The 56,053-nt window shown below is 69.4% G+C and carries 51 protein-coding genes and 4 pseudogenes (1 of these 55 cut by a window edge); 20 read left to right on the plus strand and 35 right to left on the minus strand.

The features are described 5' to 3' along the window. The first annotated feature begins 110 nt into the window (after window positions 1-110). Window positions 111-686 carry a hypothetical protein gene (locus ACGFI9_RS34990; protein WP_393185004.1) on the plus strand — a complete coding sequence of 192 codons (576 nt, stop codon included), beginning with the start codon at window positions 111-113 and terminating at the stop codon, window positions 684-686. 17 nt (window positions 687-703) lie between these two features. Next, window positions 704-1,222 (plus strand): DUF2716 domain-containing protein, encoded by a 519-nt coding sequence (locus ACGFI9_RS34995; protein ID WP_393185006.1) that lies wholly within the window; start codon window positions 704-706, stop codon window positions 1,220-1,222. Between the two features lie 98 nt (window positions 1,223-1,320). On the opposite strand, the gene ACGFI9_RS35000 is transcribed toward ACGFI9_RS34995, so the two are convergent. After that, the gene (locus ACGFI9_RS35000) at window positions 1,321-2,085 is read right to left on the minus strand and encodes an HAD family hydrolase (protein ID WP_393185008.1); all 765 of its coding nucleotides are present in this window, start codon (window positions 2,083-2,085) and stop codon (window positions 1,321-1,323) included. Between the two features lie 224 nt (window positions 2,086-2,309). Here ACGFI9_RS35000 and ACGFI9_RS35005 point away from each other — a divergent pair, with 224 nt between their 5' ends. Further along, the gene (locus ACGFI9_RS35005; RefSeq protein ID WP_393185011.1) at window positions 2,310-2,825 is read left to right on the plus strand and encodes a hypothetical protein; all 516 of its coding nucleotides are present in this window, start codon (window positions 2,310-2,312) and stop codon (window positions 2,823-2,825) included. A 483-nt stretch (window positions 2,826-3,308) separates the two neighbouring features. Here the strand turns inward: ACGFI9_RS35005 and ACGFI9_RS35010 are convergent, their stop codons facing one another. After that, the gene (locus ACGFI9_RS35010; RefSeq protein ID WP_393185013.1) at window positions 3,309-4,142 is read right to left on the minus strand and encodes a DUF5937 family protein; all 834 of its coding nucleotides are present in this window, start codon (window positions 4,140-4,142) and stop codon (window positions 3,309-3,311) included. A 205-nt stretch (window positions 4,143-4,347) separates the two neighbouring features. On the opposite strand from ACGFI9_RS35010, the gene ACGFI9_RS35015 reads away from it, so the two are divergent. From ACGFI9_RS35015 to ACGFI9_RS35025, 3 genes are all read left to right on the plus strand, one after another. Then, complete coding sequence (locus ACGFI9_RS35015; RefSeq protein WP_393185016.1) at window positions 4,348-5,610, plus strand: MFS transporter; 1,263 nt, start codon at window positions 4,348-4,350, stop codon at window positions 5,608-5,610. A gap of 215 nt (window positions 5,611-5,825) precedes the next feature. Continuing rightward, entirely contained in the window at window positions 5,826-6,647 is an 822-nt protein-coding gene (locus ACGFI9_RS35020) for a zinc-binding dehydrogenase (RefSeq protein WP_393185018.1), read from the plus strand. 190 nt (window positions 6,648-6,837) lie between these two features. Then, complete coding sequence (locus tag ACGFI9_RS35025) at window positions 6,838-7,470, plus strand: TMEM175 family protein (RefSeq protein WP_393185020.1); 633 nt, start codon at window positions 6,838-6,840, stop codon at window positions 7,468-7,470. A gap of 98 nt (window positions 7,471-7,568) precedes the next feature. On the opposite strand, the gene aceB is transcribed toward ACGFI9_RS35025, so the two are convergent. Together aceB and aceA are read right to left on the minus strand one after the other, a co-directional pair. Continuing rightward, window positions 7,569-9,179: a malate synthase A gene (gene aceB, locus ACGFI9_RS35030; RefSeq protein ID WP_393185022.1), complete on the minus strand. Its 1,611-nt coding sequence runs from the start codon at window positions 9,177-9,179 to the stop codon at window positions 7,569-7,571. Next, complete coding sequence (gene aceA, locus ACGFI9_RS35035) at window positions 9,176-10,447, minus strand: isocitrate lyase (RefSeq protein WP_393185024.1); 1,272 nt, start codon at window positions 10,445-10,447, stop codon at window positions 9,176-9,178. Before aceA ends, aceB begins: the two co-directional genes overlap by 4 nt. A 226-nt stretch (window positions 10,448-10,673) precedes the next feature. Here aceA and ACGFI9_RS35040 point away from each other — a divergent pair, with 226 nt between their 5' ends. Then, complete coding sequence (locus tag ACGFI9_RS35040; RefSeq protein ID WP_393185026.1) at window positions 10,674-12,068, plus strand: short-chain fatty acyl-CoA regulator family protein; 1,395 nt, start codon at window positions 10,674-10,676, stop codon at window positions 12,066-12,068. Window positions 12,069-12,217: 149 nt separating this feature from the next. Here the strand turns inward: ACGFI9_RS35040 and ACGFI9_RS35045 are convergent. Continuing rightward, window positions 12,218-12,631, minus strand: a pseudogene (locus ACGFI9_RS35045) (hypothetical protein); the annotation flags it as partial. A gap of 434 nt (window positions 12,632-13,065) precedes the next feature. Here ACGFI9_RS35045 and ACGFI9_RS35050 point away from each other — a divergent pair. Continuing rightward, the gene (locus tag ACGFI9_RS35050) at window positions 13,066-13,974 is read left to right on the plus strand and encodes a methyltransferase domain-containing protein (protein ID WP_393185028.1); all 909 of its coding nucleotides are present in this window, start codon (window positions 13,066-13,068) and stop codon (window positions 13,972-13,974) included. Between the two features lie 300 nt (window positions 13,975-14,274). On the opposite strand, the gene ACGFI9_RS35055 is transcribed toward ACGFI9_RS35050, so the two are convergent. Next, complete coding sequence (locus ACGFI9_RS35055; RefSeq protein ID WP_393185030.1) at window positions 14,275-14,955, minus strand: response regulator; 681 nt, start codon at window positions 14,953-14,955, stop codon at window positions 14,275-14,277. Beyond that, window positions 14,952-16,043: a sensor histidine kinase gene (locus tag ACGFI9_RS35060; protein WP_393185127.1), complete on the minus strand. Its 1,092-nt coding sequence runs from the start codon at window positions 16,041-16,043 to the stop codon at window positions 14,952-14,954. Before ACGFI9_RS35060 ends, ACGFI9_RS35055 begins: the two co-directional genes overlap by 4 nt. 165 nt (window positions 16,044-16,208) lie before the next feature. Here ACGFI9_RS35060 and ACGFI9_RS35065 point away from each other — a divergent pair, with 165 nt between their 5' ends. Both ACGFI9_RS35065 and ACGFI9_RS35070 read left to right on the plus strand, forming a co-directional pair. Then, a complete protein-coding gene (locus tag ACGFI9_RS35065) occupies window positions 16,209-16,955 on the plus strand; it encodes a hypothetical protein (RefSeq protein WP_393185032.1) in 747 nt (248 codons plus the stop codon). A gap of 268 nt (window positions 16,956-17,223) precedes the next feature. After that, on the plus strand, window positions 17,224-17,406 hold the full coding sequence (locus ACGFI9_RS35070; RefSeq protein ID WP_393185132.1) for a hypothetical protein: 183 nt from the start codon (window positions 17,224-17,226) through the stop codon (window positions 17,404-17,406). 66 nt (window positions 17,407-17,472) lie between these two features. On the opposite strand, the gene ACGFI9_RS35075 is transcribed toward ACGFI9_RS35070, so the two are convergent. Continuing rightward, complete coding sequence (locus ACGFI9_RS35075) at window positions 17,473-18,246, minus strand: maleylpyruvate isomerase N-terminal domain-containing protein (RefSeq protein WP_393185034.1); 774 nt, start codon at window positions 18,244-18,246, stop codon at window positions 17,473-17,475. A gap of 42 nt (window positions 18,247-18,288) precedes the next feature. Between ACGFI9_RS35075 and ACGFI9_RS35080 the strand changes: the two genes are divergently transcribed. After that, the gene (locus tag ACGFI9_RS35080) at window positions 18,289-18,450 is read left to right on the plus strand and encodes a hypothetical protein (RefSeq protein ID WP_393185134.1); all 162 of its coding nucleotides are present in this window, start codon (window positions 18,289-18,291) and stop codon (window positions 18,448-18,450) included. A gap of 237 nt (window positions 18,451-18,687) precedes the next feature. Continuing rightward, complete coding sequence (locus ACGFI9_RS35085; protein ID WP_393185035.1) at window positions 18,688-18,882, plus strand: hypothetical protein; 195 nt, start codon at window positions 18,688-18,690, stop codon at window positions 18,880-18,882. Window positions 18,883-19,023: 141 nt separating this feature from the next. On the opposite strand, the gene ACGFI9_RS35090 is transcribed toward ACGFI9_RS35085, so the two are convergent. Continuing rightward, entirely contained in the window at window positions 19,024-19,572 is a 549-nt protein-coding gene (locus tag ACGFI9_RS35090) for a hypothetical protein (RefSeq protein ID WP_393185037.1), read from the minus strand. A gap of 251 nt (window positions 19,573-19,823) precedes the next feature. On the opposite strand from ACGFI9_RS35090, the gene ACGFI9_RS35095 reads away from it, so the two are divergent. The 4 genes and pseudogenes from ACGFI9_RS35095 to ACGFI9_RS35110 form a co-directional block, all read left to right on the plus strand. After that, window positions 19,824-19,985, plus strand: coding sequence for a hypothetical protein (locus tag ACGFI9_RS35095; protein ID WP_393185038.1), 162 nt, complete (start codon window positions 19,824-19,826; stop codon window positions 19,983-19,985). A 52-nt stretch (window positions 19,986-20,037) separates the two neighbouring features. After that, complete coding sequence (locus ACGFI9_RS35100; RefSeq protein ID WP_393185040.1) at window positions 20,038-20,949, plus strand: hypothetical protein; 912 nt, start codon at window positions 20,038-20,040, stop codon at window positions 20,947-20,949. Window positions 20,950-21,505: 556 nt separating this feature from the next. Beyond that, the gene (locus tag ACGFI9_RS35105; RefSeq protein ID WP_393185042.1) at window positions 21,506-21,757 is read left to right on the plus strand and encodes a hypothetical protein; all 252 of its coding nucleotides are present in this window, start codon (window positions 21,506-21,508) and stop codon (window positions 21,755-21,757) included. 68 nt (window positions 21,758-21,825) lie between these two features. Next, a pseudogene (locus ACGFI9_RS35110) lies at window positions 21,826-22,146 on the plus strand (transposase); the annotation flags it as partial. Window positions 22,147-22,158: 12 nt separating this feature from the next. On the opposite strand, the gene ACGFI9_RS35115 reads toward ACGFI9_RS35110, so the two are convergent. Beyond that, window positions 22,159-22,734 carry a DinB family protein gene (locus tag ACGFI9_RS35115; protein ID WP_393185043.1) on the minus strand — a complete coding sequence of 192 codons (576 nt, stop codon included), beginning with the start codon at window positions 22,732-22,734 and terminating at the stop codon, window positions 22,159-22,161. 77 nt (window positions 22,735-22,811) lie between these two features. Next, a complete protein-coding gene (locus ACGFI9_RS35120) occupies window positions 22,812-23,153 on the minus strand; it encodes a DUF6081 family protein (protein ID WP_393185129.1) in 342 nt (113 codons plus the stop codon). A 390-nt stretch (window positions 23,154-23,543) separates the two neighbouring features. On the opposite strand from ACGFI9_RS35120, the gene ACGFI9_RS35125 reads away from it, so the two are divergent. Next, window positions 23,544-25,034, plus strand: coding sequence for an MFS transporter (locus tag ACGFI9_RS35125; RefSeq protein ID WP_393185045.1), 1,491 nt, complete (start codon window positions 23,544-23,546; stop codon window positions 25,032-25,034). 38 nt (window positions 25,035-25,072) lie between these two features. Here ACGFI9_RS35125 and ACGFI9_RS35130 read toward each other — a convergent pair. The 4 genes and pseudogenes from ACGFI9_RS35130 to ACGFI9_RS35145 all read right to left on the minus strand — a co-directional run. Further along, a pseudogene (locus ACGFI9_RS35130) lies at window positions 25,073-25,186 on the minus strand (transposase); the annotation flags it as partial. Window positions 25,187-25,309: 123 nt separating this feature from the next. After that, window positions 25,310-26,179: a PhzF family phenazine biosynthesis protein gene (locus ACGFI9_RS35135; RefSeq protein WP_393185048.1), complete on the minus strand. Its 870-nt coding sequence runs from the start codon at window positions 26,177-26,179 to the stop codon at window positions 25,310-25,312. Next, a complete protein-coding gene (locus ACGFI9_RS35140) occupies window positions 26,179-26,742 on the minus strand; it encodes a carboxymuconolactone decarboxylase family protein (protein ID WP_393185130.1) in 564 nt (187 codons plus the stop codon). The genes ACGFI9_RS35135 and ACGFI9_RS35140 overlap by 1 nt, the downstream gene beginning before the upstream one ends. Window positions 26,743-26,820: 78 nt before the next feature. Next, window positions 26,821-27,108, minus strand: a complete 288-nt coding sequence (locus ACGFI9_RS35145) for a winged helix-turn-helix transcriptional regulator (protein WP_393185051.1) — start codon at window positions 27,106-27,108, stop codon at window positions 26,821-26,823. Between the two features lie 661 nt (window positions 27,109-27,769). Here ACGFI9_RS35145 and ACGFI9_RS35150 point away from each other — a divergent pair. Beyond that, a complete protein-coding gene (locus ACGFI9_RS35150; protein WP_393185052.1) occupies window positions 27,770-28,018 on the plus strand; it encodes an EthD family reductase in 249 nt (82 codons plus the stop codon). Between the two features lie 414 nt (window positions 28,019-28,432). On the opposite strand, the gene ACGFI9_RS35155 is transcribed toward ACGFI9_RS35150, so the two are convergent. Next, a complete protein-coding gene (locus tag ACGFI9_RS35155) occupies window positions 28,433-28,852 on the minus strand; it encodes a DUF6086 family protein (protein ID WP_393185054.1) in 420 nt (139 codons plus the stop codon). Between the two features lie 216 nt (window positions 28,853-29,068). On the opposite strand from ACGFI9_RS35155, the gene ACGFI9_RS35160 reads away from it, so the two are divergent. Next, entirely contained in the window at window positions 29,069-29,566 is a 498-nt protein-coding gene (locus ACGFI9_RS35160) for a GNAT family N-acetyltransferase (RefSeq protein ID WP_393185056.1), read from the plus strand. 24 nt (window positions 29,567-29,590) lie between these two features. Here ACGFI9_RS35160 and ACGFI9_RS35165 read toward each other — a convergent pair. The 10 genes and pseudogenes from ACGFI9_RS35165 to ACGFI9_RS35210 form a co-directional block, all read right to left on the minus strand. Continuing rightward, window positions 29,591-29,971, minus strand: a pseudogene (locus ACGFI9_RS35165) (transposase); the annotation flags it as partial. A gap of 232 nt (window positions 29,972-30,203) precedes the next feature. Then, window positions 30,204-32,957 (minus strand): formate dehydrogenase subunit alpha, encoded by a 2,754-nt coding sequence (gene fdhF / locus ACGFI9_RS35170; protein ID WP_393185057.1) that lies wholly within the window; start codon window positions 32,955-32,957, stop codon window positions 30,204-30,206. Further along, window positions 32,958-34,712, minus strand: coding sequence for an NAD(P)H-dependent oxidoreductase subunit E (locus ACGFI9_RS35175; RefSeq protein ID WP_393185059.1), 1,755 nt, complete (start codon window positions 34,710-34,712; stop codon window positions 32,958-32,960). Window positions 34,713-34,966: 254 nt separating this feature from the next. Beyond that, complete coding sequence (locus ACGFI9_RS35180) at window positions 34,967-35,440, minus strand: universal stress protein (protein ID WP_393185061.1); 474 nt, start codon at window positions 35,438-35,440, stop codon at window positions 34,967-34,969. Between the two features lie 193 nt (window positions 35,441-35,633). Next, window positions 35,634-37,724 carry a hypothetical protein gene (locus ACGFI9_RS35185; protein WP_393185063.1) on the minus strand — a complete coding sequence of 697 codons (2,091 nt, stop codon included), beginning with the start codon at window positions 37,722-37,724 and terminating at the stop codon, window positions 35,634-35,636. Between the two features lie 97 nt (window positions 37,725-37,821). Further along, window positions 37,822-39,330: a bifunctional 3-(3-hydroxy-phenyl)propionate/3-hydroxycinnamic acid hydroxylase gene (locus ACGFI9_RS35190; RefSeq protein WP_393185064.1), complete on the minus strand. Its 1,509-nt coding sequence runs from the start codon at window positions 39,328-39,330 to the stop codon at window positions 37,822-37,824. Then, complete coding sequence (locus ACGFI9_RS35195) at window positions 39,330-39,680, minus strand: DoxX family protein (RefSeq protein WP_393185066.1); 351 nt, start codon at window positions 39,678-39,680, stop codon at window positions 39,330-39,332. Before ACGFI9_RS35195 ends, ACGFI9_RS35190 begins: the two co-directional genes overlap by 1 nt. Continuing rightward, window positions 39,677-41,557, minus strand: coding sequence for an acyl-CoA synthetase (locus ACGFI9_RS35200; RefSeq protein ID WP_393185067.1), 1,881 nt, complete (start codon window positions 41,555-41,557; stop codon window positions 39,677-39,679). Before ACGFI9_RS35200 ends, ACGFI9_RS35195 begins: the two co-directional genes overlap by 4 nt. After that, window positions 41,554-42,492: a fumarylacetoacetate hydrolase family protein gene (locus tag ACGFI9_RS35205; protein ID WP_393185069.1), complete on the minus strand. Its 939-nt coding sequence runs from the start codon at window positions 42,490-42,492 to the stop codon at window positions 41,554-41,556. The genes ACGFI9_RS35200 and ACGFI9_RS35205 overlap by 4 nt, the downstream gene beginning before the upstream one ends. Next, on the minus strand, window positions 42,489-43,622 hold the full coding sequence (locus ACGFI9_RS35210; protein ID WP_393185071.1) for a VOC family protein: 1,134 nt from the start codon (window positions 43,620-43,622) through the stop codon (window positions 42,489-42,491). Before ACGFI9_RS35210 ends, ACGFI9_RS35205 begins: the two co-directional genes overlap by 4 nt. Before the next feature lie 141 nt (window positions 43,623-43,763). Between ACGFI9_RS35210 and ACGFI9_RS35215 the strand changes: the two genes are divergently transcribed. Next, window positions 43,764-44,411, plus strand: a complete 648-nt coding sequence (locus ACGFI9_RS35215; protein WP_393185073.1) for a TetR/AcrR family transcriptional regulator — start codon at window positions 43,764-43,766, stop codon at window positions 44,409-44,411. Window positions 44,412-44,443: 32 nt separating this feature from the next. Here the strand turns inward: ACGFI9_RS35215 and ACGFI9_RS35220 are convergent, their stop codons facing one another. From ACGFI9_RS35220 to ACGFI9_RS35260, 9 genes are all read right to left on the minus strand, one after another. Beyond that, window positions 44,444-45,607, minus strand: coding sequence for an aromatic acid exporter family protein (locus tag ACGFI9_RS35220; protein ID WP_393185075.1), 1,164 nt, complete (start codon window positions 45,605-45,607; stop codon window positions 44,444-44,446). 65 nt (window positions 45,608-45,672) lie between these two features. Beyond that, a complete protein-coding gene (locus ACGFI9_RS35225; protein WP_393185076.1) occupies window positions 45,673-46,857 on the minus strand; it encodes a low temperature requirement protein A in 1,185 nt (394 codons plus the stop codon). A gap of 216 nt (window positions 46,858-47,073) precedes the next feature. Next, window positions 47,074-48,237: an aromatic acid exporter family protein gene (locus ACGFI9_RS35230; RefSeq protein WP_393185078.1), complete on the minus strand. Its 1,164-nt coding sequence runs from the start codon at window positions 48,235-48,237 to the stop codon at window positions 47,074-47,076. A gap of 203 nt (window positions 48,238-48,440) precedes the next feature. Then, the gene (locus ACGFI9_RS35235; RefSeq protein WP_393185080.1) at window positions 48,441-49,634 is read right to left on the minus strand and encodes a low temperature requirement protein A; all 1,194 of its coding nucleotides are present in this window, start codon (window positions 49,632-49,634) and stop codon (window positions 48,441-48,443) included. 190 nt (window positions 49,635-49,824) lie between these two features. After that, window positions 49,825-50,253 carry a hypothetical protein gene (locus ACGFI9_RS35240; protein ID WP_393185081.1) on the minus strand — a complete coding sequence of 143 codons (429 nt, stop codon included), beginning with the start codon at window positions 50,251-50,253 and terminating at the stop codon, window positions 49,825-49,827. A gap of 233 nt (window positions 50,254-50,486) precedes the next feature. Beyond that, the gene (locus ACGFI9_RS35245) at window positions 50,487-51,608 is read right to left on the minus strand and encodes an AI-2E family transporter (protein WP_393185084.1); all 1,122 of its coding nucleotides are present in this window, start codon (window positions 51,606-51,608) and stop codon (window positions 50,487-50,489) included. Between the two features lie 68 nt (window positions 51,609-51,676). Next, window positions 51,677-52,630, minus strand: a complete 954-nt coding sequence (locus ACGFI9_RS35250) for a patatin-like phospholipase family protein (RefSeq protein WP_393185086.1) — start codon at window positions 52,628-52,630, stop codon at window positions 51,677-51,679. A 273-nt stretch (window positions 52,631-52,903) separates the two neighbouring features. Next, window positions 52,904-54,484 carry a long-chain fatty acid--CoA ligase gene (locus ACGFI9_RS35255; protein WP_393185089.1) on the minus strand — a complete coding sequence of 527 codons (1,581 nt, stop codon included), beginning with the start codon at window positions 54,482-54,484 and terminating at the stop codon, window positions 52,904-52,906. Between the two features lie 24 nt (window positions 54,485-54,508). After that, window positions 54,509-56,053 carry the 3' portion of a bifunctional 3-(3-hydroxy-phenyl)propionate/3-hydroxycinnamic acid hydroxylase gene (locus ACGFI9_RS35260; protein ID WP_393185092.1) on the minus strand. It continues 60 nt past the right edge of the window, so 1,545 of the gene's 1,605 nt are visible here — the last part of the coding sequence; the start codon falls outside the window, past its right edge — the gene reads right to left on this strand; it ends in the stop codon at window positions 54,509-54,511.

The raw sequence follows: 56,053 nt of genomic DNA on the forward strand, positions 1-56,053 counted from the left end.
CACAGCCGACCACTTCCTCGCGTTCGCCGACATCGGCTGCCTGCTCATCTGCTACCGCAGGCTGACCAAGGCCACCAACTGAGACGCGCCCTAAGAGACGAGTAGGCGCGGTGCGCGAACATCAACAACAGCTCCGTAATCGGTTCCTCGCTGCCCAGGTCATGCCCGCACCAGAGCCGTGGCTCGCACTGCCCACGCCGCACAAGTACATACCTGTGGGCGGGCTGCTGGGCGTCGGCTTCGCGGCCGATCCGACCAGCGGCGCCGACATCCTCATGGTCCTCTCCCACGACGGCCGCGGCCTGTTCGATCCGGCCACGGGCGCGAAGATCGCCCGCGATCGCGAACCCGATCCGGACCTCTGTATTCCGACCGGGCCGGACCTGTCCTGCCCGGGATTCGGTCCGCTCGCCGACGCGCGAGTCCGCATCGCGGGGCTCTTCGGCGGTGGCCTCCACACCACTACCGAAGACGGCTGGACCGTCGATGTCGTCGCGCCCGACTGGCCCAACGAACGCGTCATGCTCTCCATCGACGGCGGCATCTACCGCGGCACGGTCGGTACGCACTGGTGGCACATCTTCGACTCCAACTACTCGGAGCTTCGCGCTGCCGGCTTCTCGGCCTCCGGGCGCACGCTCGTGGTCGCCACCAGCAGCGATATCACGCTGTGGCACCGCAGCTGATTGAGTAGGGTGCGGCGATGGCGATGAGGGCGTACCGCGAGCTGACCGGCGACGAAAAGGCGGTCTGGGACTGCTTCGACGCGGTGTTCGACTTCCGCCCTAGCATGCACCGGTATCCGGCCATCACCGAACCGACCCCGTCGGTCACCTGGAGGCTGAACGGCCTTGAGGATGATCCCGAATACGCGCGCCTGGATCGCCTGGTCGAGGTCATGCACGCCGGGTTCACGGCGCTGGCAGGCGCGGGTTCGATCCTGTGCCTGGACTGGCAACACCCGAGCTACCGGGTCTGGCCCAGCCTCATCGGGCCGGAGAACATCGACCCGCCTGGCCAGCCTGGCTGGCCGTTATCGCCGTACCCCGACGGTGACTACTACATCTACCTCGCGGAGGACTTCCGGTTCGGCACCTTCGGTCATCCGTGGGAGCTGTCGCTGTGTGTGTTCGGCGGCGACCTACTGCACCTGGTCGAAGCCGATCTACATGACATCCTCGGCAAGGTGATGAGACGCGGCGGCCGGCCGGTGACGGTGTGAGCATGGGCCTGTTCGATGGCGGCACAGGGTCAAGGGCCGCGTGGTTGAGCATCGGTTCGTGCTGATCATTTCACAAGCCCCATGCCCAACCCTCCAGGTCAAGCCCGGTTTCGACGTCTTGGCTCTGAGACGATTCGAACCCCAGCAGGCTGTACTGGCTTGTGTCCGAACAGGGGCTCGACTGGTTGCCGCTCGTGGTCGGGGGTGCCAGGGGGCCCTAGCCGCCTTGAAGTCGATGTCCTAGGACGGTTTAGAGGGTGTGCATCAGCGCAGGCGGTGGCGGCTTCGACCGCAGTGTTCAGCGCCGTCTCGGGAAGCGTGCGCTGGGAGATAGACGGTGGCGTGTGGCACAGCGGCACGTCGGAGCGCCCGTCGCCAACGGCAACGCAACGCTTCGGGTCCACGCCCAGCTCGGCGGCCACGCTCACCGCGAAGTCGCGTTTGCTCAGTTCGTCGAACTGCTCGGCGACCGCCCCGCTGTAGCGGCCGTCAACGAGCTCCAGACGCGGTCCGCAAGCGCGATCGAAGCCATAGCGGTCGCACAGATAGGCGCCCACGACGTCCCACGCCAGCGTGGCCAGTACGGGTGCCAGCCCACGCCGACGGCACCACAGAACCGTCTCGGCAATGCCGTCCACCAGCGGCAGCGACTCCAGCAACCCACGCACCTGCATGGGCGTCCGTGTTGCCCAGCCACGAGCTTCGAGGACCGCCGCCTCCTGGCTGCTCAGGGTGCCGGCGCCGTAGCCGGCCTGCACCTCTTGAATGACCTTGGCATGGCCGAGGAACTCCGCCAGGTGCTGCCCGCTGCTGGTCGGCGTCAGCGTCCCGTCGACATCAAAGAACACCGCTCCACGGATCACGGTCGAACGCTACCGACCGCCAGGGGCAGCGCGAACTCTGGCGCAGCAACGCGCGTTCATGCCGCAAGTCGCGCGTTACGCGGCATCACGGCCAATGGGTTGCCCTGCCGGTGAGGACGACGCCGACGCTGTACCGGAGGTCCGGCCGACAGGCACCCTGGACAAGACCAGCGGCGTGGTTTTGTTGATTGACGGGCAGCAGGCAGCCCGGATGGAGGTCTTCGGTGTCGACAGTGCCGTGGCCCGCGATCATCTCAAGTGCGTCCGCGCTGCTTGGGGTAGCCGTGGGTGGCCTTCTAACCGCACGGATACAGAAGCGGCAATGGGCGCGGGACCAGCAGATCGAGGCGTGCGCGGCGATCGTGGTCGAGTCGACCCGCGTTCAGCTTTCGCTGCGCGGGCAGTGGAAGCACGACCAGCGTGTCGACTGGGTGCCGTGGAATGAAGCCCTCGCGAAGATCAGCCTGGTCGCCGACCGAGCGGTTGTCGAGGCCGCGGGCGACGTGGATGCGGTGTTCTGGCAGCACAGTGACCGCATCGACCGCGGCGAAATCACCAATGAGGCGACATGGTTTGCGGCGACGGAGCCGATGGAGGCTGCGCGGTTGGCGTTCGTCAACGCAGCAAAACGTCACGTGCTGGGCTCAGCGGACCGGCTGGATCGGCTGCCGATCCGCCGACCGAGTGGCTACATGCCGGGCGCCAGCAGCACTCCGCCCCGCCCCTCCGACCCGCCGTGACGTCGCACAGCGGCGGCCTGCGAACTGTATGAGTTGGACGCTCGGCGCCCACAGCGGCAATCCGGATCTGCCGCGGAGTGCTCGTCACGCAAGGTAACCAGCTCGCAGATGCCGCGATCCGGGTGCTACCGAACGTCCCCGCCGCTGGCCCGCCGGCTGTACGGAAGCCGATGTGAGTGCGGCAGTTGCTGTCAGGGCCATGTCTAGGATCGGTGCCGTCCCGGAGCGGGAATGGGTGTGCGATCCCGGCCTAACTTCTGCGCCGACCGGTACGTGTTGGCGGCGATCTCGGCGAGCAAGTGAATCAATGGGCTCTCGTGAGTGGTGCCCAGGCGAGGACGAGGGGGCTTGGGGGCATCGGTCAGGGGTACGCAGGTTCGGCTGGAGCCTTTGTTGAGGGCTGCCCGGGATGTGGGTCAAGAATGGAAAGGTGCCTTTTGAGCTGGGAAGCGCCTGGGCCACATCCCTCGTGTATCAGCCGGATCAGTCGCTGAGGAGTGCGTCGCCCCGCGCGGTGCGCACGTAAAAGACCAGACGCCCGGCTCGCTGCCGAGTGACCAGGCCAGCGGTCACGAGCCGCGAGAGGTGGGCCGAGACTCCGCTTGGGGTCAGCCCGGTGCGGCGGGCCAGCGACGTCGTCGTCGACGGGGTCGTCAGCTCGACTAGCAGGGTCGCGCGGGCCTGGCCGATCACCGGGGCGAGATCGGCCGCGGGTGGGTCGCTGTGCCACATTGATCCCACGCCCCGGGTGGGATATCGCAGCACCGGAGCCCAGGGCTCGGACGCCTTGACGAAGACGTTCGGCCACGCGAACAGCGACGGCACGAGCACCAGGCCGCGACCGCCGAGTTCGTAGTCCCGGTCCAGCGGCCGGTCCACCGACAGGACGTCGTCCGACCACGAGACCGCGGGATCGAGCTCGGGGAACATCCGGTGCGGGCCGTCGTCCGCCAGCCGCCGCGCCCGAAACATCACGTCGGCCTCCAGGATCCCGCGTATCCGCCCCCAGTACGGCGCCAGCGTGAGGCCCCAGTACGTCCGCATCTGGCCCACGATCGTCGGCAGGGTACGGCGCGGCGCGCGGCGCAGGTCCGACAGCGAGGCCGGCAGCCGGTCGCCGTACACCGTCTCCAGTTCCTCGCGCACGACCGCCGCCGGCGTCTCCCGCACCGCCACGAACTCCGCTTCAGGCTCGGCGACGGGTGAGTGCGGCGCCGGCGCGAGGAAGCCCGGCAGGTGCCGCTCCGGTGCGATCACCAGGTCGCGCAGCTGACGCAGGTCGGGTGAGGCCAGCACCCTGGCCCGGTGTCGGGTCACCCATGGCAGGTGTACGGCGTGCGCCCCGGGATCGCGGAGTACGCGCAAACTCGCCACGACCTCCCAGGCGGGGGAGATCGCGAACCTGACACTGGCGAGATCGGCCAGGGACAACGACAATTCGCAGCATCAGACCGGCTCCACAAGGATTCACCGTAGTCTGAATCGTTGGCGCGCGGGGGCGGCCGAGGCCGAAGGTTCCGGCATGTCGATCCAGCACGCCTCCCGCCGTGGGCACGACGCCGCACCGGCCCTGCCCCGCGACTTCACTCGCTACCTCGTCGCCGCGGTGGCGGCGAAATGGGGTTTCAACATCGCCAAGGTGGCCATTCCGCTCGTCGCGATCACGTCGCTCGGCGCTGGTCCGGGCGCGGCGGGTTCGCTGGCCGCTGCCGGCACCGCACCGTTCCTGCTGCTCGGGCTGCCGGCGGGTGCATGGCTGGACCGGGTTGCTCGTCGCCCAGTCATGATCGCCATGGATCTGGCCCGGTTCGTGCTGATCGGCTCGGTACCGATCGCCGCCGCAGCATCCGCTCTGACCATGACCCAGCTTTGGGCGGTGGTGTTCCTCAACGGCGTCGCGACCGTCCTCTTCGACGTCGCCATGCAGAGCCACCTGCCGGACCTTGTCGGGGATAGGGGCGGCAGGCGCCTGGTCGCGGCCAATGGGCGCCTCGGCATCGTGGACCAGATGGCGTTGATCGGCGGACCCGCGCTGGCCGGCTGGCTGATTGGCCTGTCGACAGCGGCAGTGGTTCTGGTCGCGACGGCACTGGGCTACCTCTGGTCGGCGCTGTGGATTCGCCGAATCGAGCGGCCGGAGCCGCGCCGGGTTGACGTTGTACGACGCTCGCTCGTGGCCGAGGTGCGGGAAGGCCTATCGTTCGTCCGGCGCAACCACACTCTGCGTGCGATCGCCGTCGCCGGCGCGCTCGTGAACTTCGCAACCGCAGGCACGGTCGCGATGCTGCCGCTTCTCCTGGTTCAGGAACTGCACTGGTCGGAGCGCCAACTGGGCCTCTTCCTCGGTGCCGGCGGAACCGGTGGCCTGCTCGGGGCGTTCTGTGGGCAGCGGTTGTCCAGGGTCCTCGGCGCTGGCCGCTCCGTGCTTGCGATCGGGCTGGCCATCGCCCCGGTCTCGCTCGTGCTGCCGCTCGTCGGTCAGCCCGTGCCTGGGCTGGTCGCCGCGCTCGCGTGGGCACTGGTGATCTTCAAGGTCGGCTTCGACAGCGTGATCCTGATGTCGTTCCGCCAGCACATCACGCCGTCACGGCTCCTGGGACGCGTGAACGGCAGCCTGCGCGTGATGTTCAGTGGCGCGCTCACACTCGGCGCGGCGATGGCGGCATTCGTCGGTGACCACGCCGGTCCGCGCGCCGCCACCTGGGTTGCCTGCGCCGCGCTTGCGCTGGTGTGGGTGCCGATCCTGCGCTCCCCGATGCGCCGGCAAACCCTCGACGGATCCTGAAGAACGGCAACCTGGCCCAGCCATAGAGCAAGATCGAGTGCACCTCCCGCCGCTGACCGAGCGGTTCGGTAGCCAGGGGTCATGAGCAGCCGCCAGCTTCAGGGGAGCATGCCAGAGCCCCTCATGTTGGGCTGGCGAATACAGCAGGTAACGACTAGGCGGTCCTCCTGCTTCGCCACCTCCGTGCGCGACCGTTCGCCGGAATCGGGGAGAAGATGTTCGGTCATCCGGTCGCCGGGATGTTCGGCTATTCCCGTCTGACGGGCGGCTTCGCGGGAGGTCAGGCGCAGTATGCGCGGGTGCCGTTCGCCGACGTCGGTCCGCTGAAGATCGAGTCCGATCTGAGCGACGAGCAGGTGCTGTTCCTCTCCGACATCCTGCCGACCGGCTACATGGGTGCGGACTTGTGTGACATCCAGTCCACCGACGTGGTGGCGGTGTGGGGCGCCGGCCCGGTCGGACAGTTCGCCATGGACAGCGCCCGGGTGCTCGGCGCCGCGAAGGTCATCGCCATCGACAAGGAGCTGTACCGGCTGCAGATGGCGGAACGGGCGGGCTACACGACGATCAATTTCGAGGAGGTGGACGTGCGGTCCCGGCTGCTGGAACTGACCGGTGGGCGGCGACCGGACAAGTGCATCGACGCGGTCGGAATGGAGGCCAGCCACGGCAGTGCACACGTCCACGCCTACGACCGGGTCAAGCAGGCGGTCCGCTTGGAGACCGAGCGCCCGCACGCGCTGCGGCAGGCGATCCTGTCGTGCCGAAGCGGTGGGATCGTGTCGGTGATCGGCGTGTACGGCGGTTTCCTCGACAAGTTCCCGGTCGGCGCGTGGATGAACCGTGCGCTGACCCTGCGCACCGGGCAATGCCACGTACAGCGCTACATGAAGCAGCTGCTGCAGCGCATCGAGCGCGGGGAAATCGATCCGACGCGGGTCATCACCCACACCCTGCCGCTCGACGAGGCGGAACGCGGCTTCGACATCTTCAAGAACAAACAGGACCACTGCGAGAAGGTCGTCCTCAAACCCTGACGACCACCCGCATCCGGCAACCGCGGCGTGCGCGGCGGCCGGATGCGGCGTCTATCGGAGGCGCCGGTCACACTGATTCGCATTACGGGCGGCGGATGCCTGGGTGTTTGCCGCGTACGCCCCTGGGTAGGCACGCTCGGTGAGTGGGCCAGAAACGGACCTAGGCACCCGGTCGGACACCAGCCGTGCCGTGGCGTTCAGCGACGCCATCTTCGCCATCATCATCACGCTGCTGGTCCTGGACCTCCGGGTGCCGGACGTCCCGCCCGGCCGCCTCCTGTCCGGACTGCTCAGCCAGTGGCCGGCATACGTCGCGTATCTCGCGTCCTACTCGTATGTGGCCGTCGTCTGGCTCAACCACAAGGCGGCATTCAACCGCATCCAGCAGACTGATCGCGGCCTGCACTGGATGAACCTGTTGGTGCTGTTCGCCACGGCGCTGCTGCCGTTTCCGACCATCGTCGTGTCGCACGCCCTGCAGGAGCACGACAACGCGGACCAGCGCGTGGCCATCGCCTTCTACGCGTTGATCGGCGCGTCGCTGTGCGCGACTTGGCTGGCGTTCTACCACTACCTGGCCCGGCACCCCGACCTGCTGAAGGAACAGGTCAAGGATGAGTTCTTCGGCGTCGAGCGGATCCGGGCCCTCGCCGGGGTCCTCCTGTACGCCCTCGCGGGGGTGCTCGGCTACCTGGTGACGCCGCTGGTCGGCCTCGCCATCTTCCTCCTCCTGCCCGCGTTCTACGCCGTCACCAGCGCCGGCCTGTACCAGTTTCGGGTGACCCGCCGGATCAGCCACCGCCCTCCGCCACCATCCGGCTGAGGGGCACCGGCCAGCAGGACATCGGCGAGCATGCATACCGACGGGAGCCGGGAAGGTCCTGTCGGATCTTCCCGGCTCCGGCGCGGCGCTGTTCGCCGTCAGCCGACCGGTACGGCTGGCTTCCGGTCCGGACCGAGGTGCAGGGCGTACGCGCCGGTGGTGAAGAACGCCGGCAGGTCCTCGCCGAAGGCGGTGTCCTCGACGATCCGCGCGGCCTGCTCGGCCCGGTCCCGATCGGCGCCCTCGCGGCCCGCGATCAGGGCGGCCAACTCCTCGGCGAGGATGGAACGGACCAGCTCGTCGGTGACGCAGCCGCCGCCGGCCAGGGGAGTGCCGTGCTGCAGCCACTGCCAGACCTGGCAGCGGGCGATCTCCGCAGTGGCCGCGTCCTCCATCAGGTTCCACAGCGCCACCGCACCGACACCGCCGAGCCACGCGTCGATGTAGCGCAGCGCGACCGCGATGTTGGACCGCAGCCCCGCGGCGGTGACCTGGCCCGGAGTCTTGTCAACGGCGAGCAGGTCGCCGGCGGTGACGGTGACGTCCTCACGAAGCCGGTCGAGCTGGTTCGGGCGATCGCCCAACACGGCGTCGAACTCCTCCCGGCACGTCTCGACCAGGCCCGGGTGGGCGACCCACGAGCCGTCGAACCCGTCACCGGCCTCCCGCCGCTTGTCCGCACGCACCCGGCCCAGGGCCACCTCGTTGACCTCAGGGTCCCGGCTGGGGATGAACGCGGCCATTCCGCCGATCGCGTGCGCGCCGCGCCGGTGGCACGTCTGCACCAGCAACTCGGTGTAGGCGCGCATGAAGGGCACCGTCATGGTCACGTCGGACCGATCCGGCAGGACGAAGTCCGACCACTGCCCGAAGTTCTTGATCACGCTGAAGATGTAGTCCCACCGCCCGGCGTTCAGTCCCGCCGAGTGCTCGCGCAACTCGTACAGGATCTCCTCCATCTCAAAGGCGGCGGTGATCGTCTCGATCAGCGTGGTGGCCCGGATGGTGCCCTGCGGCAGGCCCAGGTACCGCTGGGCGAAGACGAAGATCTCGTTCCACAGCCGCGCCTCGCGGTGACCCTCCAGCTTCGGCAGGTAGAAGTACGGCCCGGTGCCGGCGTCGAGCTGCCGTCGGGCGCAGTGGAAGAGGTAGAGCCCGAAGTCGACCAGACTGGCCGAGATGGGCCGGCCGTCCACCGCGATGCCCTTCTCCACGAGGTGCCAGCCGCGCGGGCGGACCACGATCGTGGCCAGCTCGTCGCCGAGGGCGTACCGCTTGCCGCGCGGGTCGGTGAAGTCGATCCGCCGATCCAGGGCGTCGATCAGGTTGAGCTGGCCGCTGATGACGTTGTGCCAGGTCGGGGCGGTGGCGTCCTCGAAGTCGGCGAGCCACACCTTCGCCCCGGAGTTGAGGGCGTTGACGGTCATCTTGCGGTCGGTCGGGCCGGTGATCTCGACCCGCCGGTCGACCAGGCCGGGCGCCGGCGGTGCCACCCGCCAGGTGGGATCGGCGCGGATTCCGGCGGTCTCCGGAAGGAAGTCGGGCAGCTGGCCGGTGGCGTACCGGTCGCGGCGGGCCCGGCGGGTGTCCAGCAGAGCCACCCGGCGGGCGGCGAACTCGCTGTCCAGCGCGACCAGGAAGTCCAGCGCCTCGGCGGTGAGGACCTCGTCGAACCGGTCGGCCATCGGGCCGATGACCTCGTACCTCATGCGAACTGCTCCTCCTCGGTGGAGCCGCGCAGGGCGGTGGTCTCGGCGGCCGGGTTCAGCACCGTGCTGATCAGGTCGAAGTAGCCGGTGCCCACCTCGCGCTGGTGCTTGACCGCGGTGTAGCCGGCCGCCTCGGCGGCGAACTCCCGCTCCTGCAGCGACACGTAGGCGGACATGCCGTCGGTGGCGTAGCCGCGCGCCAGATCGAACATCGAGTAGTTGAGCGCGTGGAAGCCGGCGAGGGTGATGAACTGGAACTTGTAGCCCATGTGGCCGAGCTCCCGCTGGAACTTGGCGATGGTCGCGTCGTCGAGGTGCTTGCGCCAGTTGAACGACGGCGAGCAGTTGTAGGCGAGCAGCTGGTCCGGGTACTGGTGCTTGATCGCCTCGGCGAACCGGCGGGCGACCTCCAGGTCCGGCGTGCTGGTCTCCATCCACAGCAGGTCGGCGTGCGGGGCGTAGGCCAGGCCACGGGCGATGCACGGCTCGACCCCGTTACGCACCCGGTAGAAGCCCTCGGCGGTCCGCTCGCCGGTGACGAACGGCCGGTCCCGCTCGTCCACGTCGGTGGTGAGCAGCGTGGCGGCCTGCGCGTCGGTGCGGGCGATGACCACCGACGGCACGCCGGCGACGTCGGCGGCGAGCCGCGCCGCCTCGAGGGTACGGATGTGCTGGCCGGTGGGGACGAGCACCTTCCCGCCGAGGTGGCCGCACTTCTTCTCGGCGGCGAGCTGGTCCTCCCAGTGCACCCCGGCCGCGCCGGCCGCGATCATCGCGGTCATCAGCTCGTAGGCGTTGAGGGGGCCACCGAAACCGGCCTCGGCGTCGGCGACGATCGGCGCCAGCCAGTCGACTCCCCGGGTGTCGCCCTCGGCCGTGGTGATCTGGGCCGCGCGCAGCAGGGCGTTGTTGATCCGGCGCACCACCGCGGGCACCGAGTTGGCGGGGTAGAGGCTCTGGTCGGGGTAGGTGTGCCCGGCGAGGTTGGCGTCCGCGGCGACCTGCCAGCCGGAGAGGTAGATCGCCTTGAGGCCGGCCCGGACCATCTGCACGGCCTGGTTGCCGGTGAGGGCGCCCAGGGCGTGGATGTAGTCCTCGCTGTGCAGCAGCTGCCACAGCCGCTCCGCCCCGTGTCGGGCCAGGGTGTGTTCCTCCTGGATCGCCCCACGCAGCCGCACCACGTCCTCCGCGCGGTAGCTGCGCCGCACGCCCTGCCAGCGCGGACTGGTTTCCCACTCGGTACGCAACTGCTCAACGGCGTTCTGCATGATGTCGTCCCCTCGCATGTCGATGACGCCGGCACGTCGGCGCATCCGTGGCGGTGCCTCCGGATGCCGTTGCGGCGTGCCGCCAACCGTCACACGCTGCCCGCGCTGGGGTCGAGAGACGGAAAATGCCAAGTTCTGAGAATTTTCCGCCTCATTTTGCGAAGTTGTGAACGGCTATATTTGCAGCCTGCAAATGGTGCTGGCCCCCCAGCCAGCAGTCGGGGAGGTGAGGACGATCGCCAAGACCTTCGCGGGCGCCCGACTGCGCCGGATGCGCGAGGACCGCGCCCTCAGCCAGTCACACCTGGCCCGCCTACTGAACATCTCGCCCAGCTACCTCAACCAGATCGAACACGACGCGCGACCGCTGACCGTTCCCGTGCTCATGCGCATCACCGAGGTGTTCGGCGTCGATCCCACCGTCTTCGCCCCGCGGGACACGCCACGGCTGGTCGCCGGGCTACGCGAGGCGCTCCCCGGCCGGGTGCCCGTCACCGGCCTCACCGAACTCGCCACCCGGCTGCCCGAGGTTGCGGAGGCGGTCATCGACCTGCACCGCCGCTACCGGCAGGCGGACGAGCAACTCGCCGAACTGCTCGGCGATCGCGAGACGATCGGCCGCAGCCCCCACGACCAGGTGACCGAGTTCTTCTACCGCCGCCAGAACTACCTGCCGGACCTGGACGAGGCCGCCGAGCGGCTGGCGGCGAGCATCGGACTGCGCCGTGGCGAGGTCCGAACCGCACTGCAGGACCGGCTCGCCCAACGGCACGGCGTCCAGGTCCGCCGCGACGACAGCGCCACCCTCGGCGACGAACTGCACCGCTACCGCCCGCAGACCCGCACCCTGCACCTGTCGACATCGCTGCGGGCCGGCCAGGAGGCCATGCGGATGGCGGCGCAGATCGCGCTGCTGGAGTTCGCCGACGTCATCGACGAGATCGTGGAACAGGAGCGATTCGACGACGTCCAGACCCAGATCCTCACCCGGGTCGGTCTGGCGAACTACTTCGCCGCCGCGCTGATCCTGCCGTACGAGCAGTTCCTCGCTGCGGCCGAGCAGCGCCGGTACGACATCGACCTGCTCACCCAGCACTTCGCCATGGGGTGGGAGACCGTGTGCCACCGGCTCAGCACCCTGCAACGCCCCCGCGCGCGTGGGGTGCCGTTCTCCTTCGTCCGCGTCGACCGGGCCGGCAACATGTCCAAACGGCAGTCCGCCACCGGCTTCCCGTTCTCCCACACCGGGGGCACCTGCCCACTCTGGAACGTCTACGAGGCGTTCAGCTCACCCGGCCGGGTCGTCGTCCAGGTCGCCGCGATGCCCGACGGGCAACGCTACCTGTGGATCGCGCGCACCATCACCCGCCACCACGGCGGCTACAACCAGCCCGGCAAGGTCTATGCGATCGGCCTGGGCTGCGAGAGCCGCCACGCCGACCGGCTGGTCTACTCCGCCGGGATGGACCTGCACGCGGCTGACGCCGCCACCCCCATCGGCCCCGGCTGCAAAACCTGCGAACGGATGACCTGTCCGCAGCGGGCGGCCGCGCCGATCAGCCGGCAACTCGACCTCGACGAGAACCGGAGCACCTTCATCCCGTACCCCTTGAAGCACTGAGCCGGGCCCGGCGCCGGGCGAGCCGGAGGTACGTCCCGCCCGGCGCCGGGTCGGTCAGCTTCCGCACAGCTCGGGTGTCGGCCACCAGATGTTCCAGCGAGGCTCCACCTCACGGTAGCCGCGGGTCTTGAGGCCCGGTCGGGGTTCACCCACAGCCGCTCGACGTGCACCACCGCCCTTGCCCGCCGCACTGCCTCGACGACCTCGTCGCGTGATGGCACCCAGGGCGAGTGGATGTCCCACAGACCGGACACGAGACCACGCCGATACGGCCTCATGGGCGCGCTGCACTGGCGTCCGGGCCACCGCATCAGCATCCACCCGTAGGCCGGCATCCTGGCCATCGCCTCGACGCTGGCCGGGCTGCCTGTGGTGGGCAGCCGGGGGGGGGGGGGGGGGGGGCTGCCGCTAACGGTCACCGCACGGCAGATGTGCGGCGCATTTTGGGGGTTGTGGTTGGCGGCTGGCAAGAATCCCGCGACGGTTGGTTGGGGCGATGGGGGCCATGCGCGGATTTCCTCAGCGTGAATATGGTCAAGGGCGGGACCCCTCGTCGACCACATGCTGGATCCGCTGCGGCCGCTCCTACCTTTTGATCGTCCCCGGCCGGGCTCCCCGCCCGGCTTGGTACGACTTGTCAATAGCGGTGCCGCCTGGCTCCGTCCTCGGCATGTGCTGGCCCGTAATGAACGCGGGCCTCAATGACTTGGCGGCGCTTCGAGGTGCCATCGAATTAGGAAGAGTTGGTGGCCACGAAGCGGTAATTGAGCCGAGCCGTCATTCTCCCTGAGGGAAGCGACGATCGGCGCCGGGGCCTGGAGTACGAGTTGGCGCAGCGCGGCCAGGCGGCCGGGGAGCGCCGGGACACCGAGGTCCCGGATGAGCGGGCGATCGTGTCGAGGGTGAGGGGTCGGCCTGGTTGGCTGGAGCCGGGCTGTGTCTGGTTTCATCCCGTGTCGCGCTGACACAGCACGCGGTCGGGCGTGAGGATGTGGGCATGAGTTCATCGCAGCCCGTCGTCGACCCCGGGCGCGAGCCGGACACGACTGCGGGCGGGCCGGTGAATACTGCTGGCGCGCGGTCCAGGCCTCCATCGCCGGACTCCCCCGGGTCTTCCTCGGATCACCGCTACCTGCTCGACAACGCCCGGGTGGAGGCGGGCGAGCGGTTCGCCTGGCTGGCCGAGCTGTTCGACGGTGTCACGCGTGGGCACTTCGACCGGCTCGGAGTGAGGGCGGGCTGGCGCTGCTGGGAGGTTGGTGCCGGAGGCCCCAGCATTCCCGAGGCACTCGCCACGGCCGTCGGACCAACCGGTTACGTGCTGGCCACGGACATCAATCCGGCCTGGTTGGATCCGCACAGCGGGTACGAGGTGCTCCGGCACGACATCGTCGGGGACCCGCCGCCGCAGCCAGGCACGTTTGACCTGGTACACGCGCGCCTCGTGCTCGTTCACGTGCCCGACCGTGCCCGGGCGTTGGCGACGATGGTGGCGGCGCTGCGGCCCGGCGGTTGGCTGTTGGTAGAGGATGCCGACACCGAGCTGCAGCCGCTGGCCTGCCTCGATGAGGTTGGCCCGGCGCAGCGGCGCGCCAACCGGCTGCGGCGCGCCGTCCGCGAGTTGATGACCCGCCGCGGCGCCGATCTGCGCTACGGCCGCACGCTGCCGCGGGCGTTGCGTGCGGCGGGCCTGGTCGATGTCACGGCGGCCGGCTGCTTCCCGGTCGGCGGGGTAGCCTGCGACCGGCTGGAAACCGCGACGGTGCGCATGGTCCGCGCCGAGTTGCTCGCCGCAGGGCTGGCCAACGACGTCGAGATCGACGCGCACCTGGCCGCCGTCGATGCCGGCGAGCTCGACCTCACCCTCGCGCCGCTGATCTCGGCATGGGGACGCCGCCCAGGCTAAGCAGCCTGCCTGAAGTTCTGCATGTAACTGGGTGGCAGCATGGAGCGACCGACCGGCCGGCCTCCACACCACCGTGAGCACAACTCCAGACGGGACCTAGTACGGCACTGCTGGGACGTTTTGGCAGAAGATTGCTCGGCGAACGGATGGGGCATTCACCGATAAACACGACGGCGCGTGCGAGCACACGAAGATCGACCGGCGCGGCTGACCACACGTCTGCATAGTTCAGCTATGCAGGGGGACCGCTGGCCTGCGTTCCTCGCGGCGGTCAGCGCGCCGTGGTGTTGGAGTGTCGGGTCAGTCGCCGAGGTTGGTGGGGGTCGCCGTGACGAGGCCGGTCTCGTAGGCGACTACGACGAGTTGGGCGCGGTCGCGGGCGTTGAGCTTGGTGAGCAGCCGGCCGATATGGGATTTCACGGTGGCTACGCTGAGTGTGAGGTGCGTCGCGATGTCGGCGTTGGACAGTCCGCGTGCGATCAGTACCAGGATCTCGCGTTCGCGTTCGGTGACCCCGGTCAGTGTGCGGTGGAACGTGCGGGACGGGCGGGGCTGCGCACCGAACGCGGCGATGAGTCGTCGGGTGACGCTGGGGGCGAGTAGCGCGTCGCCAGCGGCGACCACTCGGAGGGCGGCGAGCAGGTCGGCGGCGCTGGTGTCTTTGAGCAGGAAGCCGCTGGCGCCGGCGCGTAGCGCGCCGTAGACGTACTCGTCGAGGTCGAAGGTGGTGAGGATGAGTACGCGAGTGTCGCCGGTCTCCGCGCAGATCTGTTCGGTGGCCTCGATACCGGTCATGTCGGGCATGCGGATGTCCATCAGGACCACGTCGGGGCGTTGGGCCGATGCCAGTTGGACGGCTTCGCGGCCGGTGCCGGCCTCGCCGACCACGGCGAAGCCCGGGGCCGTGTCCAGCAGGACGCGGAAACTGTCACGCAGCAGCGCCTGGTCGTCGACGATGAGGATGCGGATCGGGTCGGTCACGGCTGCTCATCCTCACCGGATTGGCGGTACGGCATACGCGCGGCTACCGCGAATCCGCCGGCCGTGCGCGGTCCGGCCTGCAGGCTGCCGCCGTAGGCGGCGATCCGTTCGCGCATGCCGCGCAGCCCGTACCCGGTTCCGCCGGGTGCCGCCACGGTCGCGGTGCCGTCATCGACCACCTGGACGGTGACCGTCTCCTTGCCGGCCTCGACACTGACCGTGCACTGGGTGGCTTTGGCGTGCCGGATCACGTTGGTTAACGCCTCCTGCACGATGCGGTACACGACGAACCGGACCCCTGCCGGCGGTGTCGTCTCGCCGACGAGCGTCAACTCCACCTGGATGCCGGCCTGCTGAGCGCGGTCGGCCAGCACGCGCAGGTCCGCGTCGGAACCCGACGGCATGCCGGGATCCTGGTCCGCGCGGAGCAGGCCCACTGCGCGGCGCATCTCCACCAGCGCTTCCCGACTGGCAGTCTCGATGACCTCCAGGGCGGCCACGCTTTCCTCGGGCCGAACCGCGGCGACGTGGCGGGCAACGCTGGCCTTCATCGCGATCATGCTCAAGTTGTGTGCGACCGTGTCGTGCATGTCGCGAGCGATGCGTAGCCGCTCCTCCGACACCGCCCGCGCGGTCCGCTCGTCGGCGATCCGCTCCGTGAGGCGCCGCCGGTGCCGGACCAACCAGCCCACCAGCCACGGGACCGCGACCGCCGGCACCGCCACCAGTGGCGCAAACGGCCACAGCAACGCGAGCGCGGCGGCGCCCGCGAGCCCGGTGGCCAGCACCGGCACGGACCGGGACAGCGGCAATCCCGCCGCTACCGAGTATTGGGTCAGCGCCACGGCAGCGAACAGGACCGGTGCGGCGTACGGCGGTATCACCCCGTAGGCGAGCAGGGCGGCGGACGCGGCGAGCGCCGTCAAGCCGGCCGGCAGCGTCCACCGGTCGCGGATTGCGACCGGCGCGGCGACCGCGGCCACCATCACCCACCTCCACCAGGATGGCCGGCCGGCCTCCTGCGCCGCGAACCCGCACACCGCCAGCACGGCAACGGCCGCCACCGCGTCGACGACCTGCCACCGCATCCGGATCACGTCGCCAGGTTACCGAGCGCCACCGGTGTTGCCGTCCGACTCAGGGTGCTCATCCCCTGGTAGCAACTGGGCGCCACGACTCAGCCCGCCAACGCTGCCGCAGATTGGTGTCCTGGCCGGATGTGCCGCACGCGGTGTCGCTGGAGAGTCATTGACATGATCACAGCGACAGTCGACCGGCGGCGCACCGCCGAGCGGAGCGTTACCTTCCCGGGACCGTGGTTGGGCGGCGTATCCCTCATCGTCGGGCCGTGCCTGCTGCTGACCGGCACGCTTCTGCGGCTCGGCGTCCCGTTCTTCTTCCCGCACCAACTCGCCGAGTATCAGCGGCAGCCCACGCTGATCAGTGCCGCGTACGCGATGTTCCTCTCTGGCACCATCGCGCTATGGCCGGGCATTGCCGCGGTCGCTACACGAGTCGGCGTCACTCGGCCCGCCTGGGCGCTCTGGGGCGGCAGCCTGGTGATGTTCGGTCTGTTCGCCCGCGCCTTCCACTATGGCGTCAACACCTTCGCCTTCGCCCTGGTCGACAGCGCGGGCCTGAACACCGCTACACAAGCCGTCAGCGTCTATTACGGCTATCGCGAGTGGGTCGCCTCCAGCCTGACCATGGCTGTGATGCTCGGCTGGATCGTCCTGGCGATCGGATGTTTCCTGTCTCGGACCCTACGTCTGCTACCAGCCATCGCGTTGGCGCTGATGTCCGGCCTGATGGTCGGAGTTCTCAAGGGGAGCACCTGGGCCTCGGCCGTGCAGGTCGCCGGCTTAGCCGTGGCCTTCGTACCACTCGGTCTCACGTTCCTGCGCAGCGCCAACCGCCCATCCCCGCGGGCGGCCTGGTTGACGATGCCACTGCTCCTGCTGTTTATCGCCGGTTCGATCGTCTTCGGGCAGCTTGGCTGACAACGCTTGATCGGACGGCGACACCGATAGAAGCAACAGGTCTGTCTCATGAGACAGCGGCGAGTTAGTTCCTCGGTGGATGCTGACGTGATCAACGCAGCCGACCTGGCGGCCACCGTAGCGTGACATCGAGGGATGAAGAGCTGCTGGCCTCGGCCGGCGGCGAACGAGTTCCAGTGAGCGGCCAGTTGGTGCAGGCCGACGAGGACACGGTGCGGGACGTGATCCACCGGTTCAACCAGATCGGCCCGGCCTGCCTGGACCCTCGGTGGCGGGAGGCCGTCCCCGGCTGCTCAGCCCTGACGACGAGGACTTCGTCGTCCGGACGGCCACCACCCGCCCGACCAAGCTCAGCCAGCCCTTTACCCGCTGGTCCATCCGCAAACTGCTCGCCTACCTGCGCAAGGTGCACGGCCGGGTGATCCGCATCGGCCGCGAGGCCCTGCGCTAACCCCGGGCGCAGTGGCGCCCGCAGGAGCGCGCGCACAACCGACAGATGCGTCACACGTGCGTCGTTTTACGCGTTCGGGTCCCAGTCTGCGAGCTGCTCCATCGGCTCGGTGTCGCCGGTGGTCTCCAGGCCGTTGAGCGGGACGCGCTCGTAGAAGTAGAGGACCAGTTCGCTCGCTGCGCCTCGCATCGCCATGTCACCCGGCTCCGCGTCGGCGGCGAGGTCGTCGCAGCGGACGCCGTCGGCGTTGAGGGTCAGGCGCCAGGAGCGGCCCTCGGTCGTGTGCAGGTCGATGGTCGCCGGCTTGAACGGCCAGGGGACGGTCGTCGCCGAGACGGTCGTCAGGAACTCGTCGACGCCCTCGACCGCGACGTCCGTCGGCAGCGGCTGTGCGGCCCCCTGGGTGAGCTGGGCGTCGTAGGTGTGGACGGCGATCTCCTGGATCTGGTGCCGGGCCACGGCTCCGCTGGTCTGCGGGGCCTGCGAGCGGCCCCACCAGGTCCAGCAGCCGCGGTCCGGGCCGGCCTCGCGCATCGCGTCGAGCATGAGCTCGGTCGACTCGGCGAGCCAGGCGTCCAGGGCTTCGCGGTCGCGGGGCGCGGTCGGGGCGCCCTTCGGGTCCGTCCTCGCCGGGGGCTCAGCGCCCGGGCCCGACGCGATGATGGCGGCCTGGCGGCGGCGGCCGTCGCCGAGGTGCTGCGCCAGTTCGCGCAGCGTCCAGTCCGGGCAGGTCGGGACGTGGACGTCAAGGTCGGGGGCGGACGCGATCGCGGCGCGGAACGCGGCCGAGCGGTCTTCGATCAGCCGCAGGACCTCGGGGAATTCCAAAGCGTTTTGCACCTCGGTTGTGTATCACCGCGCTCCGGCCGCCGGGTAGCGAATTTGTCGGACGAACGCGTCGACAGCCGGCGGAGCGCCGGCGCCGAAGCCGTCCTGAAACTCCGCGCACTGCTCGCCAACGGCGACTTCGACCGCTACTGGACCTACCATCTGGGCCAAGAGCACCAGCGCAACCACCCGGCCCGCTACCAACTCGCTGCTTGACCTACGAAGTCACTCCCAGCAATCCGTACCCGTGGCCGATGTCAGCGGCCTGCGTAGTGCGCGGCCCGGCGGCGCCAGCGCCAGAGGAGTGAAACGAGAGCTAGACCTCTGACCGGGAACGTTCACCGGATGGGCCCGGGGTAGCCTGCGCCCGCGAAGGTCTATCCCCTCTGACACATCAGCCACCAGAACGAAGCCGGCCCCAACGACGAGACGATTCACCTCGACGACGAGGGCGTGTTCATCAACGAGCAGGACGGCGACGACGTCAAGCTGCTCGGCATCTACTCCTCCGATGCCGTGGCCGCAGAGCGGATCCGCCGCGCGCGTCTTCTACCGGGCTTCGCCGACGAGCCAGACCGCTTCCAGATCGGAGAGTACGACCTCGATGAGGACCACTGGACCGAGGGCTTCGTCCGCGTGCCGGTCTAGGCCTTCGGGTGAGCGACCCTACAGAGGGTCGTTCACGCCGCTTCTGTGAATGTCCTTCCTCCCCAGCGAAGGCCCTTTCTGGCGCCGTCGATGCGCGTCGATCGTCAAGGATGGCTGCCGACTGTGATGCGCCTGGAAGGGCTATGTCGCCCGGCTCGGGGGCGGCGAGCTATCGAGCAGGGCGGCCAATCGGTCGGCGGATTCGTCGGTCAGACGACGGATGCTCTGGAGGCTGACGGAGCGTTCGAGGCGGCCGTTGACGACGTACTTCAAGGTGCGCTGTTCTCCGCGCCGGTTGCGCCAAGTCAGCTCGCCGAGCAGGTCGCCGGGAACGGCGACATCGAAGCGGACCGGCGTCGCTTCGACATGTATCGGGCTCGCCCCGCAGCCGCCGGCGCCGAGCATCGCCCAGGCGTCGTGACCCGGATAGGCCGCGTCACGCCATGTTGCCGGAGCGGGGCCGCAACAGTCGCGTCGCTGCTTGTCGACGACGCGCAGACGGCTCACCAGGTAGACCACGCACCGGTTGACATGCAGCGCGAAGACATCATCGCCGACACCGACGCTGGTCCAACTGGGAAGAGACTGGTGCACCCCGCTGAACGCCAACGGGGGCCGCTCGCCGGCGCGATGCCTGCGTAGCTCCCGGCAGACATCATGGGTCCACAACACGGTGAAAGCAGACGACATGGCCGCGATCATAAGAGCGCCGACCGACAGTCCCGATCCATCGCGGCCATCCGCTGAGGCACGACGCGCACCGACGCGCGTGCCATTACGCACCGCCCTCAATCACATCCGGATCTTCCGCCCTTCCGACCGCCACAGCGGGTGACGGGCCTGTCGTGGCGCTCGACGCACGGGCCTGCCGAGAAGGTGGTCTTCACGGCATTGGGTAGGCGTACATGTTGGCCGCCGTAGAGTCGCTGGGGTGAAGCCAGGTGATCATTGGCTGTCATCCCGGCGGCGCCAAAACTCTCGCCATGCTGCCGGTGGACGGCGTCGACCTGTTGCTGTCTGCCGGCGGTGCGGCATCCGGCGAGAGCGAGGCGCCTATCTCCGGCCGGCTCGCGGACTGCGGACGGCGCCGTGATGACGGTTGACTGGGGTCGGCTCCGGCATGCGTACGGCTGGGCGACGGACACTCCGGCGCATTTGGACGCGCTGGAGTTCGGCGACGCGGAGGCCCGAGCTGCCGCGCTTGACCATCTCGATATCGCGGTGCTGCATCAGGGTTTCCCTGAGACGGCGACCGCGCCCGCCGTACGGGCCGTAACCGCGCTCCTCGCCGATGGGCGGGCCCACCGGGACACTGTCGAATCGCTCCTGGAGTTCCTGGGCGACGCGGCCCTGAGCGTGACCTCCCTTGCTGACGATCGCTACTTCGCCGAGATACTGCCCGACCTCGCCGACGCCGTGGCGCAGGCATATCCGGTGGTGCTTCCGCTGCTCGCGGCGTCCCCGCCGGACCGGGCCCTGTTCCGCGCGGAGAATCTTGTGGCGATTGCGCAGCTGGCGTCTTTGGCGGACCGGCGGGAGGAACTGGCCGTTCTCGTCTTGCGGTGGTCAGAACGAGGCGTCGGGCCGCAGGCGCAGTGGATGGGCTGCCTCGGCCAGCTTGGCGTCGACCTTTACGACCGGCTCACCGATCCGGACCCGGGCGTCCGGCTCCGGGCCGCGCTGGCCCACGAGGACAACTCGCGGAGCCGGGAGCTGATTGTCGCCGCGCTGGCGGAGCTGCCGCCCCCGGGCCTGCACCAATACGAGCTCGTCGCCGCGGCGATCCGCGTCGCAGCCGACTTCAACGCTATCGCCACCGCTGCATGCCGGGTGGCCAGTCGGGACAGTTGGGCTGGCTTCGACAACGGCTGGGGCGCGTTGGTGCGCTTCGCTTTCCCCACGCCATACGGGAAGCACCGACCGCTGACCGAACCGCAGCGTGCGCTGCTTCGAGCATTGATCAATAACGACACGCTCTGGGATCCCACGAACGGGAGCTGCGGGCTCGTCTTCAAGCAGGCCGGACTACCACACAGCCGGAGTGCGTGCCGCCGGCTCGCTGGGTGACCGCCCTGCAAGATCAGGCGTACTGGGATCTGGGGATTTCGCGATGGCCGTCTCTTACACCACCAGCGTCGCGACCACGCGCTGCCCAAGACCTGTCCGTCGCCAAGAGGATCAGTCGAGCTGCTCGTCCGCCTCGCGGTAACCGTGAGCCGACAGCACGGCCAGGAGCCGCTCATCCCACGCCCTTTCATCGGCGTCACGCCAGCGATGCCGCTGGGGGCACTCCCAGTTCGGTGGCTGATCGGGAAGGAAGCAACCGCCAAGTACGATCTCACCCTTCGCCGCTGCGTCAACGGCTTCGGGAACGGGTAGACCGAATAGCAGAGGCGCACCTGCCGCACCACATTTAGGGCAGTCCGGGATCACACTCGCACCCTACTCGGCGGGCATCCTGTTCCGTCGCCGACCGAGCGTCACGTACGTTGGAACGCGCGGTGGCACTCGGCGTGAGTCTTGCCGAAGTCCGCGTGCACCGTTCACCGGCAGCCGTTCCTCTGATGCACCCGCCGCGGCGCCCTCCGCCCGCACGGCGAGTGCGGTCGGGTATGAAGGCGCGATGAGCGACATGGTCGTTGGCGCGCTGTTGTCAGCTATCGCAGCCCTCGAGGCCTTCCTCGAGCTTGACTCGCAGGCGTACATGGCTACCAACGCGCTGGAAGAGATCGCCTACCGGCTCAGCGAGATGAGCGACGGGGAACGGCGCAACTTCGGCGCAGCCATTTCGCGCATCGCGGCTGCATATGACCTGGAGGAGCCGGGCACCGGCGAGTGGGTTCGCAATGTGCCACGGAACCTGGGCCTGGCGTAGCCGCGGTCGTGCCGAGTTGCGGATGGCGTGCCAAGGAATAACCGTGGGGCCGTCCAGTTGATCGAGCCGGCCGGCCCCGCAAGCGACCCGAGATGCTCATCGCCGACAAGGGCTACGCGGACGACTCCACCCGCCGGGCGCTACGGCAGCGGGGCATCCGGCATGTCATCCCCGAGCGATCCGACCAGGTCGCCCGCCGGGCCGCCAAGGGCAGCGCCGGCGGCAGGCCACCGGTCTTCGACAAGGTGATCTACAAGAAGCGCAACGTCGTGGAACGCTGCTTCAACCGCCTCAAACAGTGGCGTGATCTGGCCACCCGCTACGCCAAACGCGCATCCCTCTACCGCGCCAGCCTGGTCCTCATTGCCGCCATCATCTGGCTTCCATGATCGGCAGAAAACCTAGTTGCTGCGTTTGCTGGCGTCGAGGGCAGCCTGCTCCACTCGCTGGCGGTAGTCCAGCCACCATGACTCGTCGGCGGCGGGCAGGTTGTCGTTCCTGGGCAGCAGCCCGGCCGCGCCGTCGATGAGTTCGCGCACGATGTCAGCGTGGCCGGCGTGCCGTTGTGTTTCCGCGATGACGTGGACCAGGACGTGGTGCAACGTGACCGCTGCATCGCCCCACCACGGCACGCGGCCGACCTCATCCAGTGCAAGGGCTTCAATGGTGGTGTCGGCGTGGGCGATCGCGCGACGGTAGAGAGCGACGATCTCCTCGCGGGTCTCATCCGCAGTCGCCCACATGTCGGCATTGGTCTCCGCTCCGTCGCCGACGTACGGCAGCTCCTGCTCGAACGGTCGGCCGAACACGACGCCGAAGTAGAGGATCTCCATGGCCGCCGAGTGCTTCACCAGACCGAGCAAGTTGGTGGCGGTCCGGGTCAACGGACGCCGAATATCGTATTCGCTGAGCCCGTCGAGCTTCCACAGCAGCGCGTCGCGGCCGCCCTTCAAGTAACTGTGCAGGTCTGCCTTCATGGCGGCACTATGGCATCCGGTTGGGTGTCGGCGCTGCCCCGGACGATCCACGGAGCTCATGATCGGCAGGACATGCCCTAGCCGAGTTGGCGCGCGTTGGCGAAGCGGAAGTTCCGCCATATCCCGCGCATCCCCTGACCGCGGATCGATGTACTGCGGCCGTCGGCCTGGGGGTGCAGCGTGAACAGGCCGAAGCCGAGACTCACGCTGTCGGGTAGTTGGTCGAGCGTGACCGTGTAGGTGAGGTTGCCGTCGACGAACCAGCAGGCGCGCGGTCGGTCGGTGTCGAGTTCGATCACGTATTGGTTGAAGTGGCCGGGCGCGCTTCGCGCGCCGGCGAACGGCGCTTCGATGAGGTACGTGAACGCGGTTTCGGGTGCCACACCAGGCAGCGGTAGTTGCTCGTGCAACGCCCAGATCCGCTCCCCTGCGGGTCACCCGTGAGCAGCGTCGAGGCGAACGAGGTGTCGGCCCGCGACGGCTCCCAGGTGAACGTGGTCAGCGTGCCGGGGACGGCCGTACCCGCCGAGCGCTGAGCCCGGCGGGAAGTCGGCGCGCGAACCGCTCCATCAACGTCGGGTGATGCTGGTCGCCGCTCCCGTCGCGGAGGAAATCCGAAGCCGCTGCGGGGACGGAATCCCGCCAACTACCGTGGGACGTGACACGGGTTTCCGCGCCGGTCGCGTTCCGGGCTCCCGCCTGCCGCCCGCTCGCCGATGAGGCCTTCCTGACCCAGCTCGTCGCTCCCCGCCCCCGCCTGACCGTCCCGACGTACACCGCCGGCAACGAGTCGTCACGGAGGCCGCACCATGCCCGGAACCACCTCGACCGGCCCCGGCTCGCCCGGCGCCGAGACGGCGACAGCGGCGCACCCGCGGCGTTGGGTCGCGCTCGCGATCATCGCGGTCGCCCAGCTGATGGTGGTGCTGGACGCCACGATCGTGAACATCGCGCTTCCCCAGGCCCAGGCCGACCTGGCGATCACCGACGCCGACCGGCAGTGGGTGGTCACGGCGTACACGCTGACCTTCGGCGGCCTGCTGCTGCTCGGTGGCCGGATCGCCGACTACTGGGGCCGCAAACGGACCTTCCTGGTCGGCATGGCCGGCTTCGCGCTCGCCTCGGCCGTCGGCGGGCTGGCCACCAACGGCGGGATGCTCTTCGCCGCACGCGCGTTGCAGGGGGCGTTCGGCGCGCTCCTCGCCCCGGCCTCGCTCGCGCTGCTCACCGTGCTGTTCACCGAGACGCGGGAGCGGGCCAAGGCCTTCGCCGTCTACGGCGGGATCGCCGGTGGCGGGTCCGCCGTCGGCCTGCTGCTCGGCGGCGTGCTCACCGAGTACGCCGACTGGCGGTGGTGCCTGCTGGTCAACATCCCGATCGCCGCCGTGGCGCTGGCCGCCGCGATCCCGCTGGTGCCGGAGAGCCGGGCGCACGGCGACACCCGGTACGACGTGCCCGGCGCGCTGGTGGTCACCGCCGGCTTGGTGAGCCTGGTGTACGGGTTCACCCGGGCCGCTGAGGACGGCTGGGAAGCCACCGCGACGATCACCTTCATCGTGGCGGGCGTCGCGCTGCTCGCCACGTTTGTGCTGATCGAGTTGCGCTCCAGCCACCCGCTGCTGCCGATGCGGATCCTGCTGGACCGCAACCGCAGCGGGGCGTACCTCGCCTCCACCCTGATCGGCGCCGGCCTCTTCGGCGCGTTCCTCTTCCTGACCTTCTACTTTCAGGTGGTGCTGCGGTACACGCCGCTGGAGGCGGGCCTCGCCTCGCTGCCGGTGACCGTCGGCGTGCTGCTCGCCGCGGGTGGCGCCAGCCAACTGCTGCCCCGCGTCGGCGCGAAGCCGCTGATGCTGGGCGGCGCGGCGCTCGCGGCGGTGGGCATGCTCGTGCTCACCCAGATCGACGTGCACACCTCGTTCGTCACCCACCTACTGCCCGCCCAGGTCGTCCTCGGCCTAGGGCTCGGCTTCACGTTCGTGCCACTGTCCAGCCTCGCCCTGTACGCGGTGCCCGAGCACGACGCGGGTGCGGCCAGCGCCACGCTGAACGCCACCCAGCAGATCGGCGGCTCGCTCGGCACGGCGCTGCTCAACACCATGTACACCAGCGCGGTCACCGGATACCTCGCGACCCGGGTGCCGGGCCCGGCCACCCAGGTCAGGGCGCTGGTCCATGGGTACTCGGTGGCCTTCGCCTGGGGCGCCGGGTTGATCCTGCTCTCCGGCCTGACAACCCTTATCCTGATCAAGGTCCACCGGCAGGACGTCCCCGCCGGCGGCGCAGTGCACATCGGCTGAGCCCCGCCGCCGCATTTATATCCTTGACCAGTCGCTGCCTTGACGCCCCGGTTGCGTAGGTCGTTCAGCACGCTCATCCAAAACTTGGCGTCCTCACCACTGGCGCTGGCCCACAGCCCGAGGATGTCCTTGTCCCTGCCGAGGGTGACCCCGAAGGTTGGGCGGGTGACGGTGACGGCGCTGGGATGCGGCGTGCGTTGCCGGAGCCCTCGGAGGCGTTTGTGCTGGGTTGGGGGCTTGAGGCCGACGCGGATGATGTTGACGGAGGCTGCACATTAGGTAGTACGGCGGCTTCCGTGTCGCAGCTGGTGACGGGCGACTCCGCCGATTCGGGCGACGATGCCGTTTCGAGTTTGTGTCGCGGTCGCGAAGACCGATGATGGGCGGCCGAGCATGTCGCCCTGATGGACTTCGATGCCGCCATTGCGGGACGTGTCCATGAGGTGGGCGGCCAGGCAGCCGGCGCTGTTGGCGTTAGCGATGTCTTCGTCGACACCAATCGCGGGGGCGAACATGCGAGCGTCGGCCGTTCTTGCGGTCGGCGACAGTGCGTAGGTGAAGCAGCCGAGGTAGCCGAGCCGGCGGCATTCGGCTGCCAGCCGAGCGAAGTCGGGCCGCATTGCCAGCAGCGTCCGGCGGTGTCGGACGGGAACGAGGAGTCGCGGCGTACCGGGCGAGGCGATCCGCAGGTCGTTGGCGATGACGTCATTGGGCGTCAGGCCGAGTGCCGCGATGATGCCGCTGGTGGCCGCGCCGGCGCAGTCTCGCAGCGCGATGATGCCCTGGTCGAACCAGACTTCGATGCCGTCGTGGCGGCGGGTGGCGGTGATGGCGAAGGTGCGGTTGCCGGTGCGCTGGTGTCCGTGGTGCTGGGTGGCCCCGCTGCGGTGAAGCAGGACGGCCCGCGCGGCGATGATGCCGTGGCCGCAGTTGGTGAGCTCGCCCTTGGTGGTGAAGAACCGTACGGCCGGGGCATCGGCGGCGCTGGTGTCGACGAACGCGGTGTGTGAGGTGCCGGCCGTTGATGCGATCGCGTGCCGTTCGTCGTCGGTGAGTGTGGCATCGTCGATCACGACCGTGGTGGGGCTGCCACCTCGCCCGTCGCGGGTGCAGGCGTCCACCACCGTCGCCTGGATGCTGCCCATCAGGTTGTGACGTCGGCGAAGCGGGGCGCGCCCGGCTCGAGTTCGACGAGGGCGGCCCGGGCGGCGAAGCTGATCGCGTGGTACCAGCCGCAGAGCAGGAGGAGGTCCAGCAGTTGCGGCTCGTCCAGGACCTCACGGGCGATTCGCCAAAGTTCGTCGTCGATGTCCGATGTGTCGTGCAGGGCGTCGGCCACCTGGATGAGCGCTCGTTGCCGGCCGGTGGCCCAGCACGAATCGTTCGGCATTCCGTGGGTGAGCGAGGCGATCTCGGCTTGGGTGAGTCCGGCGCGGTGGCCGAAAACCATCAGATGGACGCCCCACTCGTACTCGCAGCGGCAGCGTGCGCAGGTGCGCAGGATGACGATCTCGCGCTCGCGGAGCGTGAGGGACAGTTGCCGGCCGAGCTCGTATCGGCCCCAGTGGCTCATCGCAATGGTCATCGGCAGGTTCTTGGCGAACGTCCGGAACAGGCCGATCGGCGGCATGCCGGTCGGCATCATCGCACCGAGTTGGGTCGCGACGTCCGCGGTGAAGGGCGGTTCGAGCGCAGGTATGCGAGCCATGGCCACCCTCCCGATGATTCGGATTCAGAAGCACCATAGCGATTCGCTTTTCGAAGCGCTAGGGGCTGCTGCCTGGCGCTACGCCCCACCCTCCTCCGTCACGACCGAAGCCCACGCGTCGGACCAGCGGGCGAGTGGGCGCAGGGCCTGGTAAACGCCGTGGCCGAGTTCGGTGAGACCGTAGGTCGTGTCCTGCTGCTGCGCGACGAGATGCGCGTCGAGCAGTTCAGTCAACCGCTGTCGCAGCACGCTGGAGGACATGTTGTCGCAGCGCTGCTGCAGCGCGCGGAAGCCGACCGGCCCGTCCTGCAACTCCCAGATGATGCGCAGATTCCAGCGGCGCCCGAACAGGTCGAGGGCAGCCATCAACGGACGTCCGGTGCTCGATCCTCGTACCGGCCGCCCCGGCCTGGGCATCGCCATCGCCCGTCCCGCCCCTCTGGATGCTTCGATATCCGATACAGTAACGTCCGAGCCGACCGATTCGATTTCCGAAGCGAAGGGGGCTTCGTGCGGCGATTGCGTACCGCCTTGTGCGAACGGCTAGGCATCGCGCTGCCGACCATCCAGGCGCCGGTGGGTTCGGCCGCGGGACCAGAACTTGCCGCAGCCGTATCCGAGGCCGGCGGCCTCAACGTGGCCTGCATCCCTTCCGCAGTGCTGCGTAAAGGATCATCTCCACCGGCCCGGTGGACCTTCGACTTCGCGGCCACCCACCAGAAGATTCACGGGACCGCGACGTTCGCCGACGCCGGAACCCTGCATGTCACCGATTCCCCAGGCGGCCCAAGCCGATCGGGCTCGACCACTGCATTATCGCGACCGGCGCCAACTCGCTGATTCTGGCGGTGCCCCACCGGACGGGGCGCGAAGAGCCGTTGCCGATGTTCGTGGTGGTGCCCGTATGGCGACGGCTCCTGATCTCTAGGGCGTTATGGTCGTCCGCTCTCAAACGGAGGTTGTCATGCACAAGCTGGTGGTCCTGTATCCCAAACCCGCCGATCCCGACCACTTCCGCGACTACTAGGTGACCAACCACCTCCCGCTGGTCACCCGCATGCCCGGCCTGCTCGCATGGCGCTACAGCCTCGACGTGGCAGCGACGCAGGGACAGACGCCGTACTTCGCGGTCTTCGAAGCCGAGTTCGCTGACGCTGCGGCAATGACCGCGGCGAGGACGTCGCCGCAGGGCCAGCAGGTGGCCGCCGATGTCGCCAACTACGCCACCGGTGGTGCGATCGTCATCCACTATCCGGTGCAACACGGCACCGGCTGAGCCTGAACCCCAGACGTAGCCCCCCGTATCCACGGAGCGCTACGTCGGCCTCACAGCCAAAGGCGCCAGCCCCGGCGGTGCCAACATCGCGGCCGTCGTCACCGCCGTGAACGCGTTCCTGGCCACTGCCGAGCGGCTGTAGGTGTTGGGTCGCCCGTGATGAGGCACAGGACACTGCCCCCCCGTAGGACCGGTCGTCGACATCGAGGCGCTTGACCCGACCGGCCTTGACCTTGACCTCGGCCCTAGAGGGTGAGATATCGCAGTTTCACGGCTGGCCCGCCACCGCTTGATTCGGCTTTCCGCACATGCCGCGATCCGCGCGGCACGCAGGGTGACGGCGACGCTTGCTGCCCGCCGTCCAGAACAGCGATGAGCGTGCGTTTGAGGCGCCATGCAGTCAGGTGTGTGGCGTCAGCGTGGCATGGCGGGGGCCAGGGCATCGGCAAGTTCCCGCAGACGGACTGGGTCGCCCAGTGCGCCGAATCCGCCGGGACCCACCGAGACATCCCGCGGGTCCAGCGTGGCAGGTGCGTGCAGGGAAGGCACAGCGCGGCCAGCACGGTCGACAAGAACGAGCGCGGTGGCGAGGAAGCCCTCCAGCAAAGACCTCAGAATCGCGTGGCTGGCGGACAGGTATTGCTTGACCAGGGCGTCAACGAAGCCGACAAAGACGTCCAGATCAACTTCGTAGTCGTCGGCGTCCATCGCACCGATTCCGGTTGGCGTGGCCACCAGCGGGGCGACCGCCTCACTGGTACGGACGAAGAGCTCCGCCACGCGGTTAGAAGGGTTCCACAGGACCAGGTCGCCAACCTGGAAGTACTGACTCACCGAAGCATGATCACTGACCGGTGCCAGTCAGCCAAGACCGCGTCCGCGACTCTCCTACCGCCGGCTGCGCCTTCGGCGTCGCCCTGTCGTGCAGACATGCGGATGTCCGTGAGGCGTCTGGCACCCAGGTCCCGTGCGGCGAGATCCGACTAGGCCCTGTCCTGTCGATCATGGGGAGGACTTCAGGGCCGCTGCATTGCCACTACGATCTCGACGATGCGAAAGACAGGGCTAGCGGTTCGGCCGGCGACGTTGGCCGATGTTTCTTCGTTGGTGGAGTTGCGCCTGGCCAACGCCGTGGCTCATGTCGCTCTCGATCCGCGCATCTACCGCGTCCCGCAGCGTGAGGCGGTGGTACGCCACTTCACCGCGATGTTGACCGATGAGTCGGGGCGGGATGCTGTTCTCGTTGCTGAGCCTCATGATGGCCGCGTGGTCGGGATGGTTGAGGTGTTGCGGACCTCCGAACCGCCAGAGCACCAGATCCTTCGGCCCGAGCCCTCGGCGCAGGTACACACGGTTGTCCTGGCCGATGTCCGAGGGCTCGGGGTGGGAGCCGCGCTGCTGGATGCGGCCGAACAGTGGGCGATCGACCAGGGGATCGCCTATTTGTCGGCCGGTATCTACCACGGCAACGTCGGTGCGGTGCGCTTCTATAGCCGGCACGGCTACACCGATTCCGGTGTCTCCCTGGTCAGACGCCTGCCAGGTTAGGGCCCGCGGTGTCGGTCATCGGAGTCAGATGACGGCGGCGATGAGCACGAGGCTGGCCCGGTAGAGGGATGCACGTTTGGCGTAGCGGGTGGCCAGATCACGCCACTGTTTGAGCCGGTTGAAGCAGCGTTCCACGACGTTGCGCTTCTTGTAGATCACCTTGTCGAAGGCCGGTGGCCTGCCGCCGGCGCTGCCCTTGGCGGCCCGGCGGGCGACCTGGTCGGATCGCTCGGGGATGACATGCCGGATGCCCCGCTGCCGTAGCGCCCGGCGGGTGGAGTCGTCCGCGTAGCCCTTGTCGGCGATCAGCATCTCGGGTCGCTTGCGGGGCCGGCCGGGTCGGGGCTCGTTGACCCGGATCGCGTCCAGCAAGGCCAGCAGTTGAGGGTTGTCGCCGGCCTGGCCCACCGGTGCGAGAGCAGCCGGTCCACCGCGGCGACCAGCCGGTCGGCAGGTGGGGCGAGCTCACCAGCGAGATGGCGGGCGAAGGGGGAGGGCTGCACCGGGACGCCGCCCAGGTAGATCCGGCCCGTCGTGCCGTCGATGGAGATGACAGGGCCGGACGGGATGTGGGCCGGGGCCGGAGGCCCCAATCACCACCGGGCCGGTGCGTTGGCATTTACGGGGACAGCCGCGTTCACTGCCGGCCTCGTCGGGGATTACATGCCGGCCGGCCGGGCACGACGGCGAGGCTCTCGGCCTGACGTCCGGCTCTGACTGGGCTCAGGGAGACGGCGGTCACCTTGTATTCGGGGCAGCCGGTTTCCGTGTCGGTGGCGTCTGAGGTGAGGGCGTTGGTGCGGGTGTCGGGGAAGTTGAAGGTGGTGAACATGTGGCCGGGGGCGACGGTGTCGGTCAGGTGGACGGGGTAGGTGATGGTTGCCCGACGGCTGGTCACCTCGACGAGATCGCCGTCGGCCAGTCCGAGCCGCGCGGCGTCGTCGGGGTGCAGATCGAGGACCTCGTGCGGGCGAAGCTGATGGTTCGGGGTGCGGCGGCTCATCGATCCGCTGTTGTAGTGCACCAGCCGGCGGCCGGTGATCAGGATGTACGGGAAGTTGGCGTCGGTTTGCTCGCCCGGGGGCAGGTACGGCCGGGCGGCGAGCGCGGCGCGGCCGTCGGGCGTGGCGAACGAGTCGAGGTAGAGGCGACCTTCGCCGGGTTGGTCCGGGCTGCGGCACGGCCAGTGCAGCGGCCCGTCCCTGTCGAGTCGGGTGTGGGAGATGCCGGCGAATGTGGGGGTCAGCGCGGCGCATTCGGCCATCGCGTCGGCGGGGGTGGGGCAGCCGAGGTCGGCGCCCATCGCGCGGGCGAGCAGGTGCAAGATGTCGAAGTCGCTGCGGGCCTCTCCGGGTGGGTCCAGCGCCGGTCGAACCCGCTGGACCCGTCGGTCGAAGTTGACGAAGGTGCCGTCCTTTTCGAGGAAGGGCACGGCGGGGAACACCACGTCGGCGTGTTCGGCGGTGGTCGAGAGGAACACGTCGTGGTTGATGACGAGGTCGCAGGCGGCCAGTGCCCGGCGCACATTTCCGCTGTCCGGGTCGGTCTGCGCGATGTCCTCGCCGATGACGTATATCGCGCGCACGTGGCCAGCGATGGCTGAGGCGAACATGTCCAGGATGCGCAGCCCTGGCCGCTCGGGTACGGCGACTCCCCAGGCCCGACTGAGTCGGTCGTGGACGTCGGGGTCGGTGACGCGTTGGTAGCCGGGGAGCATGTCCGGCAGGGCGCCCATGTCGGAGGCGCCTTGGACGTTGTTCTGTCCGCGCATGGACAGCACACCGCAGCAGTCGGGGGTGCCGACCGCGCCTTTGAGGATGGCCAGGTTCGACAGGGTGCGTACGCCGTCGGTGCCGTGGGCGTGTTCGGTGACGCCGAGGCCGTAGACGATCGCCGGGCGACGTGCTGCCCCGTACAGGCGGGCGGCCGCGACCAGCGTCTCGGGCGCGACCCCGGCGAGCCGTGCCGCGTGGTCGGGTGGATAGTCGGCCAGCAACGCGGTGAGTTCCGCGAGCCCGCTGGCCCGGGTGCGGAGGAAGTCCTCGTCGGCGTACCCCTCGTCGAGCAGCACCCGGGCGACGCCGTTGAAGACCGCGACGTTGGATCCCGGTCTGGCCTGGACGTGCACGTCGGCCATCTCGGCCAGGTCGATGCGGCGGGGATCGATGACGACGAGCCGTGCCCCGCGTAGCACCAGCTGTTTGATCCTGGCCCCGATGACCGGGTGGGCCTCGGTGGGATTCGCCCCGGCGATCAGGATGCAGTCGGTGTCGTCGAGGTCGTCGACGGAGTTGGTGCCGCCGGCGTAGCCGAACGAGGCGGCCAGCCCGACCGCGGACGGGGCGTGGCACAGCCGGGAGCAGTTGTCGATGTTGTTGGTGCCGAGCACGACGCGGGCGAACTTCTGGGCGAGGTAGTTCTCCTCGTTGGTCGCCCGCGCAGAGGAGATCATGCCGATGGCGTCGGGTCCGTGGCGGTCGCGGATGCCCGCCAGCCGGGTGGCGGCGAAGGTGAGAGCCTCCTGCCAGGACGCCGGTCGTAGCGGCGTGCCCCGGCCGCCGTCGCGGATCAGTGGGGTGGTCAGCCGGTCTCGGGACCGGGTGAAGGCGTGTGCGAAGCGGCCCTTGACGCAGGCGTGGCCGCGGTTGACCGGCGCGCTGTGCACCGGGGTGATCGCGGCGACCGTCTCGTCACGTACGTGTACCCGCAGGGTGCAGCCCACCCCGCAGTACCCGCAGGTGGTGGTGGTCGTCCGGCTGATCGGGCGCGGGTCGGCCAGCCCTGGTTCGGACAGCGCCCCGCTCGGGCAGGTGTCGACGCAGCCGCCGCAGGCCACGCACGGGGACGAAACCCACGGCTCTCCGGTGCCGGCCACGACGACGGTGTCGAACCCGCGCCCAGCCAGGGAGAGCGCGAACGTGCCCTGCACCTCGGCGCACATGCGCACGCACCGGTTGCAGGCGATGCACAGGTCCCGGTCGAGTTTCACGTACGGGTGGGAGTGGTCGACGCCCGCGTTTCGGGTCGCACCGTCGAAGCGGCTTGCGGTCAGGCCGAAGTGCTCGCAGGCGCGCACCAGTTCACTGCGCTCGGCGGGGATGTCGAGGGCGCGGGCGGGCAGTTGGGAGACGAGGAGCTCCAGGGCGAGCCGCGCCGACCTGCGGGCGGCATCGTCGTCGGTGTGTACCTCCATGCCCTCTGCGGCGGGGGTGGTGCAGGCCGGCATCGCGCGCCCCCGCACCCCGACCAGGCAGACCCGGCACGATCCCTGCGGGGTGAGCCGCTCGTCGTAGCAGAGGGTCGGCACGACGGCCCCGGCCGCCCGTACGGCGTCCAGCACGGTCGCCCCCTCCGCCACCTCAAGGCCGATGGTGTCGACGGACAACCGCATCTACTCGCCCCCCTCGTTGGTGGGGGCCGCCTGGTGCAGCTCGTCGGAGTACACCCGCAGCAGGCTGCGGACCGCGCAGGCCACCCCGCGACCGAACGCGCACAGGCTCGCCACAGTCAGCACCTCGAGCAGTGGTTCGTGGTCGGCGAGCACCGCCGCGGCCTGCGCGGGTTCCCGGATCCGCTCGACCAGTTCCATGCCACGGCGGGTGCCCACCCGGCAGGGTGTGCAGGCTCCGCAGCTCTCCGCCGCCCCGAACGCCCAGGCGTGCCGCAGGATCGCGGCGGCCGGCACGGTCGAGTCGACCGCGACGAGGCTGGCATGTCCCAACGCGGCGCCGGCCTCCGTGAGCGGTCGGGTCAGCAGCGGCAGGTCGAACTGGTCCGGGGTGAGGAAGCCGCCGAGCGGGCCACCGACCTGCACCGCGCGCAGCTGGTACGGCTCCCGCAGGCCGCCGCCGAGATCGTTCACGAGGTGGCGCAGCGGCACGCCGAACTCCACCTCGTACACCCCGGGCCGGCGGAACCGCTGGCTCAGGCAGACCAGTTTGGTGCCGGGCTCGTCCGGGTGGCCCAGCCGGGCGTAGGCCGCCCCGCCGTGCCGGACGATCCACGGTACGGCCGCCAGGGTCTCCACGTTGTTGACCGCGGTCGGCCGTCCGAGGAAGCCGTGGCTGGTCGGGTACGGGGGGCGTGCCCGCACCGCCGCCCGCAGCCCGGCCAGGGCGTGCAGCAACGCCGTCTCCTCCCCGGCCACGTATGAGCCGGCGCCCACCACGATCTCCACGTCGAAGTCGACCGGCGAGCCGTGCACCCGCTCGCCAAGATGACCGGCCTCCCGCGCCTGCGCCACCGCGGCACGCAGCCGATCGGCGGCCGCCGGGTACTCCGACCGCACGAGGATCAGCCCGTGCCGCGCGCCCACCGCGAACCCGGCCAGCGCCAGGCCCTCCAGGATCCGGTGCGGATCGTGCTCCATCAGCAGCCGATCCCCGTACGAGCCGGGGTCACCCTCGTCGCCGTTGCCCACCACGTACCGGGGCGCGGGTTCGCTGGCGGTCATCGACCATTTCTTCGCCACCGGGAAACCGGCCCCGCCTCGCCCGCGCAAGCCCGAGGTGGCGATCTCGGACCTGATCTGCTCAGGTGAGCCCGTTACCACCACGCTGGGCCACACCGTCCACGGCTCCTCGCCGCCGACCAGCCCGGCCAGCACCACCGGCTGATCGACCGCGCTCGCGTACGGTATCTCCGCCGCCCGCATCTTCAACGGCTCGACCCAACCAGGCCTCGTCCGCCGCTGCGCGGCCAGCGGGTCACCGAACAGCCCGCCCAGTGTCTCCCCGCTGGCTGGTAGCTTCCCGTCGAGTACGGCGGGGGAGTCGTAGCAGTAGCCCAGGCACCGGACGCCCTGCAGCGACACCGACCCGTCCGTGGCGCGCTCGCCCAGGCGTACGCCCAGCGCCTGTTCCAGCTGCGCGATGTGCTGGCCCTGGCTGCTCACAAAGCACGAGGTCCCTTCGCACACCCGGACGTGCCGCCGGCCCCGCCGGCCCTCCGCGAAGTCCGCGTAGTACGTCGCCGAACCGGTCACGGCCGCCACCGGCCAGCCGAACTCGCCCGCGGCCCGCGCCAGATCCTCGGCGTCGACTCGCCCGTCCTCCGCTTGCGCCTGCCGAAGCCGATCCAGCATCCGCGTACCCGGCCGGCGCAGGCGGTCCTGCAACTCGACGAACGCCTCCCGCGACTCGCCCATCACACCAACCCCCGCGCACGCCGATCCGAAGGAAAACGTACGTCGGCTTCGAGACGGTTCGCGGGCAAATCGGCAGGTTATCGCTCGGCGATGAAGAACCTCCGGTCGGGCATCACCCGGCTCCCCGCGCCCGGGTCCTTCGACCCGTTCCGGATTGCCCCGGTTGCCCTGTCCGGCGACCCGCGTCGCTGAGACGATCCGCAGGTGGCAGCGGAACCGCGCGAGCGCGTGCCCGGGCAGCCCCATGGTTGCGGTTAGACCGGCAGCGCTGGCTCCGCCGTCACGTGCGGCGCCGGCACGGGTACGGGGATGACGACGACCGGGCACGAGGCCTTACGGATGCATTCCTCGCTCACGGAACCGAGCACGGTGTGCCGGACCCGGCTGTGACCGTGGCTGCCGAGAACGAGCAAATCCGCGTTGCGTGCGGCATTTGTCAGGACGTCGGCGGCTCTTCCCTCCACGACCTCACTGGCGATCGGCGACGACGAGTGGAGATCGGCGGTGAGTGCCTGGATCTCACGGTCAAGGATGGCCCTGGCCCGCTCCTTCTCGTCCGTCGGATTGTCGGCCGTCATCGGGCCGGATTCGATCCCGTCCCACCGCCAGGCTGCTACCGCCTGCACCGCGCCCCCGCGAGTCGCCGCTTCGCGGGCCGCCCAGTCGAGGGCGCGCCGCCCGCCTTCGGAGCCGTCGACGCCGACGACGATCAGATAGTTGCTGGTCATCTGCCTCACTCCCTCCACGTCCTGACCTCATCGCACATCCGTCATCGCCGGCGAGGTAGACGCGAAGGGCCCGCGCAGCCGGGCCGTTCGACCTGTTGGGTGCTTGACGAGAGTGCCCCCTGGGCCGGGATGATCGTTTTGTCTGGAACTCGGATCACACCAGCTCAGGAGGGGCAGTCTCGGTGCAAGGATCTCATGCCTGGCGTGCGGGAGCGGGCTTCTGAGGTGCCTGCTCCTCGGCCGTTTCCGCGGGGGCCCTGCGGTTGTGGAGGAACAGCGACACGAGGGCCGATGGCACCCAGATGATCTCCAGCACCAACCGGAACAGCGACGGCGCCGCCGGGATGAACGGGATCGGAACCACGCCGTGGTCGATCGCGCCCAGCACCGAGAACACGGCGATCAGCAGACTGAGCACACCCAGTTTCGTACGCCCGACCCGGCGCAACCCGAGCCCGAGTGAGAGCCAGCCGATACCCGCGAGGCCCAGCCCGAGAGCGTCGAGGCGGGCGCCGTACTTCAGTGTCCCGAAGACCCCGACGGCCAGACCGGCCACCGTCGCCAGGACCGCGAACGCGCCCAGCGGCGAGCGGCGCAGGCGGCGTACCCAGGTGAGCAGGACGGACGCGGCGAGGATGACCGCGCCGCCGAGGGCGACCCGAACCTCCACGCGCTCGAAGTCGCGGGCGCCGTACGCACCCCACCAGTCGCAGTCGACCGGCATCTTGTCCGACTGGAGGCTGTACTGCGCGCAGGTGTACATCTTCGCGACGCCGAGCGGCTCACCGAGGTAGCGCTTGGTGCCCCATGGCGTCGGCAGCTCGTCATCGCCACATTCGGGCAGGATGCCGATGTTCGAGGAGACGTCGACGCTGTCTGTCGCGGTGGTCCAGCAGTTGTCGACGCCCTGGCCGTCCCACCAGTAGTCGACACCGTTCGGGCTGGCCGCGCCCTTCTCGCTGATCCCCATGTGGTTGTTGAGGTAGCGGTTGTGGTGAGAGGTGTCGAACTGCTCGGCCAGGCCGGTGTCGTTGCGCACGAAGCCGGGCACCCAGCTCGTCACGAAGCCGTAGCGCTGGTTGCCATAGATGTGGTTGTCGCGCCAGATGTTGTAGTTGCCGCCCGGGTTGATGACACCATTGCCGACCGGTACGCCCACCACGGGACACACGACGCCGTTCTCGTACCCGCGCTCCTCGTAGGGTTTGTGGCAGGTTCCATCCTTGGCGTACCTGTAGTAGTCGCTGTTGTTGTCAGCGATGATGTTGCGCTCGAACGTGGAGTGGTTCTGCGGCATGCCCGGGTGGTCCGGGAACGCGCTGTCGGTCGAGATGCCCGTCGAGTTGTGCGTGAACACGTTGTCGTGGACCCAGACCGAATCGCCGGCCGTACCCGAGTAGCCGAGCATGTTGTGGTGCCCGTAGCTGTTGCGGATCTCGACCGCGTAGCGGGGGACGTCGTAGCCGCGGTCCTTGTTGATGTTCGACGCCGCGCCGGGATAGAACGCCGAGTCGCCGTTGCCGTAGCCCTCTACCTCCGTGTACAGGCCATGGTCGACCGCGAAGGTGAGGAAGCCGTACTCGTCGTTCCAGCGGCCCACGGCGTGGTCCACGACGAAGCCGTCGGTCTCCATGATGTAAAAGGCGTTGAACTGGCTGCGCTCGGCGGTCAGGTTCTTGAGGTAGACGCCGTCGGAGTTGTCGGCCCGGATCGTGTTCAGCTTCTTGTACTGCGCGTCCACGATCACGTCGGTCGGCGCCGCGCCGGTGCCCTCGATCTGCAGGTTCTTCTTGTTGAAGATGCCGACGAGGTTCTGGTTGTGCGGGCAGGCGATCTGCTGCTGCAGCGTCAGCACGTCGTACTGGTAGAGCGCCGACTTGCGGATGCCGTTCAGCGCCGCGCACGGCCCGGTGACCGGCTCCAGGCTCGGCTCCTCCTGGTAGAGGCCGGGCAGCATCTTGATGTTCGTGCCGGGGAGGGTCACCGCGTCGACCGCCGACTGCAGATGCCGGTAGCCCGACCTCTGGCAGTCCGCCCACAGCGCCTCGTTCGTGGCCTTCAGGTCGGCTGGGAAACCCGCGATGCGCCGGTCGAAGTCCGCTTTGTTGGACTTGCAGACCAGCAGGGTCGGCCCGTCGGTCCGGTACGTGGGTACCGAACCACTGCCGTCCAGGGTTCGCGTCGGCCGTTCGTCATGGGCGTACGCCGAGGTGCCGGCCAGAGGCCCGGCCAGCGCCAACAGAGCGAGCGCCAGGGCCGAACCGGCCAGTGTGATCCTCCTCATAGTCGCGGAGCGTAGAGAGGCTTTCGCCTTTACGCCAGCTTGGCTCGGCCACGCTTTCGCAGTGCGTTGGGCGGCTCTGAACCCGGGCGCGTGCCAGTCATCCGCCAACAGGCCGCACAGTGTCGATCGCGTGGGGGAGCAGCCGGCGGCTGGCACTGAGCACGGCGCCGTCGGGGCGGACGACGGCTGCGCGAGCGCCCCCTGTCCGCAGCCATAGGTGCAGTTCGCTGCCCGGTCGGGCAGTGATGAGAACGGCTCCGCGCCTGTCGATGTCGGCTCGTTGTGCGGCGGACGGCTGGGTGGACGTGACGATCGAGAATCGGCCGGCGGCCACGTCGTCGAACCGGCGGTCGCCGTCGATGATCGCGTTCGGGCACAGTCGGCCGGCGAGGCTGCGGCGCAGCCGTGGCCGCACCACCAGGTCGGAGCGGTGCAGCGGGGGTGTCTGGCTGTCCGTGGCCACGTCCGTGAGGCCGGGCACGAGGTGCAGCCGTGGCGCGACGGCGCGGCGGATGATGTCGCCCAGCTCGCCGCCGGCCGTCATCGCGGTGCCGATCAACTTCGCCAGCTTGATCATGGCACGCGCGTGGTGCTTGCGTTCGATCTCGTACGTGTCGAACACGGTGTCGGTGAGGGTCCCGTCGAGCACGCCGGCGAGTTTCCACGCGAGGTTCATCGCGTCGCGCAGCCCGGCACACATGCCCTGGCCGATGAACGGTGGGGTGAGGTGGGCGGCGTCGCCGAGCAGGAACACCCGGCGGTCGCGCCACCGGTCGGCGACCTGGGCGCGGAAGGTGTACTCGGCCGCGCGGAGGATCTCCAGCTCCCCGACGGGAACGTTTCCGGTCCAGGCTGAGATCAGCGGATGGAGGCGGCTCATGTCGTGGAAGTCGTCGGCGGTTTCATCCGGTGCCAGCTGGAACTCCCACCGGTAGCGGGTCTTACCGACCCGCATGTACGTGCCGGCGCGGGCCGGGTCGCAGAGCTGGTGCACCCCTTCCCACTGGCCGAGCTCGGCCTCGGTGACCACGTCGATGACGAGCCAGCGTTGCGTGAATCCCAGGTCCTGCATGGTCGCGCCGATAGAGGATCTGGTGAGACTGTTGGCGCCGTCGCACCCAAGGACGTACGCCGCGCGGACGGAGTCGGGCTCGCCCGTGGCGGTGTCGGTGAAGTCGACCCGCACCCCGCTGGCGTCCTGGGTCAGCGCGGTGACCTCCGTGCTGCCGCGAAGGGTGGCGGTGCCGTACCGGGCGAGATTGCGGCGGAGGATCGCCTCCAGTTCCGGTTGGTCGAACAGGCTGCCCTGGGGGTAGCCGTGCCGACCCTGCTCGACGTCGCGCTGGAACTCGGCCAGCACGCGCATGTTCCGGTCGAGGAGCCGCAGGCCCCGGTGCGGCCGGGAGATGGTGGCGAACTCGTCCCGGAGCCCGAGGCGGGCCAGGATGCGGTGGACCTCGTCGTCGAGGGCGACGGCCCGGGGCCGGGGGTAGATCGACTCCCAGCGCTCGAGGATGAGGCACTCGACGCCGTACTGGGCGAGCAGCGTCGCGGCGGTGAGCCCGGTGGGGCCCGCGCCGATGATCACTACTGGAACTGCTGTCATCACGTCAGCAGGTGAAGAACGAGGTAGGCGGCGGCGAGGAGTCCGCAGACGAGGGCCGGTGCGTACTTCTGCGGGCCGTCGCCCTTGCGCAGGTGCACGGCGAGGGCCCCGGTGAGCAGAAGCAGCAGCCCGGCGCCGGCGAGGACGCCGAACAGCGGCGCGAGCAGTCCGACGAGCAGTCCGACCGCGCCGGCGACCTCGAGCAGGCCGATGCGGCGATAGGCGGCGACGGAGAAACCGGCCTCCGCGGCCAGCTCCCGCATCGGTGGTACGGCCCGGATCTTGGCCGTGCCCAGGGCGAGGAAGACCAGCGCGAGCAGCACCGCGAGGATGGAAGCAGCGAGGGTCATGACATAACCACCAATCGCCATTCGATGGCATAACGGCCCAGAATCGCCTTGACGGCATCCTCGGCAGAGGGAGAAATCTTGACGGTGGCCACGATGGAGCTGCCCTCGATCGTGGCCTCGATGTCGTGCACGCCGGCGGCCCCTTCGAGTGCCGTGCGGAGTTCCCTGCGGGCGGCGTCCGCCCGCAGCCCGAGCTTGTAGAGCTTGCCGACGGCGGTGACGGGCAGTTCGTCGAGGACCGTGACGGTCCTGGGCGCTGCGGCGCGGTCGGGCACCCGCTCGCGCGCCCAGGCGCACAGCTCCTCCTCCGTGACCGTGGCGCCGGGCGTGAGGGTGACGTAGGCGACGGGTACCTCGCCGGCATGGACGTCGGGGCGTGCGACCGCGCTGGCCGCGGTCACCTGCGGGTGGGCCAGCAGCGCGTCCTCGACGGTGGCGGGGTCGATGTTGTGTCCGCCCCGGATGATCAGGTCCTTGGCCCGGCCGGAAAGGTAGACGAATCCGTCCTCGTCGATGCGTGCGAGGTCGCCGGTGTCCAGCCAGCCGTCGACCAGCTTGCCCAGGCCGTCCAGGACCGGGCCGTTCTCGTCGCGGTCGGTGACGTAGCCGGGAAAGACGGTCGGGCCGCTGATCGCCAGAATGCCCGTCTTGCCGACGGGTAGCTCGTCCCACGTCCCGTCCGCGGCGACCACCCGCACCCGCTGATAAGGCAGGCGCTGCCCTACGGAGCCCGGCCGCGACACGTCGGGGAAGGTACGCGCGCTGGCGCAGGTCGCCTCGGTCAGGCCGTAGCCTTCGACCAGCGTGATCCCAGTGTTGGCCTGGAAGTTGTCCCGGACCGCGGCGGGCAGGGGCGAGGCCCCCACCATCGGAAACCGCAAGCTGGTGATGTCGGCGTTCACCGGGCACTGTGCCAGCACGGCGTACACCGTGGGCACCGCGCTCATGGCGGCGATCCGGTAGTGCTCGACGATCTTCCAGAACGCGCCGAAGAGCGCGGGGTCGCGGTAGCCGAGCGGGCCGGCCCACACGACAGCCTGCCCTTTGAACAGCGGTGCGAGCAGGGTGACCACCAGTGCGTTCACGTGGAACAGCGGGAGGGCCGCGAAGACCACCGTCTCCTGGTCGAAGAGGTTGCTGGCGGCCAGCATCCACGCGTCGGTGACCTCGTTGGCGTGCGTGTGCGCGGCCAGCTTCGGGGCGCCGGTGGTGCCGCCGGTGTGGAACATCGCGGCCAGGTCGGCGGATCGGGGCAGCTCACCGGCGAAGGCGGCCGGATCCTCCGCCGCGGCAAGCTCGCCGAGATAGCCGATGCGTACCCCGTCGACGGCGGGAAGCGGCTCGGGCGTGCCCGTCGCCCCGGTGGGCCGGAGCACGAGGATCACGTCGAGCAGGCCGTCGCGGGCGAGCGCCTGGGCCGTGTCCCACGTCGCTGGCGCGAGCTCGGGCCCGGCCGTGACCAGGACGCGGCCACCGGAGCGCCGGAGGAGTTCGGCGAGGTGCTGCCGGGACAGACCGCCGCCCAGGGGTGCCGCGATCCCGGCGAGCTGGGCGGCCAGCGTCGCGGTGATCAGCTCGGCGCAGTTGGGGGACATCAGGGCGACCGCGTCACCCCGCCGCACACCGAGGTCGTGCAGCAGGTTCGCCACCCGGTGGACGTCGGCAAGGAGGTCGGCGAAGGTGCGGCGCAGCGGCTCACGCCAGCGGGCGGCGTCCGGCAGGACGGCGAGCGCCGTACGGTCCGGCCAGCACGTGGCCGCTCGCGCGAGCAACGCGTACGTCGATTCCGGCAGGTCCCGTGCCTCGAGCGGAACGGCCTCGATCGCGGCCAGGTCGGCGGGCGTGGCGTAGTCCGGCCACAGCAGGGGGCCGGTCATTGCTCGTACCTCACGACCGTGCGCTGCCGACCCAGATCGATCGCGCCGTCGTCGGTGGCGATGGTGGCCTCGATGACGTCGCCGTCCTGGAGGTACTTGGGGTTCTGAATCTGGCCCTTGAAGAACAACTTCCACTTCACCGCGGGCGGGAGCAGCGAGACGACGAACATGACCGGCTTCGGCGGTGCGCTCAGGGCCGTCCCGACCGGTGTGCCGGTCAGGAGCAGATCACCAGCGTCGATCCGCTGGAAGCGGGTCAGCGCCTGCACCGCCTGCACCGGCGTGTAGATCATGTCGGTGGCGGGCATGTCCTGCCGGAGTTCGCCGTTGACCCACAGCCTCAGCCGCAGGTCGGTGAACCGCTTGAGTTCGTCGGCGTCGAGCAGCACCAGCGCGGGGCCGACCGGGGTGAAGGTCGGGTAGGACTTGGCCTCGTAGAACTGGGTCTGAGGAAGCTGGACGTCGCGTGCCGAGACGTCGTTGGTGACCACCAGGCCCGCGACGTAGTCGGCGAGGTTGTCCGCGGTGATGGCGGTCCCGACGGGCATCTCGCGGCCGAAGACGAGGCCGATCTCGACCTCGTAGTCCAGCAGCCGCACATGGGCGGGGCGGACCACCTCGGCGAACGGGCCACTGATCGAGCCCGAGGTCTTGCGGAAGAACGTCAGGGGGACGGTTTCGGGGTTGCCGTTGGTGTCCTTGACGTGCGAGGCGAAGTTCGTCATCTGGGCCACGACGCGGCAGGGTGCGGTCACCGGGGAGACCAGCGCAAGGTCGTCCACTGGAACGATGTCGCTGCTCGTCGCGGCCGCGACGATCGCCGGCCGGTCGGCCAGGAGTTCGGCGGTGGTGGTGGCGCTGGTGTGCACCTTGGCGGCGCCGGTGGGGGTGAGCACCCACCAGGCGTCGGCGGTGCGCAGGACGGAGGTGCTCATGAGGTGAACGCTTTCATCAGGCCGCGCAGGCGGTGGAGGTCGAATTCGTTGTCCTCGCGCAGCGCGCTGATGACCGCGCGCAGCTCGCGAAGCGCTTCCGGGCCGGGTTTCATGCCGAGGAAGTCCTTGGTGGCGGGCGGACCCCACTGGGCGAGCCCGGAAGCCTTCATCGGCGCCCAGCCCGGCTCGAGCGTGCAGTCGAACAGGTCGCCGTCGGTGAAGTGCTCGACCAGGAAGTCGTCCGGGTCGCGCCAGTAGTCGAAGATCTGGCTGCCCTGGATGTGCCGGCCGATTCCCCAGGACCGCTGGTAGCCCCGGTCGAGCAGGTACTCCCCGCCGGCGGCCAGCGAATCGAGATCGGGGACCTGGTAGGCGGAGTGCACATACCGGTTGGCCGGGCCGAGGGTCATCGCGAGGGTGTGATGGTCGGTGGGCGTGCTGCCGCGGTCGCAGCGGATGAAGCTCATGACCGGGCCGCGCTCGCGCTGTCCCTGGTGGTAGAGGAAGTCGCTGACGATCAGGCCCAGGTGTTCGAGGTACCAGTTGAGCGTCTTCAGGTACCGGGTCGTCTGCAGCACGACGTGACCGAGGCGCTGGACCCTGGCCGGCTCCCGCGGCGGCCGCTGGGTGGCGTTCGCCCGCGCCACCTCGTGTCCGACGTTGAAGGTCAGTGGCTGCTGGGTGGGCAGTGCGGGGAGCTCGTGGGTGTCTGCGACCACGCGTACCCGCGCCCCGCTCGGGTCGACCAGATCCACCGTCACCCCGCCCAGGCTCTCGGGCAGGGAGGTCATCGTCCTCCCGGTCGCCTCCGCAAGGCGCAGCACGTCCTTCGGGTCGGCAGCCCGGAAGGCGGGGCCGATGAACCGGGACCGAGGACCTCGGCGGATGAGCACGCACGGGGATCCGGGGTCGGTGCCCCGCAGGTGCAGCTCGTCCTGGGTGCGCAGCGACGTCGTGAAGCCGAAGGCGCGGGCGAAGATCTCGGCGCGCTCCAGATCGGGCTTCTGGAACTCCAGCCAGGCCAGGTCGTGCACCTTGACGATCGGGTTGCGCGCCCGCCCCGGGTGCTCGCCCGGCAGGGCGCCCTCCTCGCTGTGCAGACCCGTGTGCGGGTCCTGCCGGTCGATCATGTCCCGCTCCTTTCCAGGCGATGACGAAATCGTCACTTACGAGAGTAGCGTCAGTCAAGACCAGGTGACGATTGCGTCATCTCTGAAGGTCGCCGGTTAAGGTGGGTACGGACCCGACCTGGGAGAGGTGATCAAGTAGGGATGGCGCAACAGATCAGGCACGCCCCGAACCGCCTGGAACGGCGCAAGGCGCGCACCCGCTCCGCGCTCGTTCGCGCAGCCCAGACCTTCATCGCCGCCGGGAAGCTGAACGTCCCGATCCTCGAGCTCACTCAGGCCGCGGACGTGGGGATGGGGTCGTTCTACAACCACTTCGACAGCAGGGAGCAGCTCTTCCAGGCCGCGGTGGAGGACGCACTCGACCGCTATGGCGCCCTGCTCGACGAGCTGACCGTCGGCTTGGACGACGCGGCCCACGTCTTCGCGCAGAGCTTCCGGCTGACCGGACGCCTCCACCGCCGGAGCCCCGAACTGAGCAAGGTCCTGCTCAACAACGGCCTGGCGCTGGCCGGCTCCGGCAAGGGGCTCGCGCCGCGGGCCCGACGCGACATTGAAGACGGGGTCCGCGCCGGCCGGTTCCGCATCCGCGACCCAGAACTGGCGATGGTGATCGTGGCCGGAGCCGCGCTGTGCCTCGGGCAACTGCTGCACGACCACCCCGAACGTGACGACGCCGCAGCCACGGACCAGGTGACGGAGGACGTGCTGCGCATGCTCGGCCTCGCGGCCGACGAGGCCCATGAGATCTGCCAACGGCCGCTGCCCGACCTGGACGACCGTCGCCCGTAGGCCGATCTTGATCCACCTGAGCGGGGCCGCTCCTAGGCGGTGGCCGCCTCGCGTACCATCTGGTTGGCCGTCGCCGGCTCATACCCGGTCGCCCGGAGCAGGTCGCTGGCCAACGTGCGAAGCTGGATCACCATGGCATCCGCGAACGGCTTGGCGCCCCTGTGGTACGCCTGCCCGGCCAGGCGGGCGCCGTCCAGCACCGCGGCCCGGGTCTGGTCGAACGGCCCAGCGGTTCGCGCCTCTCGCGGCAGCAGCTGGATCGCCGCGGCGAGCCGGTCCACGGCGGCGGGAAGTTCCTCCGGCACCGGCTCGTCGTATTGCAGCGTGGTCGCGGCCCAGCGGGTCAGCGCCCGGCACGCGAGGGTCATTCGATCGAGTTGCTGGATCCCGTGCCGGTAGTGCTCGACATCGGTGCGGCGCTTCCACCGCGCCGGCGCAATGATCGTTACCTCCTCGGCGCCAGCAAGGGCCTCGTGCAGCCGGGCGAGGTCGGGTTCCATCCCACCGAACTGGTCCAGAGCCCGCACCGCCCGTTCCGGATCACGCTCGGCGAGTGCTTGTGCGACCTCTTGCAGTTGCGCGTGGAGGGTAGCGACGACCGGTGCGACAGCCTGCTCAAGAATGCGTATCGGGTTGACCGGTAGCAGCAACGCCACCACCGCCAGCCCGACGACACCGCCCACTCCCGCGTCGATGATCCGCGCCCATTCGAGGCCCTGCTGCGCGTGGGAGAGCGTGGCGATCAGCACGGCGGTGCTGCCGGCCTGAGCGACCAGCGCACCGCTGCGCCCGGTCATCAACAGGGCCACCGCGATGGACAGCATCACCACCAGGCCGATCTGCCAGGGCCCGAACCCGATGGAGCGGATGAGAAGATCACTGACGAGCAGGCCCAGCCCGACGCCCAGTATCATCTCGGCGGTGCGTAGGGCGCGCTGCCCGAGCGAGGCGACGATGGTGCCGACGGCAGCGCTGGGCGCGAAGATCGGCGCGGGGCGACCCAGGACGTCGTGCGCCAGCCCCCAGGACAACGTCGCGGCCAGCCCGCACTGAGCTGCGACGACGAGAATGATCGTGAACAGCCGCAGCCGCAGCCGACCTGCCTCGCCACCGCGACGCCGTGCCTTCCCCGTCAGGGCCTTGGCATGCTCGGCCGCGGCGTCGGGGCGAGCCGGACCGCGCCGTTCAGCCGCCATGTCTCGGGTTACCCGACCCATCCCTGACAAACCTCCAACTGCTGCCGTTGCCCGCCCGCGATCGTTCAACGGGATGGTGACGGCGGCTCGAATGGGAATCTTCGAGTACGGACCTCGTCGGCTACGGCGACGCCGGCCAGGATGAGGGCGGCGACGGTAGCTACCGCGAGCGGCGGAAACGGCCTCATCGCTGGGGTGAGGGCGACGAGGGCGAGTGCGCCGATCACGCGGACGAGCGATACGCGCCCAAACACCGCGTACTCGAAGATGGCCCGTCCGGTGAGGAACAGGGTGGGTCCGCCGAGGATGACGGCGATCCAGGCCGGTTCCGGGTGACCGAGCGGGTGCGTGATGACGAGTTCGTCGCCGACGGCCACGGCGACAATGGCGGCGACCATGATCACTTGGGCGTAGAACGCCGAGACAGCAACGCGGAGTGGGTTGCGGCTGGCTGTGATGGCGCCCGCCAGCAGCGCTCCGGCGCGGTGGATGTATATGCGCCACAGGAGTGCCGTGGTGGCGAACGCCACTAGCGTCGCAGTGCTGCGGGCGGCCCCGAACTCGCCGTTTGCGAAGGTCAGTCCGGTCACGAGGATCGGCTCGCCGAGCGCGATGATGAAGAACTGCTGGTACCGCTCGGCCAGGTGCTCTTCGGAGACCACGACCTCGAGTCGACGCGGGCCGTGGCGGCCCAGCTTCGGAGTGGGGAAGCCGAGCGCGAGCGCTGCGAACTCCACGACGGCCGCCGTCATCCACAGCGCCGCACGCACCGAGTCGGGTAGGACTGCACCTGCGATCCATGGCGGCGCGGACATGCCGACCCAGAAGAATATCCGTACTGCGCTGGCCTGTGCCTCGTGGCCATGCAGGAAAAAGATGGCGATAGCGAGGCCGCCAAGCCGGATGGTGAGGTACGCACTGGCGAAGACCAGGCCCCGCCGGCCGAACGCCTCCGGCGCGGCAGCCGCCAGCACCAGGGTGCCGAACATGATCGGCATGGTCAGCAGTTGTACCAGCGGATGTCGCGGATCGAACGCGTCCAGCAACCTCGTCGTAGCGCCCCAGAGATGCAACACGGCGAACAGCAACACCAGTGTCTGGAACGCGCCAGTCCAATTCAGCTGCTCGAGCAGTTGGCGCGAGAGCTGAAAGAACATGAGGACGAACACCAGGTCGAAGAACAGCTCCAGAAACGCCGACCGCCCCTGCTCCCGTCTTCGCAGCAGTACGCTCGCTCTACCTGTCGTCATCCGTCGCCCGCTCCTGCCGTTTCTGCCCGTCCTAGCGGTCGTCGTAGGTAGTTGTTGATCCTCGAAAACTGCCCGGCACAGGCACCACCCGCAACGACCGCTGCGCAGGCTCGGCCTGCCGCCCGACCAGGCCCACCAAATCTGCCGACGCCCTCTGCCCGACCTCGACCGCCGTCCGTGACCGGCGTCCGTCGAGCCAAGAGGCCCTCGACCGGCTTAAGGGTTGACGGCCTCGCGCACCATGCGGTTGGCCGCGTCCGTCTCGTATCCAGTTGCTCGCAGTAGGTCACTCGACGCCGTGCGGAGCTGGATCACCATGGCGCTCGCGTACGACCTCAGGCCTTTCCGGCACGCTTGGCCGACCAGCCGTGCGACGTCCAGTACCCCGTCGCGGGTCTGCTCCAACGGCCCAGCCTTTCGTGCCTCACGTAGCAGGACCCGGACCGTCTCGGCCAGCCTTTCCACGGCGGCAATGAGTTCCTCCGGCACCGGCTCGTCGTACTGCAGCGAGGTGGCGGCCCAGCGGGCCATCGCCCGGCACTCGAGGGCCACTCGATCCATGTACTGGATGCCGCGCCGGTAGCGTTCGACATCGCGTCGCCGCTGCCAGCGGACCGGCGAGATCAACGTCACCTCCTCGGCGCCACCCAGGGCCTCGTGCAGCCGGGTGACGTCGCCGTCCGTACCGCGAAGCTGGTCCAGTGCCCGCACCGCGCGATCCGGATCCCGCTGTCTCAGCGCCTGGGCGACTTCCCGGAGCTGCGATGCGAGTGTCTCGACCAGGGGTGCGGCTGCGCGGTCGAGAGTGCGCATCGGGTCGATCGGCACCAGCAACGCCACCACCACCAGCCCGACGACGGCGCCCGATCCGGCTTCGATGATCCGCTCCCACTCGAGATTGTGCTGGACCGGCGACAGCGTGGCGAGCAGAACGGCGGTACCGCCGGCCTGGCCGACCAGCGCGCCGCTGTGCCCGGTCATCAACAGGGCGACGGCGATGGCCATCGCCACCACCAAGCCGATCTGCCAGGCCCCGAACCCGATGAGACGGAGTATGACGTCGCTGACGAGCAGGCCGAGCCCGACACCGAGCATCAGTTCCGCCGTGCGTCGGGCGCGCTGCCCGAGTGCGGCGACGATCGTGCCGACCGCCGCGCTGGGCGCGAAGACCGGCGCGGGCCGTCCCGCGATCTCGTGCGCGAGCCCCCAGGCCAGGGTGGCGGCGAGCCCGCACTGGGCCGCGATGATCAGGATGGTCTCGACCTGACGCAGCCGTAGCCTGCCGGCCCTACCACCGTGGTGTGCGGCCCGCGCCGCCAGGCGTCTGGCCTGCTCGGCTACCTCCTCAGCGCGGGGCAGGGGGCTCCGGTCAGCGGCCATGGCGGGGGTTACCCGGCCCGGCCCTCACAAACCTCCGACCCGTTCTCCCTGTCGAGGCGATACCGTTGCCACCGCCCTCATGGCCATCACGCTCGGTGACGCCGCCACCTGGTGCGTTGCCGCCATCCACGATGCCGGCCGCGAGTCGTTGGGCCAGCATCGGGGCACAGTTGAGCACCGGATCGGCTGCCTGTGGCGAGGGGCTAGGCGGGTGGTGACGGCCGCTCGGCTGGGAGTCTTCTCGTGCGGGCCGCGTCGGCCACGGCAACGCCGGCGAGGATGAGGGCGGCGGTGGTGGCTGCCGCGAGCGGCGGCACCGAGCGCATCGCCGGGGTGATGGCGACGAGGGTGAGTGCGCCGATCACGCGGGGCTTGGACATGCGGCCGAAAACTGCGTACTCCAAGGTGGCCCGTCCAGCGAGGAACAGGGCGGGTCCGCCGAGGATGACGGCGATCCAGGCCGGGTCGGTGTCGCCGAGCGGGTGGGTGATGACGAGCTCGTCGCCGACGGCGATGGCGACGATGCCGGCGACCATGATCACGTGGGAGTGGATCGTCAGAACAGCAACGCGGCGTGGGTTGCGGGTCGCTTCCATGGCGTCGGCCAGCAGCGCTCCGGCACGGTGGATGTAGATGCGCCACAGCAGCGCCGTGGTGATGAACGCCACCAGGGTCGCGGCGCTGCGGTCGACGCCGAACTTCCCGTTTCCGAACGTCAGTCCGGTCACCAGGATCGGCGCGCCGAGCGCGATGATGACGAACTGCTGGTACCGCTCGGCCACGTGCTCTTCGACGACCACGATGTCGGCTCGACGACGCGTACCGGCGCGGCCCAGCCGCGGCGTGAGAAAGCCGAGTGCGATTCCCACGTACTCCACGGCTGCCGCCGTCGCCCACAGCGCTCCGCGCGCCCAGTCGTGGAGGAACGCACCCGCGATCCACGGCACCGAAGCCATGCCGACCCAGAACAGTAGCCGCACCGCGTTGCGCTGCCCCTCCTGGCCACTTAACACAAGCACCCCGACAGCGAGGACCCCAACCCGCACGGTGACGTACGCACCTGCGAAGACCAGGCCCTTCCGGTCGAACGCCTCCGGCGCCGCAGCCGCCATCAGGAGAGTGCCGAACATCGTCGACAGGACCAGCAGCTGAATCAGCGGATGCCGCGGGTCGAAGAGGTTCGTGAATCTCGCCGTATAGAACCAGACATGCAACACGGCGAGCAGCAGCACCAGCGTCTGGAACGCGCCGCTCCAGCTCAGATCCTCCAGCAGCTCCTCGGAGAGCCGGAAGAACGTGAGGACGAACACCAGATCGAAGAACAGTTCCAGGAATGCCGCCCGCCCCTGCTCGGGTCTTCGCAGCATGCTCGCCCTGCCCGGCGTCGGCGGCGACATCGCGGGACCACTCCTTTCACCGCGGGCCACAGCCCCGACCGGCTGCGCTCTCAAGCTGCCTCGATCATGGATTGCAGCGCCGCACCCCTACCGGCCTCCGGTGGGCGCAAGCCCGGCGGCTCGCGCCGACAGCGCACCGGGAAGCCTTGAGGTCGGCAGAAGGACGGGCGGCGCATGGCTGTGAAGGTTTCTAGCGCACGGTCCTGGCTAGCTCGTCGGCGTATGCCCGGGCGTCAATCGCGTCCAGCATGGCGAGCTCTGCGTTGTAGGCCGCCCATTCGGCGTAGTCGAGAGCATCCTCCGCACCGCTCTCGGCCCAGCCCGCATCTGCCGCGGCGGCCTGAGCATCCATCTGCCGAGTCCGCTCATCGAACTTGGCTTTCACATTGGCCCTTTTGGCGGCGGCGTCGGCCCTCATCTGTGCCCACACGCTGCCTCCGCCTGCGCGGACCTCGTCTGCCCGCTGCTGTGCCTCCATGGCGGACCGCTCGATCTCGCTCTGTGTCCGGTCGATTCGCTCTCTGAGCGGCTCACGGGACTCGGTGGTGGCTGCCTGCACCTCTGCCTTGGTGGACGCAAGACGCTGCGCGAGCATGCTCAGTCGTTGGGTGAAGTCCATCTCTTCTTCCTGAATCACGAACTTGCCATCCCAAAACCACTCAACTCGACAGTCATCCCTGCCCGGGTGAGCTGGCGTCACCCGGGCGGGGTGATATCGAGCGGTTACCCATCCGCCATGCGCGGGAACTGGTGGCAACGAGGGCGCCGCGAGAATCTGATGGGAGCCTCTGATCGTCGGGCGCCAAGCATGGCGGCCCTGGTCGCCCGAGCTGACGGGGCGCCGCCGTCTGGTCAGTCGCTGACGCGTGACCGGTCCCCGTCACCGCGCTGCGTTCGTCCGTCAAGTCCCGGGTCGTTTGGTGGTTGATCCGGGCCGGCGCGCGCCGCTGGGACGAACTCCCGCAGCAGGATCTTTGCGATTCCGGCGGCGGGTATGGCCAGCAGGGCTCCGACCAGGCCGCCAAGCTGCGCGGCGGCCAGCACGCTGACCAGCACGGTCAGTGGGTTCAGCTGGACCGCGTGGGACATGATGGTCGGTTGCAGCACGTGATTCTCGAACTGCTGGTAGACCACGAAGAAGACCAGCACGATCACCCCGGCGGTCGGGGAGTGCAGGAAGCCCGCGCCGCCCGCGACGATCGCCCCGAGGGTCGCACCCACCATCGGGATCAGGTCGGCGATGGCGACCAAGAGCGCGACCACGGCGGCGTACGGCACGCCGGTGAGCAGGAGCACCACGAAGGTCAGCAGGCCGCAAATCAGGCTGATCAGGAGGTTTCCGCTGACGTAGCCGGTGATCGTGCGAGCCGACTCGCGACCGATGCGGTGCAGCCGTTCCGCTCGGGTGCCACCGCCGGCCAGGGCCAGCGTCCGGGCGGTGATCTGCGGGGCCTGCACCACGATCAGGTAGGTCAGCACCACCACGGTCAGCATTCCGGCGACGCCCTGCGCCGTCCCGCGGGCCAGCCCGAGCGTCGAGCGGCCGAGTTGACCGCCGAAGCGCCGGAACTCGTCGGCGTGCGCCTCGGCGTACCGGCGTACGTGGAACCGCTCCAGTAGTTCGCCGGCTGGCCCCCGCCCTGCCCGTACCTCGCGCAACAGATCGGGTGCCTGGTTGGCGAACCGGGCCAGTTCGTTCAGCAGGGGCACGACGAGAACCACGGTGAGCGCAGCGAGCGCCACCAAGGCGGCCAGGAACACGACCAGCGCGGCGGCCGCCCGCTGCCGGACGAGTCGTCGCTGCACCCGGTTCACCAGGGGATTCAGGGCCACCGCGAGAAACGCTGCGGCCACCAGCCAGCTCAGCACCCGCCGGGTCTGCCAGACCAACGCCAGCCCGACCAGGGTGGCGAGGACCAGACCGATGACGATCAGCGCCCGGCGGGCCGTGAACCGGTCGTCGGCAGTGCTCATTGGGCACGACTACCCTCTGCAAGACAAAGGAAAAGCCAGCGGAGCAGTCTCGATCTCTCAGGGCCTCGTCAGCCGAACGGGCTCGATGCGAGGGCGTCGAGTGTTGCCTGCCGGCCGCTTTCAATCATCTCGGTCGCGCGGTGGAAGTCGTACGTCCGGACGGCGTTTGTCGGTACCTCGATCAGCAGGTCCGGCGGGTAGCTGGCCACCTGGTAGCGGATGAGGAGATCCCGTACAGCCTCCAAGGACAGGCTCATGACGTCGGTTACGCGCAGGTCGGCGGGGAGCTGGCCACGTTTGCCCTCGTCGGTGGTGATGGTCTCCGCGGCGGCGTTCGCGGCCGGGCCGCCGTCGTCGGATACGCCGTGGGAGATCACCCGGTCGACGAATGCGGCGGGGCCCCGTGGGTGGTCCGGCCTCCCTTGTCCCGGCTGCGGGTCGGCTGATTCCCGGACAGCTGTCGCGGGGTGGGCGTCGGTGCCGGCAGCCTTGAGGGATACGGCGACGACCGCGTCGGCCGGCATGATGACAGTCGGCGCCATCGGCAGCGGCTCCATCAGGCCGCCATCGGCGAGGAGCCGGTCGTTGACCATGACCGGGGTGATGGCGGGTGGCAGCGCGATGGAGGCCCGCACCGCGATGTCCACCGGACCGTGCTGGAACCACACGGCTCGGCGGGCCAGCAGGTCGGTCGCCACCGCCGTGAAGGGCACAGGCAGCTGTTCGATGCGTACGCCGTCGAGCAGCTCGCTGACCCGGGCCATGATCTTCTCGGCCCGGATCGCGCCGGGCGCACCCGCCCGCGGGTCCATCAGGCGCAGCACGTCGCGTTGGCCGATGGTGCGCACCCAGTCGGCGTAGGCGTCGAGCTTGCCCGCGGCATACAGCCCCCCGACGAGCGCGCCCATGGAAGATCCGGCGATCGCGACGATGTCGAACCCACGCTCCTCAAGGACCTGGATCGCCCCGATGTGCGCATAGCCGCGCGCCCCGCCTGCGCCGAGCGCCACCGCGATCCGCACGTCACCACCGTCCACTGTCCCGACCCAGGTTGGGCACGAGGCGTCGATGTCGAGGAGGTCGAGCCGTCCTCCGCTTGCCATTCGCGGGCAGGCTCAGAGACACCCGTCGGTGCTGATATGCAATCACGAAACGGAAGTGCGGATGCCCAGTCTCCGGACTTCACCGACGGCCGGACCCGGCCCGACGGCGAGCATCAGTTCGGCGCTACGCCCGGCGCGCTCCCCGAAAGCGGCGACCATGGCGGGGAACGCCGCCTTGCTGTGCGGCCAGCGCTACTGGCCAGCCGCGGCCAGTGGGCCCTTCCCGGAGGCGTCGCGAAGCTTGCGCTTCAAGATCTTGCCGGTGGAGGTCATCGGAAGTTCCGGTCGGAACTCGACCAGGCGGGGGTACTTGTAGCTCGCCATCCGCTCCTTGCACCAGCCCATCAGCTCGCCCTCGGTCAGTTGTGATCCCGAGTTGCGGATCACGAACGCCTTCACCTCCTCGCCGTGAGACTCGTGCGGTACGCCGACCACGGCCACCAGGCTCACGTCAGGGTGCGTCATGATGATTTCCTCGATCTCGCGCGGGTACACGTTGAAGCCACCGCGGACGATCATGTCCTTGGCTCGGTCGACGATGAAGTAGTAGCCGTCCGCGTCGCGGCGGGCGACGTCGCCCGTGCGGAACCACCCGTCTCGGAGCGCCTCTGCCGTCGCGTCGGGGCGGCCGTGGTAGCGCTTCATGACGTTGTGGCCCCGGATGGTGATCTCGCCCTGCTCGCCGTCCGGGACCTCGTTCCAGTCGGCGTCGACGAGCCTCATCTGCACGCCCCAGATCGGCTGCCCGATCGAACCGGGCTTGGCCTCGCGCCCCGGGTGGTTGAACGATGCGACGGGGCTGGTCTCCGAGAGGCCGTAGCCCTCCCGGATCCGAACGCCGTAGACCTTCTCCACCTGCTCCAGGATCTCCACCGGCAGGGGGGCGCCGCCGGAGATCGCCATGCGCAGGTTGGCCGCGGCCGCCGGAGCGCTGCCGTCCTCCGGGTTGACGGAAAGCAGGCCCCAGTACATCGTCGGCACTCCGGCGAAGAAGGTGACCCGCTCTCGCGCCATCAGCGCCAGTGCCGTCGCGGCGTCGAACCGGCGCAGGAGAACCAGCGTGGCGCCGCCGTACAGGCCCGCGTTCATCTGCACTGTCTGCCCGAACGAGTGGAACAGCGGAAGCGTCACCAGATGGACATCCTCATCGGCGGCGCCGAAGAGGCGCCAGCACGTGAGGGCGTTCATGACCATGTTGGCGTGGGTCAGTTCGGCGCCCTTGGGCTGTCCCGTCGTCCCGCTGGTGTAGAGGATCACCGCGGTGTCCGTGGCCTCGGTGACCACGGTCTCGAACCGGGTGGCCTTGCCGGCGAGTGCGGAGCCCAGCGTGCGGGCGCCCTCGATCGGGCTCGGCGCCTGGGGGTCCGCGGTGATGAGGAAGAAGTGCTCGCACCCGGCGGCCCCACCGAACCCCTGTGAGCCCTCGGCTCCCATGGGCAGCTCGGGAGTGCCCTCGAAGCAGAAGTACGCCTTGGCGCCCGAGTCCTGCAGGTGATAGGCGATCTCGCCGGCCTTGAGGAGCACGTTCAGCGGCACGACGACGGCGCCCGCCTTCAGGATGCCGTAGTAGACGATCGGAAAGTACGGAAGGTTCGGGCACGACAGCGCGACCCGGTCGCCCGGCCGGACGCCGCTGTCGACGAGCAGGTTCGCGACCTGGTTTGCCGCAGCGTTGAGTTGGGCGTACGACAGGCGGGTGTCACCGAGCACGACGGCGTCTCGGCTCGGCAGCCGTTCGGCGGTGCCTTCGAGCGTGAGCGCGAGGTTGAGCATTGCGGCTCTCCTTGATCGGGGGTGTCAGGGCGTCGTCGTCGCGGCGGGCGGAAGCGTCTGTTCGCCGACGGGCGTCTGGGGTGCGGAGACGAACGGTGGCCGGGGCAGGTCGGCGTCACCGGTGGCGGCGGCGTAGACGACGACGTCGGGGCGCAGTGCGAGCACGGTGGCGTGGTGCTGGCGCATCCAGGGGATGAGCACGTCGTCGGAGTCCACGATCGTGCCGGGCGCGGGGGCCGAGCCCGTGGGCGTGATCTGCAGGCACGGGATGCCGCTGGCCGCCCAGGCGGGCCAGGGTCGCGCCGGGCCGGTGTGCAGCAGTGTCCACCGACCGGCGAGCACGTCGTCGAGACGGGCTCGGTCACCGCCGTCCGTCTGGACCCAGGGCTGTGGGAGCTGCTTGCCGACCGCCCGATTGCCGCCGCTGTGGTTCAGCAGGCCCTTCCGGTAGCTGGTGTCCGGGAACCACCCGGCCTCCTGCATGTAGACGCGGATGGCCGGGATCCGCATGACGAGCCGGAACGCGATGTTGCGCAGGGCCGTCAGCCCGGGCCGTCGCTCGGTGATGATGCGCCCGAAGCGCACCGCCTGTTTGGTCATCGCCCGCACGTGTGGATTGCGTTCGGCCTCGTAGCTGTCCAGCGCCTCGGCGGGTAGCTCGCCGCGCAGGACCGCGGCCAGCTTCCAGCACAGGTTGCCCACGTCCCGTACGCCGGAGGACATGCCCTCGCCGATCCACGGCGGCATGGCGTGTGCGGCGTCGCCGGCGAGGAAGATCCGGCCGATGCGCCAGCGTTCGGCGAATCGGACGTGGTGGTTGTAGACGACCGCGCGGAGGATCTCGACCTCGTCGGGCGTCCGGCCGTAGCGACGCAGCAGCCGCCAGATGTAGTCGTGGCTGACCAGAGCCTGCTCGTCCTCGCCGGGCAGGACGGGGAACTCCCACCGGTGGTGGCCCAGCGGGGTCGGGCAGTCCACGGCGGGCCGGGCGGGGTCGCAGTGGAAGCGCAGGCGGTCGACGGTGTCCCAGCCGCGCTTGACCTTGGTGTCGATGACGATCCACCGGTCGTGGTAGGTACGGCCGTCGAAGCCGACGCCCAGCCGGGTCCGGATCGGGCTGGAGCCGCCGTCGGCGGCGATGAGGTACGTCCCGCGCAGGGTCCGTACCGTGTCGTCGGTCAGGTCCCGCGCGGCGACGGTGACACCGTCGCTGTCCTGCTCGACGAGCTCACAGTCGTGGCCGAGCAGGACCTCGACGTTGGGGTAGCGGCAAACACCGTCGCGGAGGACCTGCTCCATGACCGGCTGGTAGATGAACAGCTGCGGTGGGTGCCCGTTGCCCCGGGGGGCCGGTGCGAGGCTCAGGAACGATTGGCCGTTCGCGTCCACGAAGTCGATCGGCCGGCCGGCGAGCATGTCCTCCTTGAGCCGCTCTGCGAGGCCGATCCCCTGCCAGATCCGGATCGTCTCCTCGTCCGTCGAGATCGCCCGCGCGCGAGGGAAGATCGACGCGTCGCGCTCGACCACGGCGACCCGTACGCCCATGCCGCCGAGCAGATTGGCGGCGGT

Origin of the sequence: Micromonospora sp. NPDC048930 (assembly GCF_043197935.1) — a bacterium.
In the GTDB taxonomy this organism is placed as follows: domain Bacteria; phylum Actinomycetota; class Actinomycetes; order Mycobacteriales; family Micromonosporaceae; genus Micromonospora.

What these genes read in the sequence shown, in the direction of transcription:
- ACGFI9_RS35195 (WP_393185066.1), bottom strand. Translation starts at nt 39,680, where the DNA reads ATGACCCTCGCTGCTTCCATCCTCGCGGTGCTGCTCGCGCTGGTCTTC.
- ACGFI9_RS35175 (WP_393185059.1), bottom strand. Translation starts at nt 34,712, where the DNA reads ATGGGCGAGTCGCGGGAGGCGTTCGTCGAGTTGCAGGACCGCCTGCGC.
- ACGFI9_RS35090 (WP_393185037.1), bottom strand. Translation starts at nt 19,572, where the DNA reads ATGTCGTCTGCTTTCACCGTGTTGTGGACCCATGATGTCTGCCGGGAG.
- ACGFI9_RS35050 (WP_393185028.1), top strand. Translation starts at nt 13,066, where the DNA reads ATGAGTTCATCGCAGCCCGTCGTCGACCCCGGGCGCGAGCCGGACACG.
- ACGFI9_RS35180 (WP_393185061.1), bottom strand. Translation starts at nt 35,440, where the DNA reads ATGACCAGCAACTATCTGATCGTCGTCGGCGTCGACGGCTCCGAAGGC.
- ACGFI9_RS35115 (WP_393185043.1), bottom strand. Translation starts at nt 22,734, where the DNA reads ATGAAGGCAGACCTGCACAGTTACTTGAAGGGCGGCCGCGACGCGCTG.
- ACGFI9_RS35060 (WP_393185127.1), bottom strand. Translation starts at nt 16,043, where the DNA reads ATGCGGTGGCAGGTCGTCGACGCGGTGGCGGCCGTTGCCGTGCTGGCG.
- ACGFI9_RS35255 (WP_393185089.1), bottom strand. Translation starts at nt 54,484, where the DNA reads ATGCTCAACCTCGCGCTCACGCTCGAAGGCACCGCCGAACGGCTGCCG.
- ACGFI9_RS35140 (WP_393185130.1), bottom strand. Translation starts at nt 26,742, where the DNA reads ATGGCTCGCATACCTGCGCTCGAACCGCCCTTCACCGCGGACGTCGCG.
- aceA (WP_393185024.1), bottom strand. Translation starts at nt 10,447, where the DNA reads ATGCAGAACGCCGTTGAGCAGTTGCGTACCGAGTGGGAAACCAGTCCG.
- ACGFI9_RS35245 (WP_393185084.1), bottom strand. Translation starts at nt 51,608, where the DNA reads ATGAGCACTGCCGACGACCGGTTCACGGCCCGCCGGGCGCTGATCGTC.
- ACGFI9_RS35145 (WP_393185051.1), bottom strand. Translation starts at nt 27,108, where the DNA reads ATGGCTGCCCTCGACCTGTTCGGGCGCCGCTGGAATCTGCGCATCATC.
- ACGFI9_RS34995 (WP_393185006.1), top strand. Translation starts at nt 704, where the DNA reads ATGGCGATGAGGGCGTACCGCGAGCTGACCGGCGACGAAAAGGCGGTC.
- ACGFI9_RS35160 (WP_393185056.1), top strand. Translation starts at nt 29,069, where the DNA reads ATGCGAAAGACAGGGCTAGCGGTTCGGCCGGCGACGTTGGCCGATGTT.
- ACGFI9_RS35210 (WP_393185071.1), bottom strand. Translation starts at nt 43,622, where the DNA reads ATGATCGACCGGCAGGACCCGCACACGGGTCTGCACAGCGAGGAGGGC.
- ACGFI9_RS35065 (WP_393185032.1), top strand. Translation starts at nt 16,209, where the DNA reads ATGATCACAGCGACAGTCGACCGGCGGCGCACCGCCGAGCGGAGCGTT.
- ACGFI9_RS35215 (WP_393185073.1), top strand. Translation starts at nt 43,764, where the DNA reads ATGGCGCAACAGATCAGGCACGCCCCGAACCGCCTGGAACGGCGCAAG.
- ACGFI9_RS35220 (WP_393185075.1), bottom strand. Translation starts at nt 45,607, where the DNA reads ATGGCGGCTGAACGGCGCGGTCCGGCTCGCCCCGACGCCGCGGCCGAG.
- ACGFI9_RS35125 (WP_393185045.1), top strand. Translation starts at nt 23,544, where the DNA reads ATGCCCGGAACCACCTCGACCGGCCCCGGCTCGCCCGGCGCCGAGACG.
- ACGFI9_RS35205 (WP_393185069.1), bottom strand. Translation starts at nt 42,492, where the DNA reads ATGAGCACCTCCGTCCTGCGCACCGCCGACGCCTGGTGGGTGCTCACC.
- ACGFI9_RS35200 (WP_393185067.1), bottom strand. Translation starts at nt 41,557, where the DNA reads ATGACCGGCCCCCTGCTGTGGCCGGACTACGCCACGCCCGCCGACCTG.
- fdhF (WP_393185057.1), bottom strand. Translation starts at nt 32,957, where the DNA reads ATGCGGTTGTCCGTCGACACCATCGGCCTTGAGGTGGCGGAGGGGGCG.
- ACGFI9_RS35225 (WP_393185076.1), bottom strand. Translation starts at nt 46,857, where the DNA reads ATGACGACAGGTAGAGCGAGCGTACTGCTGCGAAGACGGGAGCAGGGG.
- ACGFI9_RS35185 (WP_393185063.1), bottom strand. Translation starts at nt 37,724, where the DNA reads ATGAGGAGGATCACACTGGCCGGTTCGGCCCTGGCGCTCGCTCTGTTG.
- ACGFI9_RS35015 (WP_393185016.1), top strand. Translation starts at nt 4,348, where the DNA reads ATGTCGATCCAGCACGCCTCCCGCCGTGGGCACGACGCCGCACCGGCC.
- ACGFI9_RS35135 (WP_393185048.1), bottom strand. Translation starts at nt 26,179, where the DNA reads ATGGGCAGCATCCAGGCGACGGTGGTGGACGCCTGCACCCGCGACGGG.
- ACGFI9_RS35020 (WP_393185018.1), top strand. Translation starts at nt 5,826, where the DNA reads ATGTTCGGTCATCCGGTCGCCGGGATGTTCGGCTATTCCCGTCTGACG.
- ACGFI9_RS35235 (WP_393185080.1), bottom strand. Translation starts at nt 49,634, where the DNA reads ATGTCGCCGCCGACGCCGGGCAGGGCGAGCATGCTGCGAAGACCCGAG.
- ACGFI9_RS35240 (WP_393185081.1), bottom strand. Translation starts at nt 50,253, where the DNA reads ATGGACTTCACCCAACGACTGAGCATGCTCGCGCAGCGTCTTGCGTCC.
- ACGFI9_RS35230 (WP_393185078.1), bottom strand. Translation starts at nt 48,237, where the DNA reads ATGGCCGCTGACCGGAGCCCCCTGCCCCGCGCTGAGGAGGTAGCCGAG.
- ACGFI9_RS35190 (WP_393185064.1), bottom strand. Translation starts at nt 39,330, where the DNA reads ATGACAGCAGTTCCAGTAGTGATCATCGGCGCGGGCCCCACCGGGCTC.
- ACGFI9_RS35105 (WP_393185042.1), top strand. Translation starts at nt 21,506, where the DNA reads ATGAGCGACATGGTCGTTGGCGCGCTGTTGTCAGCTATCGCAGCCCTC.
- aceB (WP_393185022.1), bottom strand. Translation starts at nt 9,179, where the DNA reads ATGAGGTACGAGGTCATCGGCCCGATGGCCGACCGGTTCGACGAGGTC.